Source organism: Henriciella sp., assembly GCF_029937755.1.
Lineage (GTDB): Bacteria > Pseudomonadota > Alphaproteobacteria > Caulobacterales > Hyphomonadaceae > Henriciella.
Map to the genome: position 1 here is coordinate 1 of NZ_JAPYPG010000005.1, position 57,671 is coordinate 57,671.

The window sequence follows — 57,671 nt, forward strand, 5'->3', positions numbered from 1 at the left end:
CAATCGTGCCAATGTTTACGTGCGGCTTAGACCGCTCAAACTTTGCCTTGGCCATCGGGCCTCTCCTTCACTTCAAATCTGTCTGTTGCGTGGACCGGCGCCCGAAGGCGCCAGGCCGTTACGAGATGAAACGGCTTAGCCTGCGAGATCCTGAACGATCTTCTGGGCTTCTGCCTTCGGAACTTCCGCATAGTGGTCGAACTGCATGGTGAACTGGGCACGGCCCTGGGACATGCCACGCAGGTTGGACACATAGCCGAACATGTTCACGAGCGGCACGAAGGCGCTGATCACAACGGCGTTGCCGCGCGGATTCGAGCCCTGGATCTGGCCGCGACGCGAGTTCAAATCGCCAATGATGTCGCCCATATACTCTTCCGGCGAGATCACTTCGACCTTCATCACCGGCTCCATCAGGCGCGGATCGCCCTGGGTGCGCAGCTCACGGAAGGCCGCCCGCGATGCGATTTCGAAGGCAAGAACCGACGAGTCCACATCGTGGAATTTACCGTCAAGGAGCGTCGCCTTGAAATCGGTGACCGGGTAACCGGCGAGAAGGCCGTTTTCCTTGGCCTGCTTGAGACCCTTTTCGACGCCCGGGACATATTCCTTCGGCACGTTACCGCCGACAACCGCGCTCTCGAAAACGAAACCGGAGCCGGCTTCAAGCGGATCGAACTGGATCTTGACCTCGGCGAACTGACCGGACCCACCAGACTGCTTCTTGTGCGTGTAGGTGATTTCCGTCGGCTTGCCGAGCGCTTCACGATAGGCAACCTGCGGCTGACCGATATTGGCCTCGACCTTGAATTCGCGCTTCAGGCGGTCAACCAGGATGTCGAGGTGAAGCTCGCCCATGCCCTTCATGATCGTCTGACCGGACTCGATGTCGCTCTCGACCTTGAAGGACGGGTCTTCGGCAGCAAGGCGCGCAAGACCGGCGGACATCTTTTCCTGGTCAGCCTTCGATTTCGGCTCGACCGCGATCTCGATCACCGGATCCGGGAAAGTCATCGTCTCAAGCACGACCGGCGCGGACTTGTCGCAAAGCGTGTCGCCCGTCGTCGTTTCCTTCAGGCCAGCAAGCGCGATGATGTCGCCGGCACCGGCCCATTCGATCTCCTCGCGGGAGTTCGAGTGCATCATCATCATGCGGCCAACGCGTTCCTGCTTGCCCTTGGTCGAGTTCAGCATCGAACCGCCCTTGGCGATCGTACCGGAATAGATACGCAGGAAGGTCAGCGAGCCAACGAACGGGTCGTTCATGATCTTGAAGGCAAGACCGGAGAACGGCTCGTTGTCGTCTGCATGACGCGCAACGTTGCGGGTTTCTTCTTCGTCTTCCGGCTTGAAGCCCATATAGGCCGGCACGTCGAGCGGCCCCGGAAGATAATCGATCACGGCGTTCAGCAGCGGCTGCACACCCTTGTTCTTGAAGGCCGAGCCGCCAAGAACCGGCACGAATGCCATTTCAAGTGTGCCCTTGCGGATCAGCTCGCGAAGCTTTGCCTCGTCCGGCTCTTCGCCTTCGAGGTAGGCTTCCATGGCCTCTTCGTCCTGCTCGACAGCGAGTTCAACGAGCTCGGCGCGCATTTCCTCGGCCTTGGCCTTCAGGCTGTCGCGAACGTCGCGGACATCCCAGGACGCGCCGAGGTCGGAGCCTTCCCAGACCCATTCCTTCATGGTGATCAGGTCGACCACACCCTCGAGCTCGGTTTCAGAACCGATCGGCAGCTGGATCGGCGCCGGCGTTGCACCGGTGCGCTCCTTGATCATCTTGACGCAGTTGAAGAAGTCGGCGCCGGTCTTGTCCATCTTGTTGACGAACACGATACGCGGAACTTCGTAGCGGTCAGCCTGACGCCACACGGTCTCGGTTTGCGGCTCAACACCGGCATTGGCATCGAGAACGCAGACAGCACCGTCGAGCACGGCCAGCGAACGCTCGACTTCGATGGTGAAGTCAACGTGTCCGGGCGTATCGATGATGTTGAAGCGGAACTTCGCTTCCTGGGGCGTTTCGCCATAGATACCGGTCGGGTTCTTGCCGTCTTCGGTGCGGAACCAGAAGGTCGTCGTGGCAGCAGAGGTAATCGTGATGCCGCGTTCCTGCTCCTGCTCCATCCAGTCCATCGTGGCGGCGCCGTCATGGACTTCGCCGATCTTGTGGGACTTGCCGGTGTAGAAGAGGATGCGCTCGGTGCAGGTCGTCTTGCCGGCATCGATGTGGGCCATGATGCCGAAGTTACGATAGCGCTCCAGCGTATATTCGCGGGCCATGGGAATTACCTTTGTTGTCTGGTTCCGGGAGGAGGAACGATAAGTTGGCTTACCAGCGGTAGTGTGAGAAGGCGCGGTTGGCCTCAGCCATGCGGTGCGTGTCTTCACGCTTCTTCACAGCGGAGCCACGGCCCTGCGAGGCATCGAGCAGCTCGCCGGCGAGGCGTTCGCGCATCGTGTTCTCGTTGCGGGAGCTGGCAGCAGCGGCGAGCCAGCGGATGGCCAGAGCCTGGCGACGCTCGGGACGAACCTCGACCGGCACCTGATAGGTCGCACCACCAACACGGCGCGAACGGACTTCGACGGCCGGGGAGATGGCCTCAAGGGCGGAGTGGAACACTTCCACCGGGTCCTTGCTGGCCTTGTTCTCGACAAGGTCGAAGGCGCCGTAGACGATGCGCTCGGCGGTCGATTTCTTACCGTCCTGCATGATCTGGTTCATGAACTTCGAGATGACGATGTCTTTGAACTTCGGATCCGGCAGGACCTGGCGTTTCTCGGCGCGGTGACGACGTGACATGGATGGAGACCCTTATTTCGGTTTCTTCACGCCGTAATGCGAGCGGCGTTGCTTACGGTTCTTGACGCCCTGCGTATCGAGGACACCACGCAGGATGTGATAGCGCACACCCGGAAGGTCTTTCACGCGGCCACCACGGATCAGGACCACGGAGTGCTCCTGCAGGTTGTGGCCTTCGCCCGGGATGTAACAGAGCGATTCAAACCCGGAGGTCAGGCGGACCTTGGCCACCTTACGAAGGGCCGAGTTCGGCTTCTTCGGCGTCGTTGTGTAGACGCGGGTGCAAACACCGCGACGTTGCGGGTTACCCTTGAGGGCCGGGGTCTTGGACCGCGCGGGCTTGGGCTTGCGCGGATTGCGGATCAGTTGCTGAATCGTGGGCATGAGGGCCTTTTAACTACTTTCTTACATGGCCCCATCGGACCAGTTCAAACCAAGATAGTCCGACTGGGCCATTCCTGACCCTGTCGGACCACCAATTCCGTACTAAGCCGGCTCAGCGGCACCTATTCCGGGCCGCTGGAAGCCATCACAACGGATGACCTCAGCCAGCGTTCGGCGCGTGTTAAGACCCTGTGCCCGTCCCGTCAAGTCTCGCTGATGGTGCGGGCTGCGATCAGGGCCTCTCCACTGCACTTCTATTCTGCCGCGTCGGGCGCTGGCAGCGCTGCAGCAGCTTCTTCTGCCGCCTGGCGCCGCTTCGCACGCAGCTTGGTATCGCGCTGTGCCGCAATGCGGCGGAAGTTGCGCATACCGCCACCGGTACCCGCCGGAATGAGGCGGCCGACGATGACGTTCTCCTTGAGGCCTTCCAGCGTATCAACCTTGCCCTGAAGGGCGGCTTCGGTCAGCACGCGGGTCGTCTCCTGGAAGGAGGCCGCCGAGATGAAGCTGCGGGTCTGCAGCGACGCCTTGGTGATGCCGAGAAGCACCGGAACACCGGACGCTTCGCGCTGGTCCTGCTTGCGGGACCGGCGCACGGTAGCATTGGCCTCTTCCAGCTCCAGAAGCTCGACATGCTCGCCCTTGAGCAGCGTTGTCGTACCGGGATCTGTGATCTCGATCTTCTGCAGCATCTGCCGGACAACCACTTCAATGTGCTTGTCGTTGATCGGCACGCCCTGCAGACGGTACACCTTCTGGACCTCGTCGACGAGATAGTTGGCGAGAGCCTCGATCCCGAGCGATGCCAGGATGTCCTGGGGCGCCGGGTTGCCATCGACCAGATACTCGCCGCGACGGATGAAGTCGCCATCCTGGAAGGAGATACGCTTGTTCTTCGGCACGAGGTACTCGACCGCGTCTGCGCCCTCTTCTTCCGGAATGATCGCGATCTTACGCTTGTTCTTGTAATCGCGGAGATACGAGACACGCCCGTCAATATCGGCGATGACCGCATTGTCCTTCGGACGGCGGGCTTCGAAGAGTTCGGCAACACGCGGCAGACCACCGGTGATGTCCTTGGTCTTCGCCCCGCCCGTTGCGGTCCGCGCAAGGCTGTCGCCCGGGCCGATCTCGTCGCCATCATTCATCGAGAGGATCGCCCCCGGTGAGAGAAGGTAACGGGCCTCGGTGCCGTTCGGCAGCGTCTTGGCTTCGCCCTTCTCATCGGTGATGAGGACGGCCGGACGCAGGTCGTTACCCTTGCTGCCGCGATAATCGACAATGACGCGGGACGAGATGCCCGTGGCTTCGTCGGTCTCGTCGCGGGCCGTCATGCCGTCGACAACGTCGATCAGCTTGGCTGTACCGGCAATTTCCGAGACCAGCGGCTGTGCGAACGGATCCCAGTCGGCGAGCTTGTCGCCGGCCTTCACCTTGGCATTGTCCTTCACGTGCAGGCGCGTGCCGTAGCCAGGCTTGAAGGTCTGGCGGGTGCGCCCGTCTGCGTCGATGACGGAGACAGACATCTGACGGCCAACGACCACCAGCGTCTTGTCATTCCGGGTCACGGTTTCGGCGTTCTCGAACTTGATCTTGCCTTCAAAGGCAGATTCCACCGACGAGTCCTCGGCAACCGTTGCCGCACCACCAATGTGGAAGGTCCGCATGGTAAGCTGCGTGCCCGGCTCGCCGATCGACTGCGCTGCGATGACACCGACGGCCTCGCCGCGGTTGACGATCGTGCCGCGTGCCAGGTCACGGCCATAGCAGGCCACACAGACGCCGGTCTTGGTTTCGCAGGTGAGCGGGGACCGGACCTTGATCTCATCGACACCGGCCTCCTCGATCGCGAGCGAAAGCGCTTCGTCGAGATAGGTGTTGGCCGGGCAGATCAGTTCGTCGGTCTTCGGGTTCTTCACATCCTCGCCGGTGGTCCGGCCAAGGATACGCTCCGACAGCGGAACGACGACATCGGCGCCTTCCATGACGGCCCCGAGCTGGATGCCCTGCTCGGTCCCGCAATCGTCTTCGACGATGATACAGTCCTGGGCAACGTCGACGAGACGGCGGGTGAGATAACCGGAGTTTGCGGTCTTCAGAGCCGTATCGGCGAGGCCCTTCCGGGCACCGTGGGTCGAGTTGAAGTATTCAAGAACGGTCAGGCCTTCCTTGAAGTTCGACACAATCGGCGTCTCGATGATCTCGCCGGACGGCTTGGCCATCAGGCCGCGCATACCAGCCAGCTGCTTCATCTGGTTCTTGGAACCACGCGCACCGGAGTGAGCCATCATGAAGACCGAGTTGGTTTCCGCCGTGCGGCCGGTTTTCTTGTCGACCTCTGCCTCACCAGCGACGTCCATCATCGCATCAGCGACCTTGTCGGTACAGGTCGACCAGGCGTCGACCACCTTGTTGTACTTCTCGCCACGCGTGATCAGGCCTTCGGCATACTGACGCTCATACTCGGACACTTGCGCCCGCGTATCCTCGACCAGTTTCGCCTTGGCAGCCGGGATTTTCATGTCGTCCTTGCCGAACGAGATGCCTGCCTTGCAGGCCTCGCGGAAGCCAAGCTCCATGAGCTTGTCACAGAAGATGACCGTCGCCTTCTGACCGCAGTTCCGGTAGACCTCGTCGATCAGCTTGGAGATCGCCTTCTTGGTCATCAGATCGTTGACGGTCTCCGGACGCATGCCCTTCATCTTCGGCAGAAGCGAAGCGATCATGTAACGGCCCGGCGTCGTGTCGATGACGCGGATTTCTTCATTGCCTTCTTCATCAACGCCCTCGAAGCGGGCCTTGATCTTGGCGTGCAGCGAAAGCTTGCCGCTTTGCAGGGCATGCTCGAGCTCGGCAACGTCGGAAATCGCCATGCCTTCGCCCTGCTCACCATCCTTGTCGAGCGACAGGTAGTAGAGGCCGAGGACGATATCCTGGGACGGCACGATGATCGGCTTGCCGTTTGCCGGCGACAGGATGTTGTTCGTCGACATCATCAGCACGCGGGCTTCCAGCTGGGCTTCCAGCGAAAGCGGCACGTGGACAGCCATTTGGTCGCCGTCGAAGTCGGCGTTGAAGGCGGCACAGACCAGCGGGTGGAGCTGGATGGCCTTGCCTTCGATCAGCTTCGGCTCGAAAGCCTGGATGCCGAGACGGTGCAGCGTCGGCGCACGGTTCAGCATGACCGGGTGCTCACGGATGACCTCTTCGAGGATATCCCAGACTTCCGGCTTTTCCTTCTCGACGAGCTTCTTCGCCGCCTTCACCGTACCGGCGAGGCCCTTGGCGTCGAGACGCGCATAGATGAACGGCTTGAACAGCTCGAGCGCCATCTTCTTCGGCAGGCCGCACTCGTGCAGCTTCATGTTCGGGCCAACCACGATGACCGACCGGCCGGAATAGTCGACGCGCTTGCCGAGCAGGTTCTGGCGGAAACGGCCGTGCTTGCCTTTCAGCATGTCGGACAGCGACTTCAGCGGACGCTTGTTGGTGCCCGTGATGACACGGCCACGGCGGCCATTGTCGAACAGGGCATCAACGGATTCCTGCAGCATCCGCTTCTCGTTACGGATGATGATGTCCGGCGCGCGAAGCTCCATCAGGCGCTTCAGGCGGTTGTTCCGGTTGATCACGCGGCGATAGAGGTCGTTCAGGTCGGAGGTCGCGAAGCGGCCACCGTCCAGCGGGACGAGCGGGCGCAGGTCCGGCGGAATGACCGGGACGATCGTCATGATCATCCATTCCGGCTTCGCGCCGGAGGCCAGGAAGGCCTCGACGACTTTCAGCCGCTTGGAATATTTCTTGGTCTTCAGCTCGCTGGTCGACTCCGCGAGGTCTTCGCGAAGCTGGTCAGCCAGCGCGTTAAGGTCGAGGGCGCGCAGCAGCTCACGGACAGCCTCTGCACCGATCATCGCGGTGAAGGCGTCCTCGCCGTGCTCGTCCTGGGCTTCCATATACTCTTCTTCAGTGAGCAGCTGGTTCGGCTCGAGCGGGGTCAGGCCCGGCTCGATGACGACATAGCTCTCGAAGTAAAGCACGCGCTCGACATCTTTCAGCGCCATGTCGAGCAGCGTCGAGATGCGGCTCGGAAGCGATTTCAGGAACCAGATATGCGCAACCGGTGCGGCGAGCTCGATATGGCCCATCCGCTCGCGGCGGACCTTGGCGAGCGTCACTTCCACACCGCACTTCTCGCAGACAATGCCGCGATACTTGATGCGCTTATACTTACCGCAAAGGCACTCATAGTCCTTTATCGGGCCGAAGATGCGGGCACAGAACAGGCCTTCGCGCTCCGGCTTGAAGGTCCGGTAGTTGATGGTTTCCGGCTTCTTGATCTCGCCGGATGACCAGGACCGGATCTTCTCCGGGCTGGCAATGGAAATCTTGATCGCCTCGAAGCTCGTGGCTGGGGCGTTCTGGTTGAAGATGCTGGTGACGTCTTGGCGCATATTTTCCGCTCCTCGGGAGGGGTGGCCGGGATATCCCCGGCCGGGATAAAGTCAGTCGTCTCTACTCGACACGAAATTGCCTGATGGCAGCCTATTCGGCTGCCACCGGCGGTTCATCGTCATCATCATTGGCTTCGATCAGTTCGACGTTCAGGCCAAGCGAGCGCATTTCCTTCACGAGCACGTTGAAGCTCTCCGGAATGCCGGCCTCGAAGGTGTCGTCGCCGCGGACGATCGCTTCGTAGACCTTGGCGCGGCCCGCCGTGTCGTCCGACTTCACGGTCAGCATTTCCTGCAGCGTGTAGGCGGCACCATAGGCTTCCAGGGCCCAGACCTCCATCTCGCCGAAGCGCTGGCCACCGAACTGGGCCTTGCCGCCCAGCGGTTGCTGCGTGACGAGCGAGTACGGACCGGTGGAACGGGCGTGGATCTTCTCGTCCACCAAGTGGTGGAGCTTGAGGAGATACTTGTAGCCCACCGTGACCTGGCGCTTGAACGCCTCGCCGGTACGACCGTCGAACAGGGTGACCTGACCGGAAGAGTCCAGGCCTGCACGCTCCAGCATTTCCACGATGTCCGCTTCGCGGGCACCATCGAAGACCGGCGTCGCAATCGGGACACCGTTGCCGAGGTTGGAGGCCAGCTCGACGACTTCCTCGTCGGTCTCCGGCAGTTCCTGGCCATCGCCATAAACCGTGCTGATCGCCTCACGCAGCGCCTTGTTGTCGTGGTTTGCATTCCACTCATCAAGCGCGTTCTGGACCATGCGGCCAAGGCCGTTGGAGGCCCAGCCCATATGGGTCTCGAGAATCTGACCGACGTTCATCCGCGACGGCACGCCGAGCGGGTTGAGAACGATGTCGACAGGCGTGCCATCCTCAAGGAAAGGCATGTCTTCGGCCGGGTTGATCTTGGAGATCACACCCTTGTTGCCGTGACGGCCGGCCATCTTGTCGCCCGGCTGCAGCTTGCGCTTAACAGCGAGGAAGACCTTCACGACCTTCATCACGCCCGGCGGCAGGTCGTCGCCACGCTGGACCTTGTCGACCTTGTCGTTGAAGCGGGCTTCCAGCTCACGCAGGGACTCATCGAAACGGCTCTGAAGCTGGTCGAGTTCGCCCTGGGCCTTTTCGGACTTCAGCGCGATTTCCCACCACATGCTCTGGCGCAGCTCTTCAAGGGACGCTTCGGTGATCTTGCCGGCCTTGAAGCCTTTCGGGCCCGCCGCAGCGTCCTTGCCGACCAGCAGTTCCTTCAGGCGCGCAAAGGTGTTGCGCTCGAGGATGTTCTGCTCGTCTTCCTTGTCTTCCTGCAGCTGCTCGATCTGCTCGCGCTCGATCTGCAGAGCACGCTGGTCCTTGTCGATGCCGTGCCGGTTGAAGACACGGACCTCGACCACCGTACCGGCGCCGCCCGGAGGCACACGCAGGGAGGTGTCGCGGACATCGGATGCCTTTTCACCGAAGATGGCGCGCAGAAGCTTTTCTTCCGGCGTCATCGGGCTTTCGCCCTTCGGCGTGACCTTGCCGACCAGGATGTCGCCAGCCTTCACTTCAGCACCGACGGCAACGATGCCGGCTTCGTCGAGGTTACGCAGGGCTTCCTCGCCGACATTCGGAATGTCACGCGTGATCTCTTCCGGGCCGAGCTTGGTGTCGCGGGCAGCGATCTCATACTCTTCGAGGTGGATCGAGGTGAAGACATCGTCTTTCACGATCCGCTCGGAGATGAGGATCGAGTCCTCGAAGTTGTAGCCATTCCACGGCATGAACGCGACGAGCACGTTGCGGCCGAGCGCCAGTTCACCGAGATCGGTGGACGGGCCGTCCGCAATGATGTCGCCCTGCGTCACCGCATCGCCCACGCGCACAATCGGGCGCTGGTTGATGCAGGAGTTCTGGTTCGACCGGCGGAACTTGGCGAGGCGATAGATGTCGACACCCGACGCAGCGGAGTCGATGTCCTCGGTGGCGCGAACCACGATGCGGGTCGCATCGACCTGCTCGATGACGCCAGCCCGGCGGGCAACGACTGCAGCACGGCTGTCGCGCGCCACAACCGATTCCATACCCGTGCCAACAAACGGCGCTTCCGACTTCACAAGCGGCACCGCCTGGCGCTGCATGTTCGAGCCCATCAGGGCGCGGTTGGCGTCGTCATTTTCCAGGAAAGGAATGAGGGCCGCAGCGACCGAAACAACCTGCTTCGGCGACACGTCCATATATTCGACTTCCTCGCGCGGAACGAGCGTCGCTTCGCCGTTGACGCGGGCGTTGACGAATTCGTTCTCCAGCTCGCCATTGTCGGTGACCGTGGCGTTCGCCTGGGCGATCGCATAGCGGTGCTCTTCCATGGCGGAGAGATAGACGACCTCATCGCTCAGCTTGCCCTTCTCGACCTTGCGGTACGGGCTTTCGATGAAGCCGTACTTGTTCACGCGGGCATGCGTAGCGAGCGAGTTGATCAGGCCGATATTCGGGCCTTCAGGCGTCTCAATCGGACAGATCCGGCCATAGTGGGTCGGGTGCACGTCGCGGACTTCGAAGCCAGCACGCTCACGCGTAAGACCGCCCGGGCCGAGCGCCGAAAGACGACGCTTGTGGGTGATCTCGGACAGCGGGTTGGTCTGGTCCATGAACTGCGACAGCTGCGAGGAGCCGAAGAATTCGCGCACAGAGGCCACAACCGGCTTCGCATTGATCAGGTCATGCGGCATCACCGTGTCGATATCGACCGAGGACATGCGCTCCTTGATGGCGCGCTCCATGCGGACAAGACCGATGCGGTAGTTGTTTTCCATCAGCTCGCCGACAGAACGGACGCGGCGGTTGCCGAGGTTGTCGATGTCATCGACTTCGCCCTTGCCGTCCTTCAGGTCGAGGATGACCTTCATGACGCCAACAATGTCTTCCTTGCGGAGAATGCGGGTCGTGTCTTCGGCCTCTTCATAGTCCTCGAGGGCCATGTTGAGGCGCATGTTCATCTTCACACGGCCAACCGCGGACAGGTCATACCGCTCGCCATCGAAGAAGAGCTGGTTGAACAGCGCATCGGCAGCTTCCTGCGTCGGCGGCTCACCCGGGCGCATGACGCGATAGATGTCGGAGAGCGCCTCGAAGCGGGTCTCGTTCTTGTCGGCCTTGAGCGTGTTGCGCAACCACGGGCCACGATCAGCGCCATCGATGTTGAGGATCTCGATCGATTTGTGGCCCTGCTCGCGCAGTTCCGCGACCAGTTCTTCCTCGATCAGGTCGCCGGCCTCGCCGAAGATCTCGCCGGTTTCCTTGTTGACGATGTCACGGCCGAGGAACTTGCCTTCGAGCGCCGTCGACGGAACGAGCAGCTCGTCGGTACCGCCTTCGGCGATGCGCTTGGCCGCCAGAGCGGTGATCTTGCGGCCGGCCGGAGCAACGACCTTGCCGGACTTGGCGTCGACCAGATCGAAATCAGGCTTCTGACCCTTCCAGGCCTCGGCGCGGAACCCTGTGATCCAGCCCTTCTTGTCCAGGCGGTAGACAGAGCGGGTGTAGAACAGGTCGATGATTTCGTCGGTGTCGTAGCCGAGCGCATAGAGCATCGTCGTCGCCGGAAGCTTGCGCTTGCGGTCGATGCGGATGTTCAGGATGTCCTTGGCGTCAAATTCGAAGTCGAGCCAGGAGCCACGGTAAGGAATGATGCGGGCCGCAAACAGCAGCTTGCCGGAGGAGTGCGTCTTGCCACGGTCGTGGTCGAAGAAGACACCCGGAGACCGGTGCATCTGGGAGACGATGACACGCTCGGTGCCGTTGACGATGAAGGTGCCCTTGTCGGTCATCAGCGGAATGTCGCCGAGATAGACCTCCTGTTCCTTCACCTCCTTGATTGACTTGGCGCCCGTGTCTTCGTCGACGTCGAAAACGACCAGCTGCAGCCGCACTTTCAGCGGCGCTGCATAGGTCATATCACGCTGCATGCACTCCTGCATGTCGAATTTGGGCTGCTCGAACTCGTACGAAACGTATTCGAGGGTTGCGCGCTCGTTGAAATCAACGATCGGGAATACGCTTTTAAAGACACCGCCAAGGCCATCATCGGTCCGCTCCGCGAGCGCCGTGTGCATCTGCAGGAAATGCTCGTAGGAGGAGCGCTGCACTTCGATGAGGTTTGGCATGTCGATGGCTTCGGGAATACGACCGAAGGATTTGCGGATACGTTTTTTTTCCGTGAAAGAAAGAGCCATCTCTTGTTCCGTTTCTTGCCGCGCCGGCCAGGGGGACGACCTGCGGCTTGCCACCTGAAACGCGAGCACGCGGCAGGGCCAGAAAGACCCCGCCGCGCATGTAATCTACAGAAATTGCGCCTCGCGCAGACGCAACCCCTTCATAAAGCAAGCCGTGTGGGCTTACTTGACTTCGACCTTGGCGCCAGCTTCTTCGAACTTCTTCTTGAGTTCTTCTGCTTCGTCCTTGGAAACGCCTTCCTTGATCGGCTTCGGAGCGCCTTCGACGAGCTCCTTGGCTTCTTTCAGGCCCAGGCCGGATACGACTTCGCGCACGACCTTAATGACGTTGATTTTCTTGTCGCCGCCATCGGTAAGAATGACGTCAAATTCGTCTTTCTCTTCAGCTGCAGCGCCACCGGCGTCGCCGCCGCCAGCCGGGCCAGCAACAGCAACAGCTGCCGCAGCCTTGATGCCGCGCTCTTCGAGGTAATCGTTGAGCTCTTTAGCTTCGAGAACGGTGAGACCGAGAAGTTCGTCACCGAGTTTTGCAATATCTGCCATTTGTCTGATCGACTTTCTGTATTGAGTTCAGAGGTGTTCTGGTTTCGCGTTGACTGTTTGACGTCTAGGCCGCTGCCTGCTCGCCGATGGCGTTGATCGCACCAGCAAGGTTCTGACCCGGCGCATTGATGCGCTGAGCAACCTGGCTGGCCTGACCGGTCAGGCGGGCAACAATGGTCGCAATCATCTCTTCGCGCGATGGCATCTTCGACAGCGCTTCCACGCCGGCGCCGTCCATCACTTCGGCACCCATAACGGCACCGACGAGCTTCAGCTTGTCATTGTCCTTGGCAAATGCAGCGGTTGCTTTCGCGGCGACCGTCGGGTCCTCCGCATAGGCAATCGCCACCTGGCCAGAAAAAAGGTCCGTTGCCGCATCGCCGCCCTTACCCTTGAGGGCAATCTTGGCAATCCGGTTCTTGACCACTTTGAGTCGCCCACCCTGCTCTCTGAGCTTGGTACGCAACCCCGTCATTTCCGCAACGCTCAAACCGGTATAATGCGTGACGACCACTGCACCGGAATTCTCGAAGACTTCTTCGAGCTCCGCGAGTGACGCCTGCTTTCCAGCTCTATCCATTACGGTTCTCCAGTTAAGGCGTCCGGCCCATCCGGGCGCCCGGGAATTCGCCTTTGATGGCAGTAATTGCCACCTCCAGCGCCTGCCCAGGGCCTGGCGAAACCAAACTGAACAGAGCGTCGCTCCGGACAGCCTCTAACCTCGCCTCACCCCGTCTATCATGGGACTTATGTGCCTGACGGCACACCCATGGTCTTGGACAGGAAAACGGGAGGCCGCCGAATAATGTCGGTGAACTCCCGTCGAGCCGAGCCTGTTAACGTGTTATCCACGGCGTCGCAACCCCTCGCCAACAGAAAATGTCATCCCGGCGGGGTTGCTCTACGCTGATCGGAAAAAGCTACCCTGAATCCTGCCGAAAAGCAAACACCCGGGCCGTTTGGCCCGGGTGCAAGCAGTGCATCAATTCGGTGTGATGACGATCTAGGCGATCGCTTCCGCCGTATCGACCTGGACGCCGGGGCCCATGGTCGAGGACAGGGCCACGCGCTTTACGTAGGTGCCCTTGGCACCCGACGGGCGGGCCTTGACCAGCGCGCCGAGGAACGCCTTGAAGTTCTTCTCGAGGTCAGCCTCGCTGAAGCTCGCCTTGCCGATGCCGGCATGCACGATGCCCATCTTCTCGACGCGGAACTCAACGGAGCCGCCCTTGGCGTCCTTGACGGCCTGGGCGACGTTCGGCGTGACCGTACCGACCTTCGGGTTCGGCATCAGGCCGCGCGGGCCGAGCACCTTACCGAGACGGCCGACAACAGCCATCATGTCCGGGGACGCGATGACGCGGTCGAAGTCCATCATGCCGCCCTGGATCTGTTCCATCAGATCCTCGGCGCCAACGATGTCCGCCCCGGCTTCCTTGGCTTCCTCAGCCTTGGCGTCGCGAGCGAAGACCGCAACGCGGACGCTCTTGCCGGTGCCGGACGGCATGGTGACCATGCCGCGGACCATCTGGTCGGCATATTTCGGATCAACACCCAGATTGACGGCAACCTCGATGGTCTCGTCGAACTTTGCGTTGGCGTTGGACTTCACCAGCTTGATTGCATCGGCGACACCGTAGGTCTCGGTGGCCTCAACATTAGCAATGGCTGCGCGATAACGTTTTCCGTGTGCCATTTATCTCACCCCACCACGTCGAGACCCATGGAGCGCGCCGAGCCTTTGATGATCTCGGTTGCTGCATCCAGGTCGGTTGCGTTCAGGTCTACCATCTTCGTCTCGGCGATCTCGCGGCACTGGGCCACAGTCACCTTGCCGGCGACGTCCTTGCCAGGCTGCTTGGCACCGGAGTTCGGCTTGCCGATCTTGAGGCCGGCAGCCTTCTTCAGCAGCACGCTCGCCGGCGGCGTCTTGGTGATGAAGGTAAAGGACTTGTCCTGGTAATAGTCGATCACGACAGGGATCGGCAGGCCCTTCTCCATCTTCTCGGTCTTCGCGTTGAAGGCCTTGCAGAATTCCATGATGTTGATGCCGCGCTGACCGAGCGCAGGACCAACTGGAGGAGACGGGTTGGCCGCACCGGCCGGGATCTGGAGCTTGAGCTGCCCCAGCAGTTTCTTCGCCATGATATCCTCTCTGGCTGTTAAGTGGCCGGTGGTCTTTCGATCCGGCCGCCGTTTCTAGAGGTCCTGTGGTGCAGCCTGGCGATGGTCTTGGTCCGCCAGCACTTTCCACAGGGGTCGCCCCTTGGAGCGAAGGGCGCGATACACACGAAAAGACCCGGCAGGTCAAGCCCGCCGGGTCAGTGCTGTTTCATCCTCCGCGCGGGGATCACATCAGGGCGTAACCCCTGGCATTGATGTACTGGCGCAGGGCATCGATCCGTGTCGACGGGTGCGGGTGGGTCGACAGGAATTCAGGTTGGCGGGCCGAGGAGGCATTGGCATCCATGACCTCCCACAGGCGTACGGCCTGGGTCACGTCATAGCCAGCTTCGTGCATGTAGTCGACGCCGGCCTTGTCGGCTTCGAGTTCGCTTTGACGGCTGTAAGGCAGGATCACGCCGAACTGGACCGCTGCGCCGCCCAGGGCAGCCACGGCGCCGCCATACTGGTTCATCGTTTCCGACGAGGAGAGCGCGACCTGGCCGGCTGCCAGAGCACCCTGCGCCAGCATTTGGCGCGACATACGGCGATTGGCATGGCGATAGACCGTGTGGCCGACCTCGTGGCCAAGCACCGAGCTCAGCTGGTCGTCATTCTCCACAAGTTCGACAATGCCGCGATACACGCCAACCCGGTTGCCCGGCATCACGAAGGCGTTGACATCATCGGTATCGAAGACCGCGACGTCCCATTGCTCGCCCGCTTTCGGCGTTGCCTGCTCGACCCGGCTCCAGATGTTCAGGACCCGGTTCTTCATCCGGGAGTTGCCGGTCTGGGGTGTCTGGGACTTCAGGTCAGTCCAGGCAGTCGCAGCCATGGAGGCAATCTGTTGCTCGCCCATGAAGGCCAGCTCCGTCTGGCCGGTATAGGGATTGGTCGTGCAGCTCGACAGGACCGGGAAAACGCTGCCCGCCGCGAGACCTGAAATGATCGCCCGGCGCGAGAGGTTGACCCTTGGCGCATCCCGCAACAGCTCGCCATCAATCTCGACGCGCTCTGCATCCTCGAAGTTCAGCTCATTCGCCATGGTTACCTCCTTGTGGCATGTCTTATCCTGCCATGATTAACCCCGAAACATAAGTTTGGTTCGAGAGGGATATGGCCCAACGCGGCTGAACCCAGAGTGAAGGCGCCGGAGGCCGGTCCAAAAGGCTGGGTCACCCGTCTCCCTGATTGGCTGCAACCAGTTCACGAGCCTGCTCGACCCAGCCTTCACGGCTTACCCGGCCGGCAAAGTTAAGCTGGTCATCCACCCACACCTCATTTTCGGGCGACCACTCGGCAATCTGCGAGAAGTGCCAGATCCCCAGATCGTTGAGGATCGTCTGGATACGCGGGCCGATACCGGTGATGAGCGTCAGGTCGTCGGCATTGCCTTCGGGCTTGTCGAGCGCCTGCGGGGCCTGGCCTTCAACGACAGGGGCGTCCTCACTCTCGGAGGCCTCCTCCGTCGCGTCCCCTTCTGCCTCGTCAGCCGGCTCCGGCTCATCCGCTCCGCCAGCCTCGTCATCGGCGTTCCCCAGCGCCTTCAACATTCGATCCGAAGGGTGAGAACGCTCATCTTCTGCGTCTGCCACGGAGTCTGTCCCGGCATCCTCATCGGCCTCCGGGGCCGGATTGGCCTCGGCTTCAGGCGTAAGATCAGGCGACACAGCCGTTTCCGGAACGATCTCCGGAGAGGCAGGCGCTTCGGCCTCTGCAGCCGTCTCTGGCTCCCCTGCCTCGTCAGTCTTGGGCGGGGCTTCCTCGAAATAGGCCAGCCGTCCTTCCAGATACCGGTTGCGCCAGCGCAGGCGGGCAAGCTCTTCATCAGCCGACTTGTCGGGCTCAGCTGCCGCCGGGGCGGCAGCCGCCGCTTCAGCTTCGACCAGCTTTTCCTCAAGAGCCGTGACGCGGGACTTGAGATAGCCGACCTGCCATTCAAGCTTCTCCTCATCGGCGTCGGCCCCGGATGCTTCAGTGATGTCCGGTTCAGCCGCAGGCGCTGTCTGCGTACCCAGTTCATGCACCTTCGCCTCAAGTTCGCCGACACGCTCTTCGAGGAAGGCATTGCGCGACTTCAGCTGCTCGGCCTCTTCGCTGGAGGGTTCCGGCGCCGGATCGTCAGCACTTTGCCGGCTGTTGCGGAGGGCCTCGAGTTCGGCCTTCGCCCCTTCCAGTTCCTGTGACATCTCTGCCAGGCGTTCGTCACGCTCCTCGATCTCCTGCGGCACGACGTTGGACGCAGCAGCCGCGGCCTCCTTCTGCTTGCGCTGAGCAGCATAGAGACTGTCGAGTTCACCGCGGACCTGTTCGAGTTCGGTGATCGCCACATCGCGCTCGACCGTGGCACGGCGCTTGGCGCCGGCGCCCATCATGCCCCGGAAAATCCAGGCAAGAAGGAAGCCTATGAAGGCCGCCCCTCCAAGGGCGTACCAGATGTAGTCGTGGATGAGGTTCATGCTAAAGGCTCCCTATTCAAGGCGCGACCAGACATTCAGACTGTGGCTGAATGTTGATGCCCCTAAATTTACCGGCGTCCCTTTGACCACCCGGAACCAACCGTCTCAACACCGTGATGCATGCCGCATCAATTGTTTTCAGGCAAGTCTGTGCTAAACGCCGCCGCATGCCAGCGCCTCCAGAAATCATTTCCAGCTCTGCCAATCCGCTGATCAAGACGCTCCGCAGTCTCGACAGGAAGAAGGCGCGTGTCGAATCTGGCCTGTTCATCGCAGAAGGGGCCCGCCTTGTGGAACAGGGCCTGCAGGCTGGTTGGCAGCTGGATAGCCTGATTGTATCGGCCTCCAGTGCCGAACGCGGCTTTGTACAGGCCCTTGTGAACAAGGCACAGGCCAATGGCGCACGAACCGTACAGGTGCCCGACAGGCTGGCTGGACAGATCGCGCGCAAGGACAACCCGCAATCCGTAATCGGCGCGTTTCGCCAGCACCATCTCTCGCTCGACGACCTGCCCGATTCGAAAACGGGTCTGTGGATCGGGCTCTACGAGGTTCGCGATCCGGGCAATCTCGGAACGATTCTCCGCACCGCCGACTGCGCGGGCATTTCCGGCGTTCTGCTGATCGAACAGTGCTGCGACCCCTACAGCATCGAATCGGTGCGCGCCTCAATGGGGTCGGTCTTCGACGTGACCTTCGCCAATGCCGGCTTCGATGCCTTCAATGCCTGGCGTCAGGCAAGCGGCCTCAACATGGTCGCCGCCAGCGTCAACGGAACCGAACGCCATACCGGGATCGACATGGCGCAAGGTACCGTCATCCTGATGGGCAATGAGCAGGCTGGCCTGCCCGACGATGTCGAGCGCCAGTGCGATACGCTCTGCCTCATCCCGATGCGCGGTGGCGCCGACAGCCTCAACCTCGCCCAGGCGACGGCCATCATGACCTATGAAGCCTGGCGCCAGAGAGATTTCTCATGAATTACGAGCAGACCCTTTTTCTCGCAGATGACTGGAAGGACTATGCCCTTCTGGATTCCGGAAACGGGATGAAACTGGAGCGTTTCGGCAACCAGAAAGTCGTCCGCCCCGATCCGCAGGCCTTCTGGACACCTCACCGCCCGACCGACAGCTGGAAGGCAGACGCCTGGTTTGATGCCAAGGCCGGCGATGATGATCGCGGCAACTGGCGCAAGCTCAACCCGAAAGCGCCGGACCATTGGGGCATGGAGTGGAACGGGCTCAAATTCAACGCGCGGCGCACGCCCTTCCGCCATCTCGGTGTCTTCCAGGAGCACTCGGTTCACTGGGCCTTCGCGATCGAGAAGCTGAAGGCTGCGGGCCGCCCGACCAAGGTGCTCAACCTGTTCGGCTATACCGGCATGATGTCGCTTGCCTGCGCGCAGGCCGGAGCCGAAGTCGTCCACCTCGATGCCAGCCCGAAATCGAACGGCTTCGGTAAGGAAAACCAGACGCTCTCCGGCCTGGACGACCGAACGATCCGCTGGATCGCGGACGATGCGATGAAATTCGTTGCGCGCGAGAACCGGCGCGGCAATCAGTACGACGCCATCATCCTCGACCCGCCGAAATTCGGACGCGGGACGAATGGCGAGACCTGGAAGTTCGAGGAAGACCTGCCCGGCCTGCTGGACGGCATCGTGCCGTTGCTGGTCGAGCGCCCGCTCTTCGTCATTCTCACAGCCTATGCCGTGCGCCTGTCCCATATCGCGCTGGCGCAGGCGCTCGGCGACCGGATGGAGCCGTTCGGCGGACGGATCGAAATGGGCGAAATGGCCATCCCTGAACAGAAAAGCGGCCGGATGCTTCCGACAGCCATCTGTGCTCGCTGGCGGGCTGACTAGACTGAACGCCTAAGCCGCTTCGCGTTCCTTGCGCTGGCCAAGCTGCTGTTTCACGCGCTCGGCGAGCTGGCGCACGCTGAACGGCTTCGGCAGGAAAGAGACCTCGCGGTCATCGTCGAGCTTCTTGGCAAGGTCGCGTTCGGCATAGCCGGAGATGAAGATCACGCGGGCATCGCCGAGCTGTTCCTTGGCGGCCTTGATCAGCGCCGGACCGTCCATGCCAGGCATCACGACGTCGGAGATGACTAGGTCGAAGGTGCCCGCTTCATCCTCGAGGATTTCCAGCGCTTCTTCGCCATCCTCGGCAGCAATCACTTCATAGCCGCGCGAGATGAGGTGCATGACAGCAATGTCGCGCACACCCTTTTCGTCCTCGACCAGCAGGATCTTGCCGCGGCCCGAAATGTCGACCGGACGATGGTCAACGGCCTCTTCTTCCGGTCCAACGATTTCCGGCTGCGGAATGTCGTCGGCCTTGAGCGCCGGGAGATAGATCTGGAAGTTCGTGCCCTGGCCGACCTTGGAAATCGGGCAGACATAGCCTTCCGACTGCTTGATAATGCCGTAGACCGTCGCGAGGCCGAGCCCCGTGCCCACGCCGACATCCTTGGTCGTGAAGAAGGGCTGGAAGATCTTGTCCATGATCTTGGCCGGAATGCCATGGCCGCTGTCGACGATTTCGATCAGCAGGTAATCGCCATCCTCGACAAAGTTGAAGCCGTGCTTGTGGGCGTCTTCGCCCGTCGCACGTGAGGTGCGGATCGTCAGCTTGCCGCCCGAACGGCCGTTCTGCAGCATCGCATCGCGCGCATTGGTGACGAGATTGAAGATCGCGGTTTCGAGCTGGTTCTTGTCCGCCTTCACATAAGGCAGGTTGCGCTGCGGGATGTTCGCGAACTCGATACGCTCATCGAGGATCTGGCGCAGCAGGATGGAAAGCTCCGAGAGGAAGTCATTCACATCGAATATTTCGCGCTTGAAGGTCTGCTGGCGCGCATAGGCGAGCAGCATGTGGACCAAGTCCTTCGCGCGCACCGAGAATTCGTGGATGGATTTGAGGTTCTCGTAAGACGGATCGCCAACCGGATGGCGCGTCATCAGCTCATCATTGTTGAGCATGATGCCGGTGAGCACGTTGTTGAAATCGTGCGCGACACCGCCGGCGAGCTGGCCGATGGCCTGCATCTTCTCACCCTGGGCCAGACGGAGCTCGAGCTCTTTCTGCTCGGTCATGTCGATGATGTAGGCAACCGACGGCTGCCCGACATTGTCGAGCGTGACGAAGACATTGACGCTTTTGGGCTCATCGCCGGCGAGCTTCAGCGGGACCGGCTTGTCGATCGCGTCGATCAGCTTGCTGGAGAGGTCCTTCTCGCCGTCATCCTCAACGAGGAAAAGGTCGGAGAATTTCGTCCCCGGCGAGGAACGGCCTTCGGCCATCTTGAGGAGTGCCTTGTTGGCATCCATGATGATGGCGCTCTCGACGGAATTGCCTTCCAGGCGGACGGCGCCGAACGGCGCATCGTCAAACATCGGATCGACATCGATCTGGGCCGGCCGGCTGGCCGATGCGGCGAGGAAACGGCCCTCACCTTCCAGCTGGTTCTGATTATTGCCGACCACGACCGTGCGGCCTTGTGCATCGGCGCCCTTGCCCGTCCATGTCGTCATGGTCTGGACCGGCATTTCTACGCCATCGCGCGTGCGGATCATGATGTTGGCGCGGCCCGGTGCACCGGTTTTCCTGTCGCGGCCAAGCATCTTCACGAATTCCGGACGCATGATGTCATCGAGCCGGACATTCTTGGCCGTCTCCGGCAAGCCGATCAGCTCCCGCAGCCAGCCATTGGCATAGGTGATGGTGCCATCAGGCTTGGCCGCAAAGAAACCGAGCGGCGCATCCTCGACATAGAGCGCCTTCATGTCGGCAGCGCCGGTGGCCGCTTCTGCGCCATTGATGCGGCGCAGGCGCCAGATGACGCGATTGCGCGGCAGCGGCGCGACGCTTGCCTCATACTGGACCGGCAGCGCGTCCGAACCAATCGTCATGGCTGGCAGCACTTCGCGATGCGTTTCACCCGCCTTGGCGGATTTGGAAAGACGGAAGATGGGCGCAGCGAGACCGGGGCTCGCGCTAAAGATACGATCGACCGTCACGGGCGCGGCAGAATCCTGCTGACCGGCCAGCGCGATCCGGGAGAGGTCGCGGTAATGCTCATTCGCAGCGATGGGGGCCCCGCCCTGATCGGCCACAAGGACGGCCTCATCAAGCGAGTCGATCCAGCCAAAGCGCGGGGTGAGGGCATTCACAGCATCTGCGGCGGCACCGCGCTGCGGGAAGAGACCGAGACGGCGTCCCGCACCCTTCAGCACCCAGAGGAGGAAGACCATGCCACCGGCAGCCATGGAAATCAGGAGAACCGGCCCGGTCCCTCCGACGGCCCCCGGCCAGGCAATTGCCACGCTGGCAGCGGCCACGGCCACAAGAAGGCAGCCCCAGAAGGCAAGCTGCAAGAGATCGATCCGGTCGAGCGTCGAGTCCGCCGGTGTGAGGTCTTCTTCCACTTCCGAAATCCCGGCGTCTATCCTGGTCGTGCGTGACGTCATGAGGCCCAACTCCTGCCGCCTGTCTGGCTGTTCTGCCATGTGGCGATTCGATTACTCTATACCAGACGCCACCGGCACGCACATTTGTCCCGGCGGCGACACCCGCCTTTTCTCGCGCGGAAAAGTTAACCAATCCAAAAGCAGCGTTAATCTGTAAGCAGAAATTTTCAGGAGTTCGGAGAGACGACTCCACGACCTCCAGCTCTCTGCAGCTTAGCTGCACCCTTGTGAACGAGTCCGGTCTTCCGGGCGTAAGCGCCAGTAATCATGACGCTTTCCCTCCACGCTGGCCGCTGTGGATGCGCCCCCGATGAGGCCGAACACGGCGCTCAACAGAAAACAGACACCGGAACGATGCACTCCGGCCTCCGTTGGTTTTGCAACAGCTTTCCCAACCGAGGAATTTATGAAAAAGTATATTCTCACAGCCGTTCTGGCGACGACGTCGCCGATCGCAATCGCGCAGAATAGCGCGCCTCCCACCGTAGACGAGTCGATCGCCCCGAGCGTCCAGGACGATATGGCCGGAGAGCCGGTCAAGGCTGGCGTCCCAAGTGAAATAGAAACGCGTATCATGGATGACGCACTGGAGCGGGCGCTGAGCAGCGACGTCCATGCCAGTGTCATCGAAGGCGCACGCCGCGCCTACGTCCAGACGATGTTCGAGCCGATCTGGACGCGTGAGGGCGTCGAACAGCTCGAGGGCATGACAAGCGAGCTGAGTGAGTACGGCCTGACCACCGACGAGGTGGTGCAGGCTGATCTTGAAGCGCTTGAAAGCCACCGCTTCACGAAGGGCTCCGAGGCGACCCAGGCACAAGCCGATCTCGCATTGACCGAGGCCTGGCTGAAAATCGCCGCAGCGGTTGGCGGCGGTCTCGCCGATGAAGGTGCCGCCGACACATCGAACAAGGCGGCGGCAAGCTATGCCCTGCTCCCGGAGAAGCTGATTGAAGCTGGCAAGGGCCAACCGGGACAGGCTCTGCAAGCGTTCGAACCGTCAGTGCCTGAATATTCAGCCTTGAAAGACACGCTGCAGACCTATCGGACAATCCGTGAGGATGGCGGCTGGCTCGCCATTCCGGAAGGCGACGTTATCGAGACCGGCGACACGGACCCTCGTGTGCCCGCTATTCGTGAGCGTCTGGCCGCTGAAGGCTACGACGCCTCCCGTTCAGCTTTTTCCATCGTGTCCGCGCTGGTGGATGCCGGCTGGATGGAAACCACCTCCGACACGGCGGAGTCCGGACAGGACACCACGGAGAAACTGATCGATCCCAATCTGTATGACGAGGAGCTGTCTGAGGCGGTGAAAGCCTTTCAGACGCGCCATGGCGTCAAGATCGATGGCGTATTCGGCCCCGGCACACGGTCCGCCATGAATGAAAGCGTCGACTCCAAGATTTCCCGCATCGAAGATTCGATGAAGCGCTGGCGCCGCCTGAGCCCGATAAGCGACCGCTACATATGGGTGAACATCCCATCCTACAGGGTCGAAGGCTGGAAGGATGGAGAACGCGGCATCGTGACCAAGGCGATCATGGGTCAGCCCAATCACGAGACGCCGACCTTCAGCGACAAGGTCGAGTATGCCGTGGCCAATCCACGCTGGTATGTTCCGTCCAGCATTACACGCGAAGAAACTGCACCGAAACTCGCAAAGGATGCCGGATATGCGGCGCGTAACAATCTCATGGTCCGGGACCGGGAGACCGGCGAGACGGTGAGCCCCATGAGGGTGAACTGGAACAGCCCGGACGTCGCAGAGAAATACCGCCTGATCCAGCAACCCGGCCCCGGCAATGCGCTTGGTCAGGTGAAGCTGATTTTCCCGAACAACAAGGCGATCTACATGCATGATACGCCTGCCGACCATCTGTTCGACAGAGATCAGCGTGCCTTCAGCCATGGCTGCATTCGCCTGGAAAAGCCGATCGAGATGGCCAGGTGGATCGCCAGCATGGACTCCACCACCGATGCCGACCGGCTCGAGCGGACCATTGAGGAAGGCGACGACCGGACCAGGTTCGACTTCAAGACCCCCGTCCCCGTGCACATCACCTACATGACCGTCACGGTCGACGAGGAGGGCGAAGCGAGCTTCTGGCGCGACATCTACAATCGCACGGATGGCATCAGCCCGGTCGAGGAAGTCGCTAATGCGCAGCCGGAAGACCTGGAAAGAGGCTAACGAAAGAGGCTTATCGTGTTTTTCAAACCCCTTCTCCTCGCAACACTTTGGCAAATCTCAGCCATGTCCGGGGCATCCGCGGACGCCCCCGTCACGCTGCAGGGTGAGGACATCCCTTACGATGTCTGGCATGCGACGGCGCTTCCGGGGGCCGACGTAGCCTTCTCCCACCCCGGGAACGTCTCTGCGTATCTGGATGACAAGCCCCTCAGAACGGACGAGCAGTTCTCTGCCCCGGAGGAGCCCGGGACCTATGATCTCGAATTCCGCTCCCGGCAGGGCGACGTCCTGCATGAGGTCGCCTTCTTCGTGCTCGAACCGGCCAGAAAAATCGATAAGAGCGGCCGCCTCAACGGCTTCCGCATGGGCGAATATCCGCAGAACGACCCTGAAGGCTTTATCCGGCTCGATGAGGGTCAGGGCGACGTGAAGGTTTCTCCGAGTTTCCGCATCGGCCAGTTCCTCTGCCACCAGCAGCCCGACCACTGGCCGAAATACCTGCTGATCAGCAGCTCCAATCTCGACCGGCTGGAAATTCTGCTCGATTCGCTGCGCGACGACGGGCTGACCGAGGCCGATACGTTCTTCGTGATGAGCGGCTTTCGCTCACCTTTCTACAACACGGCCATCGGATCGGCGAAACTCTCACGCCACATGTATGGTGATGCCACCGACGTCTATGTCGACGTCGCCCCAAAGGACGGCGTCATGGACGACATCAATGGCGACGGCGTCGTCAACAAGGAAGATTCCAACTTCCTCTATGACTATGCCGAAGACCTGTTTGCCGACGCGGACAGCGCGCCGAAAGGCGGGCTTGGGAGCTATTCGGCGAATGCCGTGCATGGCCCCTTCGTTCATGTGGATGGCCGCGGGCATGTGGCCAGATGGGGACGCTAGGGCCGCTTTCTCGTTGGGGGTCTTGCACATGCTGCCCTGCCTCGCCAAAAAGCTTTGACCTGACCAGCACGACAAGGGGGCGGCATGCCTGAGATCTTCGGCGACCTATTCACACTCAGCGGCTTCATGACCTTCCTGATGCTGCTGCTCCTGCAGGCGGTTCTGGGGTTCGACAACCTCCTCTACATCGCCATCGAGTCAAAACGGGTCGGCGAAAAGGCGCCAATGGTGCGCCGCTGGGGCATTGGCCTCGCCATGCTGTTCAGGATTGTCCTGCTCATCATCATTGTCAGCCTGTTCGGGGTGTTGGCCGAACCTTTGTTCTCGATCGGCATCCCGCGCGTCCTTGATGGCGAATTCACGCTCCAGTCGCTCGTCACGCTGCTGGGTGGCGGGTTCATCATCTACACGGCCGTCAAGGAGATCACCCACCTGCTCACCGTGGACGAATTCGGACACAAGGAGGGCGGGGACAAGAAATCCGTCACCCAGGCCATTCTGCTGATTGTCGCGATGAACCTGGTCTTCTCCTTCGACTCGATCCTCTCAGCCATGGCGATCGCGAACGTCAAGGAAACCGTCGATGGCGTGGTGGAGACCCGCTACCAGCTGACCATCATGACCGTGGCCATCCTGGCCTCGGGCATCGCCATGATGCTGATGGCGGATTATGTGGCCGAATTCATCCGGCGCAACCGCATGTACGAGGTGCTTGGCCTCTTCATCCTGTTCCTGGTCGGGGTGCTGCTCGTAACCGAAGGCGCCCACCTCGCCCACATGCACATCTTCACCTTCCCCATCGATGCGATGTCGAAGTCGAGCTTCTATCTCGTGGTCGGCGTGCTGGTGATCACCGACATCATCTCGACCAACTTCCAGAGGCGGCTATGGGCGCAGCGCGAAGCCGAGCTGCTCAAGATGCGTAATCTGGAAGAGGCAGCGAAGTATCGGAACGACGGGTAATGAAGCCCTAGCGCGTGAAGGCCTTGCGGATGCGTATGGCCATGTTGTTGCCCTTGCGGCCGATATCGCCCTCAAAGGCACGCACGCCGTCACGTCCGCCCGAAAGCAGCTCGACAGGCTGATCCGCCGGGAGGCCCAGCAGCAGCGTGTCGCCCGGCTTGAGACTTGAGAGCCGGCTGACCGGTACACTGAGCGAGGCCATACGTGCGGTGAGGACAGCCGTTACCGGGCGCTTGCGCGTCTCATGCTCCGGCGCCGGATCGTGCGACGGCGCCGCATCCGGCATCTCAAGAACAGCAAGCCTGAGATCAATATCATCATCGGCGAGCCGGGCACGAAGCTGGACATCTTCCCCGGCCTGATCCGGTGCGAGCGAAGCGACATATTGCCGGTCGGTCTCGACACCGATGAAGCCGGTCTCCGGTCCAAGGGCCCCACGCAGCGGCGCCAGGAGTTGCTCCAGGAGCGCACAATCGATCGCGCTGAGCTGCCGCCCGTTATCCTGGCCCGACACATTGGCTGCGCCGCCACAGGCATGAGAGATCAGTGCATCGGCCAGGGCGCCCGGGACTTCGAGGACATGGGAAATGGTCTCACCGCCCCGCCCGAAGCAGACATAGGCGGCCATATCGTCATTCTCCGCAGCGCGAAGCGTGTCGAAGGCTTCGAACGCCTCGCCGGAGACATAGCGGAAAGAGGCCTTCAGCCCCGTCGCCTGCGCGAACAGGAGGGTCAGCCGTGCGGCGAGCCGCTTGTGGGCATCGACGTTGACCGGCGCCTTCTGCTCAAGCGGCCGGGAGAGCGGGTCGCGCTCGGCGGCCTGAGTGTCTTCCTCATCATTGATCTTCGGCAGGTTCGGGCGCAGCAGCGCCTCGATCTCCGCCTTGGAGAGGACGCCGCGTGGTGTCGGAAAACGGAAATCGTCACCCGCCGGCTCAGGCGAACGGCGTTCCGGGACGTCGCGCATGACCGCACGTTCCCGGCGTTCCGGCATCGCCCATTCTTCGGCGTCGGTGAAAGCCGTACCCTGCATCGTCGTCCTGTCATTGCTATCGGTCATTTCTGGCCCGCGCCGGTTAATGGAACGTTAGGATTCTCGGCGCTGCACACAGCAGAATCACCCATTCTGGGAAGAAAGCTGTATCATTTCCTAACAAACCGGCCAGAGACATTAACCATCCTGACGTTGATTTAATCAGCCAGAAAGATTCGCTTAGGAAATGATTCGGATTCCGGTGGCACAGTGATCTTCAACGGACCGGCACTCAAAAAAACCGCCGGGCGTTGGGTGATGAAGAAACGGCAGCGGCCATTGCGGGCGCTGCCGTTTTTGATTTCAGGCTTTTGCGAAAATCTCAGTCGTCGCGAACGGTGCGTTCCTGCCGCTCGTGACGCTCCTGGGCCTCAAGACTGAGCGTTGCCGTCGGGCGTGCCTCGAGGCGTCGCAGGCTGATGGGCTCACCCGTCTCGTCGCAGTAACCATAGGTCCCCTCGTCAATCCGGCGCAGCGCTGCATCGATCTTGGCGATCAGCTTGCGCTGGCGATCGCGGGTGCGAAGTTCGAGCGCCTTGTCGCTTTCCGAGGATGCCCGGTCGACAAGATCGGGAAGATTGCTCGAATCTTCCTGAAGATTGCTGATGGTTGATTTGGTCCCCGCCAGGATGTCGTGTTTCCATTGATCAAGGCGGGCCCGGAAGTAAGCTTGCTGACGAGGGTTCATGAACTCCTCATCATCGGATGGAACATAGTCCGTGATATCGTGATCTGACATCGTCTCCACTCCTCCAACAAGGCGGGGCTATATAGCGTGTCGCCTGTTTGCGCAAATGCACATTGCATTTTCCGTGCTAAATCCCCTGTCATACGAATGCGGCGCGAAAACGCCGAAATCCGGCACTTTTTTCACAATCCCCAGAAATGCCTGCGGATACGGGCTTGCTTCCAGCAGCCCGGCTGTGCGGTATAGCGGCACGCGCCAGAATGGCGTTTTCACTCACTCACCGGGACCCAAGGTCGACCATGACCCGACTCCGCAGACGAAGGGAATCACCCCGGCAAGGCACATGGCGCCAGGCCCTTCTCTTCAACAGTTTGCTGATCCTGCTCGCGGTTCTCGGCGCGCGCATCATGACGAACGCCTACACGGCCGAAAGCGTCGGCGATGTCCCTGATATCCAGGCCCGCACGGAAACGCGCCGGGCTATTGACGAGGCCTTCCAGACCATCATTCCCAAGGGCAATGTCGCCCGGGCCTTCTGGGCTGACCAGATTTCGCGGGAACTCGCCTCGCGGGACTTTTCCGCCGCCCGTGGATACCTCCTCGCCGCCCCTGTCATGCTCGAACGCGATGATTCCCGCGCCATCATGGCGGCCGCCGATGCCGAAGAGTCTGGTTCACAGGATGAGCGCCTCGCCAAGGCCGCCCTCCTCTTCCTGCCAAACGAGACCCGTGCGGAATACCAGCGCGCGATCGAACCGCCGCGGGTCAGCATGACGCCCGACGATCAGGGCCAGGAGAGCGGCGAGACCGGCAGCGATGACGAAACAACAGCTGAGGACGCCGCGCCGGCAGAAGACGAACAGCCCGCTGAAGGCGATCTCGCCGAGGAGGATGCGTTGGACGCCATTTCTGAAGACGGAGAGCCCTACACGCCCCGCCGGGCGGCCGCCTTCTCCATGGTCGGTGATCGTGCGGACCTCGTTCGCCGGGCCCAGCGCTGGATCAATGGCGACCCTGTCGACAGCATGCAGATCCGCTTGAGTGCCATCAGCCTGATTGGCGCCAACGATACCGGCCAGGCTGCCAGCCAGGCGCGCGCCATCTCGGTCCTGAAAGCCGCCGGACGGGCCCGCCGGCTGACACCCGACTACCGGACCTATCTGACCGAACGCATTGATCTCGCAATGCCGGAAGAGCGCGCCTTCGGCGCTGTTCGTGATGCCCTCTCCCAAGTGGCGCCTATGGCTCAGCTGGAAGACCAGGTCTTGCAGGCATTTGAGAACTCGATCGACCCGCAAGGGCTGGTCCGGCTGGAAAGCGATCTCGCCGCCATCCATCGCATCGCCGAACTGACCAGCCCGTCCGGTGCCGTCACCCTTCTGGAGACAGCCGAGTCGCCGGAGGATATCCGCAAGCTGCAGCTGATTGCAGAAGCTGGCGGTGACCGCGCGGTGGCCCTGACAAAGCAGATCGGCCCGCGTGTCCTGAAGCTGGCTCAGATCGGGGTCAAATGGTCGCTTAACCTCGCGCTCCAGATGATGGCCCTGACAGCCATCGCCATGGCGCTCGCCTGGACAGCGCTGTCAGCGGTGAGCAAGGCGCGTCCGGTGCGCCACTTCCGCTCCTAGCCGATATTGAACGCCCCGATGATCCCATCGATGATGAGCTGCGTCGACAGGGCTGCCAGGATCACACCAAAAATCCGCGTAATTGCCCCGGCGACGCTTTCGCCAAGCGCCTTCACCAGGGGCGAGGCGACGAGAAACACGATCAGGCACAGCACCATGTTGACCGCAATGGCAGAAAGCACCGCGCCCTTCTGCTCCCAGGTCTCTGACTGCGACATGAAAAGCATGGCCGTCGCAATGGAGCCCGGTCCGGCGAGCATCGGGATACCGATCGGGAAGACCGAGACATCGTCCGGCTTCTCATGTTCTTCGAGGTATTCATCCGCCCGCGTCTCACGGCGTTCGGTGCGTTTCTCGAAGACCATGTCCAGCGCAATGAGAAACAGGAGAACGCCGCCGGCGGCGCGGAAGGCATCGATGGTGATGTGAAGCTGCTCAAGCAGCCAGGCCCCGCAGAAGGCGAAGCCGAAAATGATGATGGAAGCGACGACGATCGAGCGCCACGCCATGTTCGCGCGATAGGCAGGCGTGCCCCTTGCCGTCAGCGACGCAAAGATCGGCGCCACACCGACAGCATCGATGAGCACGAAAAACGTCACAAAGGACGCTGTGAAGACAGTCAGGAAATCGCCAGCCATGAGGCGCGCTTTAGTCAGCTGGCCGCAGCACGTCCAGTATCTCTTCCACGGAAGGGTGCAAGGCAGGTTTGTTCTTGCGCATATGGGCGGGCCGGTCGACGGGCTTCAGCTCCGCCATCATCTTGATGAGACGCAAGCCGCGAGCGCGCTGCAGCAGGGTATCGAGCTCCCGCTCTTCCGAAACGGCGCCAATTACGCCATTGCCGAAATCAATGCGCATATCTGAATCGGCCTGACCGGTCTCAAGCAGTGAAATACCCTCTTCGAGAGAGAGCAGGTCTGTGCCGGTATCATTCGCCAGATTGGAATTGCTGTCAGCCACTTCGCGCCTCCACCGCCGGGTCATGCCTGACAAGTTTGCGGCAGGCACCAAGCGCCTTGTAGACCTGCCCGCCTGCCAGCGAACGGGTAATACCGAGAACATCGTCACGCACAGCCTGATCGGTGGTCTTTTCCATCAGGTCGGCAAGCGACGAAATGCAGGCATCATAGAGCGGCCCCTCGGAATCCCCGGTGAGATACATCTGCATCACGGCGAAATAGGCCGCGTCCTGCAGCGTCACGACCTGTTCCGGAAACATGATGTCGCGCTCGCGCAGAATCCGCGCCTTGGTTTCGAGCAGCAGCGTGCCACGCCGTTCACCATTCCGGATAACGGCGCCATTGACGATGACCGCTTCGCCGGGCTTCAGCGATAGTTTGAGAGGCATTCAGCCTTCCCCCGCAGGATATTTCAATCCGAATCAGCCTCTTAACATAGGTTCATACTGGTTAATACGACATTGAGAGTGCCACTTGCTACCCTTGTGTGACGGATGTGTCGAGGTGACGCGAAGTCATATCAGGTGAAATGGTTGCTCTCTGGCGTGCGGCCTCTATCATTCGGTCTGCAAAGAATTGGAGACCTAGATGCGCTTTGAAGGCACCCAGAATTATGTCGCAACCGAGGATTTGCGCGTGGCGGTGAATGCCGCGATCGCGCTGGAACGCCCGCTGCTGGTGAAGGGTGAGCCCGGGACGGGCAAGACGGTTCTCGCCATTGAGGTCGCCAAGGCCCTCGGCGCGCCGCTGATCGAATGGCACATCAAGTCGACCACAAAAGCCAATCAGGGCCTCTACGAATACGACGCTGTCAGCCGCCTTCGGGACGGCCAGATGGGCGAAGAGCGCGCCAAGGATGTCGCCAACTACATCAAGAAGGGCAAGCTCTGGGAAGCCTTCACCGCCAAGGAGCGCCCGATCCTGCTGATCGACGAGATCGACAAGGCCGACATCGAATTCCCCAACGACCTCCTGCAGGAGCTCGACCGGATGGAGTTCTATGTCTACGAGACCGACGAAGTCATCAAGGCGAAGCAACGCCCGATCGTGATCATCACCTCGAACAATGAGAAGGAACTGCCGGACGCCTTCCTGCGCCGCTGCTTCTTCCACTTCATCAAGTTCCCGGACGAGCAGACGATGAACGAGATCATCGACGTGCACTATCCGGGCATCAAGCAGAAGCTGGTGAAGGAAGCCCTCACCACCTTCTACTCCATGCGCGAAGTTCCGGGCATGAAGAAGAAGCCCTCGACCAGCGAGCTGCTCGACTGGCTGAAGCTGCTGATGAACGAGGATATCGACCTGGAAACGCTGAAGGAACAGGATCCGGACAAGCTGACGCCGCCGCTACACGGCGCGCTTCTCAAGAACGAACAGGACGTCGCCCTCTTCGAGCGGCTGGCCTTCCTGTCCCGCCGCGAGAACAGCCCCCGGCGCGGCCCGGCGGGTTAGGTCGTCCGGCAGGCGTGGATCAACCGTTCGCGATTGCCATCCCCGCCTGAAATCGGGCTGTCGGCGCGGGCCATCACGCGCCAGCCTTGCTCTCCCAGCCAGGCACAGAAAGCCTCTTCCGCACGCTGTGTCGCAGCAGGGTCGGTGACGATCCCGCCCTTGCCGACATGCTCGCGGCCAACCTGGAATTGCGGTTTGAACAGGCAGATGAACTCGGCGGCGCCTGCGGCCAGTGAGAGCGGCACGGCGAGCAGCTTCTCCAGCGCGATGAAACTCGCGTCACAGACTATAAGCGACGGCGCCCACGGAATCAGATCAGCATCGAGATGCCGCGCATCGGTCGCTTCCAGCGCCGTGACGCGCGGATCATTCGCGATCCGCTCATGCAGCTGGCCGCGTCCGACATCGACAGCATAGACGTGTTCCGCGCCGGCCTGCAGCAGCACATCGGTAAACCCGCCCGTCGACGCACCGACATCGAGGCATGTTCGGTCCTTCGCTGACACGCCGAAGTTCTGAAGCGCATGCGCGAGCTTGATCCCGCCGCGTGACACCCAGGGATGAAGCGCCTGTGCCTCAATCCGGTCAATCTCTGAGATCTTCGCCGAGGCCTTTTCCAGCGCGCGTCCGTTCACGCGCACACAGCCCGCCGCAATCGCCGCCTGCGCCACGGCGCGGCTTTCATAGTGGCCGAGGGCCACAAGCATACGGTCTGCGCGGTCGGTCGTGCTCAAATGAAAGCGCCTTTCAGGAACGGTCGAGCCTTTGAGGGAGTTTGATCACCAAGCGCTTTACCTTACTATCTTCTGCGCAACCAAGGAGCTTTACATGACCCGGACATTCTCTCTCGCTGGCACCGCCGCTGCCATGGCCATTCTGTTTGCCTGCAGCCAGCAGCCGTCTGACGCTCAGGAAGACCCGGAAATGACCCCGCCTGCCGATGAATCCACGGCCGGGGACGAGATGAGCCCGGCAGACGCGCAAGCCGCTGATGGCGGTCAGGAGTCGCTACCCTCCATGATGCGCGCGACGGGCAACCTGCTCGGTGATGACGGCGACACGATCGGCAATATCAACCTGATCGAAGGCCCGAACGGCATCCTGATCGAAGTCAGCATCGATGAAGGTTCGCTTTCGGAAGGCTGGCACGCCATCCACCTGCACCAGACGGGTGATTGCAGCGACACCGGCGAATACACCGCCTCGGGCGGCCATATCGGCAAGATCGATGGCGGGCATGGCCTGCTCAATCCAGATGGCCCCGAACCGGGCGATCTTACTAATCTCTATGTCGCCGCGAATGGCTCGGTCCACTACGAGACCTTTACCGACCTCGTCGCCATGTCCGAAATCCTTGATGACGACGGCAGCGCCGCGATCATCCACGAGGACCGGGACGACCATCTCAGCCAGCCAATCGGCGGCGCCGGTAGCCGGGTCGCCTGTGCGGTGATCGAATAAACCAGCCGGACGGCGTTGGGCGCGGGACTGCTATTCCCCGCGCTCGACCTTTCCACGAAGCGCCTTCTTTTCCGCGTGTTCCTTCTTGGCCTTGATCCGACGCTCGATCGCGCCACGGCCCGGACGCGTGGGAATGCGGCGCTTCTTTTTTTGCGTGGCCTTGCGGATCATGCCCTTCAGCCGGTCTCGTGCAGCTTCCCGGTTGCGCGCCTGCGAGCGGTGTTCGCTCGCCTCGACAATCACGTCCCCCTCTTTGGTGATCCGGGTTTTCCAGCGCTGGCGAAAGCGCGCCTTGATTGCCGCCGGAATCGATGAGGCATCGACATTCCAGCGCAGCTGCACCGCCGTTGCGACCTTGTTCACATTCTGCCCGCCCGGGCCTGACGCCCTGACAAATGTCTCGACGAGCTCCCAGTAAGGCACTGAAATATCGTCATTTATTTTCAAGTCTTCAGTGGCGGCCATGATGAAGGGTCTGTTCAGCTAGGGTTCAAGCTCGAATGCTTAATATGAGATCAATGTTCCAAGCCAGGAACCCGACTCATGCCGGTCATACGGCAGCTCGAACAGGAGACATGTCATGGCTCTTTTTTCAATACTCGCGCGGATAGGCGCTGCAGGCGCTCTCGCCGCCGCGATGCTTGCCCCTGCCGCCATGGCCGATGAACGCGGACGCGGTGATCGCGGTGGTTACCATGATCGAGGCGACCGTGGCCATCGCGGCGACAGGCATCGTGGACATCGTGGCGACCGCGACCGTGGTCATCGCGGTGACAGGCATCGCGGCCATCGCGGCGACCGTGGTCACCGGGGTGACTGGAACCGTGGCCACCGTCGTGATCGTGGCTGGAGCCACAACCGCCACCACCGCGACTGGAATCGTGGCCGCCATCACTACGCCAAGCGCTATCACGCGCCCCGCGTCGTAAATCGCTACTATTACAGCCGCCCGAGCTATGGCTACCGGCCGTATTCGCCGCGCGTGGTCTTTCATTACGACCGCGGCTACTCGCATGCGGGTTACCGTATCGGCGGCTATTACAGCTATCGTCCGAACACGATCATCATCAGGGATTATGGCCGCTACGGCCTTTATGACCCGCCGCGTGGCCACCACTGGGTCCGTGACCCCTATGGCGACGACGCCGTCCTCGCTTCGGTTGCGACCGGCGCCATCATCGGCCTCGCCGTCGGCATCCTGTCTCAATAGTCCGGTTCAGCGCACACGAAGAGGAGCCCGGTTTTCACAAGAAAGCCGGGCTTTTTTCGTGTTCATCTTTCATTAGGCACGAGTCATGCTTTAATTGGGTTACCGGACGATACTTGCGGCCGGTGTTTTGTTTTCAACAGCAGAAAGGAGGTGATCCAATGTCGAGTGAGAAACCAGGAGCGGCGATTGGATCCGTTCGTGCTGGTGGCCTTGGAGAGCAGCCTCTCTCTGTCCGCTAGCACTGACACCGGCGGGATTGCCCTGCCAGGATTCAAGAGCCAATCCGGCTCACGGAGGCCGCCCCTCGGGGCGGCCTTTTCGTTGCGCGAAATCCGGAGTTCTGATGAGCCCTAGTTCGTCCCGTTTGACGGCTGCGCATTCCACATGCGGCCGCGCTGGAGATCACTGCTGAGCTGGATATCCACAGGCTCTCCGGCCAGACGCTGGCGGTAGACCTGGGTATTCTCAAGCACCCGCTGGACGTAATTGCGGGTTTCCGAAAATGGAATGAACTCGATCCAGTCGATCGGATCGATCTCACCGGTACGGGGATCACCATATTCGCGCACCCAGCGGCGCGGGCGCGAAGCACCGGCATTATAGGCCGCGGCTGTCATGATGTAGCTGCCATTGAACCGGTCCAGCAGGGAATCGAGATGAGCGCCGCCAAGCGTCATGTTGTAGCCCGGATCGTCGGTCAGCCATGATGTCTTGTACGGCAGGCCGAGGCTGCGGGCTTCCGCCTGCGCGGTACTTGGAATGAACTGCATCAGGCCGCGCGCATTGGCATGCGAAACCGCTGACGGGTTCATCTCGCTTTCCTGACGCGAAAGCGCATACATCATCGCGCGCTCCACGCCCGGTTCCCGCATCAACTCATAGTCGGGCACAGGGAACGCCGCTTCTGTCGCGACAATGCCCTTGGCGAGTCCTGCCTTGGCACCGCGTACGCCGATATCGGCATAGAGGTATTGCGAGGCGAGTTCCGAAAGCATCAGATAGTCGGCTTCGCTCTCGAGCATGTCGTCGAGGTGATAGGCAAACTGGCGAAACTCTCCCGCTTCGCCATTCTCCGCCAGCAGTTTCAGGGCCTGGACGAGCGGGCGCGATTCAAACGCCTCACGCTCGGCCTCCGTGACCGCTTCGCTGGCTTCAAGGAAGAGCTGGGTCTTGCCCACTTTCTCGGCGGCCAGCTGGCCATAGAAGACAAAGGGATACTTCGCGGCCGCCTCATAGGCCGCATTGGCCGCCTCCATGTCATTCATCGCCTCGAGCGCGCGGCCACGCCAGTAGTCGGCGCGCGCCTGGCTGATCGGGGTCGAGACACCGCCACCGAGGGTCTCGAAATGCGTCCGGGCACGCTCCGGCTGGTCGAGCTGGCGAAGTGCGATCCAGCCGGCCAGCCATTCGGCTTCGGCAAAGTCTCTGCCTTCACTCATCCCGTGCGGAGCAGCCAGCTGGTAGGCCGTGTGGAACTGGCCTTCCTTGAGAGCGTCACGAACCGCAAGGTTACGTTCGCGCCAGAGATTGTCGCGGCCGGCTGGCGGGACATTGGCCCCGTCAATCTTGGTCAGGAGTGGAATGTAATTGGACTCCGGTTGGCCCGCCCGCCGGCGCCATTTGGCGCGATCGTAAAGGAGGCCCGGATGATCCTGCAGGTGCTGCGGAACAGCGTCCACCGCTGCATCCACCCCGCTCCGGCGAAGCTGCAGCGCCGAGCGCGCCTCGATCAGTCGGCGCCAGTCAGCCCCCAGATAGGGCTGCAGGCGCGAGGCCGCCGAATGCTGCGCCGTCCAGAGCAGGAAGTCCGCGCGCTTTTCGTGATCCTCTGCCGTCAGATCGCTGCCATAGCGGGCGAGGATCTGATTGGTCTGGTCATTGTTGAGCGTATTGCCGTGCCAGGCTTCGCGGATATAGCGCAGGGCTTCTTCCGTCTGGCCACTGCGGCGATACGCCTCCGCGAGGGCGAGGCGGCCATCACCGGAAATCGGGCCACCAATCTCCTCGAACCATGCGATGCGCTGCGCATTATTCAGGGCCGAGAGCGAAACCGATTCTTCGGCGCGGACCTGCATGCTGACCATTTGCGGCCAGTCGCCCTGCGTCTTTAACAGGTAGCTCAGCTCATCGAACGACATCTGCGTGTCGCCGCGCCCACGATACCAGCGGATGAGCTGGCGCACGATTTCCGTGCGCGCCTGCGATTCGAGAAAACGCACCTGGCTCCAGTTTTCTCTCGATGCGGCGTTCAGAGCATCGCGCAAAACGCCTGCGTCCCGGGTCGAGACGACATTGGATGCTGCGAGGAGATCGGGCTTCAGGCTTGGTGTTGTTGGGATTGCTGCAGACGCACCGACTGCAGTAGATGCCAGCAACAGTGCTGCAAGAGTTGCCCTGTGTGTGCTAACGCGCATATGCCCTGCCTGTTTTCTTTGGGTTCTCAGCGTGCCAAACACGCTGTTCGTTTTTCAAATTCAGTCTTCAACATATAAATCGCGGCAAGATTACGATGTTCCATGGTTCGATTCCTGCACTCGTCACTCCCTTCAGGAATGGTGAGGTCGACCGCAAAGCCTATGCCGATCTGGTCGAACGGCAAATCGAGGGTGGCTGCGGCGCTCTCGTGCCTTGCGGGACGACCGGTGAGTCGGCAACCCTGAGCCATGAAGAACACCGTGAAATCGTGTCACTTTGTGTGGATGTCGCAGGCGGACGGGTTCCTGTCATCGCTGGTGCCGGGTCAAACTCGACCCGCGAAGCCATCGGCCTGGTGCAGCACGCCAAGGATACCGGCGCTGATGCCGCGCTCTGTGTCTGCCCCTATTACAACCGCCCCGACCAGATCGGCCTGGAAGCACACTTCCGCGCCATCGCCGAGGCCGTTTCCCTTCCGATCATCATGTACAACGTGCCCGCCCGCACCGTCTCGGATGTGCAGCCGGACACGGTGATCCGGCTCGGCAAGCATCCGAACATTGTCGGCATCAAGGATGCGACGGGCGATCTGGGCCGTGTCAGCCTGCAAGCGGCCGGGCTCGAGGGCGAACAATTCGTCCAGATTTCCGGCGACGACCCGTCTGCGCTCGGCTACTGCGCCATGGGCGGCAAGGGCTGCATTTCGGTGACGGCGAATATCGCGCCCGAGCAGATGGCGAAGATGCACGCCGCCGTGCAGGCCGGTGATCTCGCGACGGCCCAGGCCATCGAGAAAAAGTTCATTGCCCTTCACAAGACGCTCTTCGTGACGCCGTCTCCCGGCCCGGCGAAGTATGCGCTGGCCAAGCTCGGCCTGTGCTCTGGCGAGGTTCGCCTGCCCATCGTCGCGCCACATGAAGCAGCGTGTGAGAAGATCGACGCTGCAATGGAAACCGCAGGTCTTATATAAGGCGCCATGTCGAAGAAGAACCAGATCAAGGGAAGAAACGACGGCCTCGTCGCCGAGAACCGGCGCTCGCGCTTCGACTATCACGTCGAAGACACGCTCGAGACCGGAATCGTGCTCGAGGGCAGCGAGGTCAAATCGCTGCGCAATGGCAAGGCGAACATCGCCGAAGCTTATGCCGCCGTCGAGAATGGCGAGCTGTGGCTCGTGAATGCCGACTTCCCGCCCTATGAAGGCGCCAACCAGTTCAACCACGAACCGAAGCGCCGCCGGAAGCTGCTCGCGTCCAAGCGCGAGATCTCCCGGCTGTCCCAGCAGGTCGACCGCGCGGGACGGACCATCGTGCCCCTGAAGCTCTACTTCAATGAACGCGGCATCGCGAAACTGCTCGTCGGCGTCGCGACCGGCAAGCGGGCGCCAGACAAGCGCGAGGTCCAGAAGAAACGTGACTGGCAGCGCGACAAGGCGCGCATCCTGAAGGAAAACTAGCCGGTAAGGATCCGGGCATACTGCTCCGGGTCGACATTGCCGCCCGACAGCACGACGCCGACACGCTTGCCGCGGGCCTCTTCCGGCAGGTCGTACAGTGCACAGGCAAGCGCCGCTGCCCCGCCGGGCTCCAGAACAAGCTTGAGATGCCTGAAGGCAAGCCGCATCGCCTCGCGGATGGCATCGTCGCTGACGGCCCGGCCGCCTGCCAGCAATTCCTTGCCGAGCGCCCAGGTGATCTCGCCAGGCGCTGGCGTCAGGATCGCATCGCAGATCGAGCGCGTGCCCGGCTCATTCGTCTGGATTTGCCCGGCCGCTAGTGACCGGCGCCAGTCATCATGGAGTTCGGGTTCCGCCGTCCAGATCTGCGTGTCCGGGTCGAACGTCCTGTAGCCGAGCGCGAGCCCGGTGATCAGCCCCCCACCCCCTGCACAGCAGAGGATATGATCCAGCGGCTTGTTGGCATCGCGCATCTGCTGGCCAAACTCGACACCAGCCGTCCCCTGCCCCGCGATAATGTATGGATCGTCGAAGCTCGGCACGAGGACGGCTTCGCGCAGCTCCGCCTCACCTTGCGCAATGGCCTCACGGCTTTCGGTTTCGCGGTCATAGAAGCGGATCTCGGCCCCATCCCGGCGCACGCCGTCCACCTTGATGGAAGGCGCATCGCTCGGCATCACGATCAGAGCGGGCATGCCGAAATTGCGCGCGGCGCGGGCAACCCCCTGCGCATGATTGCCGGAGGAAAAGGCAACCACACCACCGGCGCGGCGATCCTGTGGAATCTGTAGCAGCCGGTTGGTGGCGCCCCGGATCTTGAAGCTGCCTGTCAGCTGCAGGTTTTCGCATTTGAAGAAAAGCTCGGCCCCGGCCAGATCGTCGAGCGCGTCGTTTCGCAGGACCGGCGTGCGCAGGACATGGCCATGAAGACGCCGGGCAGCCTCCGTCACATCCTTGGGCGTTGGCAGGGAAAGCGCCGCCGGCTCGCTCATGCTCAATGGGCCCGCCAGACCGAACTGGACGCCACGCGCTGATGGCTGAACCAGTCGACAAACTTGCCGATACCCTCTTCCAGGCTGACCTTCGGATCATAGCCATAATCGGCCTGCATGCGGGAAATATCGGCGCAGGTTTCGGTCACGTCACCGGGCTGCATCGGCTCGAGCGCGATACGGGCCTTCTTGCCGGTGGCGGCCTCGATTGTGTGGATGAAGTCCATCAGCTCGACCGGCTGGTTGTGGCCGATATTGTAGAGCTTGTGGGCCCGTTCCCCTTCGACAAAATGCGGCTCGCCGGTCGCGATCGCCTTCAGCCCGGCAATGGCATCGTCGATGTAGGTGAAGTCGCGCTTCATCTTGCCGCCATTGAAGACGCGGATCGTTTCGCCCCGCAGGATGCGGTCGGTGAAGGACCAATAGGCCATGTCCGGCCGCCCCCAGGGCCCGTAGACCGTGAAGAAGCGCACGCCGATCTGCTGGATGTCGTAAAGCTTGGCATAGGCCTGGCTCATCAGTTCGTCGGCGCGCTTGGTCGCCGCATAGAGCGAGACGGGCCGGTCGACATTCGCATCCTCATTGAACGGCGCGACGGCATCATCGCCATAGACCGAACTGGAAGACGCATAGACCAGAAGCGGCGCCTTGGCGGCCCGGCGGCAGAACTCCAGCACGGCAAGGTGGCCGGTCATGTTGGACGCAGCATAGGCGAAGGGATTTTCCAGCGAATAGCGTACACCCGCCTGGGCCGCGAGATGGATCACCCGGTCGATCGAATCACGCTCCGGCAGGGCCAGAAGCCGGTCATGGTCTGAAATGTCGAGCTTGCGGAATTCGAAACCCTTGAGGCGCTCGAGCTGGTGCAGGCGTTCCTGTTTAAAGGCGACATCGTAATACGCATTGAGATTGTCGAGGCCGAGAACCTCGTGGCCCTCTTCCAGCAGGGCCTTCGAAATCTGCGAGCCAATGAAGCCCGCAACTCCGGTCACTAGAAATCTCATGCCTTTACCTCACCAGAACCGCTATAACGGGCGGACACGGCATGGGAAAGGCGAAGACTGAGGACGAGATCAGCCGCGGGTCGCATAGCGCGCCAGGATGTCGCGCGCATCGTCTGCTGTTTCGGGATTCTCGAGCGCATGGGCGACGACGGCCTCGAAATAACCGGCCTTGGAGCCGCAATCGAATTCCTCGCCTTCGAACTCGTAGGCGTAGAATGATTGCTTCTTCATCAGGCGTTCCATGGCGTCTGTGAGCTGGATCTCGCCACCGGCGCCCTTTCCCTGGTCTTCAAGCAGTCCGAAGATTTCAGGCTGCAGGATATAACGCCCGGTGATCTTGAGGTTCGATGGCGCTTCCTCACGCGGGGGCTTCTCGACCATGCCGCTCATCTCGATCAGGCGGCCATCGCGGGATTTCGGCGCGATCACCCCATAGGACGACACTTTCTCTTCAGGCACAGGATCGACCGCGACGATATTGCCACCGGCCTTATCATAGGCGGCCACCATCTGCGCCAGGCAGGAGGGTTTGGCCCGCACGATGACGTCCGGCAGGAGGACGGCGAACGGCTCGTTGCCGATAATGTCCTTGGCGCACCAGACCGCATGGCCGAGCCCGAGCGGCGCCTGCTGGCGGGTGAAGCTTGCCGCGCCTGCCGGTAGTTTTGTCTTCCGGACCTGTTCAAGGATTTCGGCCTTGGAGGCTTTCGCTGCCAGTGCGGTTTCCAGTTCGAAGGCTTCGTCGAAATAGTCCTCGATCGCACCCTTGCCCCGGCCGGTCACGAAGACGAGGTGTTCGATGCCCGCCTCAAGGGCTTCATCGACCACATATTGCAGGGCCGGACGGTCGACGACAGGGAGGAGTTCCTTGGGAATCGATTTGGTGGCTGGAAGAACACGGGTCCCATGACCGGCTACTGGCAGCACCGCCTTGCGTATTCCCATAAAAAACTCCTTCAACTTGGTCCAACTTAGTCACCGGACCATAATACATTGACCCGGCTTGGCCAGTTTTCGGTTACCAAATTCCGGAGAATATAAACACGCCAAGCAGCATCGTAATCCCTGAGGCCGAGGCAAGAATGCGCCCGGTGTCCATCAGGCGCGTATGCTGCGGCTCCGGCTGCATGGACTGCTCCAGCTGCTGCTGCATGGCGCGCGCGGGGGAATCTGCTGCCTCAACATCCGGTTTGTCCGCAACGTCTTCCAGCGAGGCTGGTGCCGGCGCCTGGTCCTGCTCGGCGTTCTCGTCGCGAATGTTCGGATCGGATTTCTTGATAGCTGACATGACAGCGGCCTTTCCCTGAGCCCCCTGTCTGGCATGCCATCCCTAATGAAGCGCTAAACAGGGCTTTGTAATTGATGAAGAATCCGGTCCGGACGCACCCGAATGACCGCCTTTATTGCACAAGCGGTGAGCATTCCTTCTTTTGAGCCGCGATATGTCCCCTCTGGCGCAACCCTTCCGCTCAGGCTGCGCTACAAGAAGAGGAAGACGGAAGGCTGAAAGCGCATGGAAGCGAAGAAACCCGGAAAGCTCGCCTGGATCGGACGCCTGCGCGTGCCCGTCCTCATCTTGCTGACGGCTTTCGCCCTGTGGGCTGGGGCGCGCTATGGCTGGTCGGCGACAGACTATGTCGAGATGACGCTGATCACGGTGCGCTTCCTCGTCATCGGCGCCATCGGCTGGGCGATCACATCGCTGACCGACCTTGCCATAAAACGCCGCATGGCCAGCCTCGACATCGACGTCGCGGATAACTTCCAGGCCCGCAAGAGCGCCACCCGGCTGGATGTGATGCGCCGCGTCATCATCGTGGTTGGCGCGATTGCGACGCTGGCCTGTGCGCTGGTCGTCGTTCCGTGGGCCCGCCAGCTCGGCGTTTCGCTACTCGCCTCTGCCGGGATCGTGGGCATTGCCGTAGGCCTCGCAGCCCGGCCTGTGCTGTCGAACCTCATCGCAGGCATCCAGATCGCCTTCACCCAGCCGATCCGGATCGAGGATGCGGTGGTGGTCGAAAATGAGTGGGGGTGGATCGAGGAAATCGATCTCTTCTACGTCGTCATCCGCATCTGGGACCGCCGGCGCCTCATCGTGCCGCTTACCTATTTCATCGAGAAGCCCTTCCAGAACTGGACCCGCAAGTCCGGCACCATCATCGGCTCGGTCTACTGGTGGCTCGATTATCGCGCGCCGGTCTCAAAGATGCGCGACAAACTGCAGGAAATCCTGAACACCACCGATCTCTGGGACGGGGAAGTCTGCAACCTGCAGGTCTCCGAAACCGACAAGATGACCATACAGGTCCGGGCGCTGGCGACGGCCAGCACCTCGCCCCGGGCCTGGGATTTGCGCTGCTATATCCGCGAGCAGATGATCAACTGGCTGCAGGCCGAACACCCCGAAGCCTTCCCGCGCCTGCGCGCCCGCACCGAGGTCTCCGACGAGCCGATGAATTTCTCCCCGCCGCCGAAGCCTTCCGACATCGAGCTCGGCGACCAGTCGCTGGATGGCACCGAGAACCTCCCCGAAGACCATCCCGAACCCAAAGCGTAGTTCTCTCTCGAACGGAGCCTGAAACACCCCACTCTCCGCCTCCCCACTGAAAGGTGGGGTCCATGGCGACTGGAAAGGGAGCTCTCAACCGCCATGGGTCCCAGCGTGCGTTGGGAAGGCGCGCGTGGCCAACGGAAGCAATTTCGTAACCGCTCCTACAACGTACTCACCAGATGCCCGCCATCGACGGGAATGGTCGCGCCCGTCATGTAGCTGCCGGCATCCGATGCCAGCAGCAGCAGCGCGCCGGCCAGTTCCTCATGCTTTCCGAAGCGGCGCATCGGCACACGCTTGCGCATCTTTTCACCGGGCTCGCTGTCGAGGAATTCGTCATTGATGTCGGTCTTGAAGTAGCCGGGTGCCAAGGCATTCACGCGGATGCCATAGTAAGCCGCCTCCAGCGCCATGACGCGTGTCAGGTGGTCCACCGCAGCCTTTGACGCGGCATAGGCGGCGATGGTGTGCTGTGGGCGCTTGGCGGTAATCGATGCGATGTTGATGATCGACCCCGGCTTGCCGGCCTCCATCAGCGCATTCGTCCCGGCCTTGGCGACACGCCAGACGCCATCGAGATTCGTATTCATGACGGCCCGCCAGTCTTCCTCGGTCATTTTCGTGAACCAGTTGTCTCGCGAGATTCCCGAATTGTTGACGATGATGTCAGCGGGTCCGCCGAGCGTGTCCTGAATCGTCTTGAAGGCGGCTTCCACACTTGCCGGGTCGGTCACGTCCATCTGGACCGCAAGGGCCTCGCCGCCGCCTGCTTCAATCTCTGCGGCAAGCGCCTGCAGCTTTTCGAGCCGGCGCGCAGCAAGCACGACGCGGGCGCCTGCCTGTGACAGTACCTTTGCAAAGGCTGCTCCAAGCCCACCGGACGATCCGGTAACAAGCGCTGTCTTTCCTGAAAGGTCGAACAATTCCATCCCTCAATTCCTGATTTGCTATTGCTTTCGCGCAAGATTTTTCCGATCACTCGCCCCATGAAGCTGACAATCACAAAAGAAACAAGTCCGGGAGAGACGCGTGTCGCGGCAACCCCGGAATCGGTGAAGAAGCTTGTCGGCCTGGAGCACACGGTGACCATTGAAAGTGGTGCCGGTGTAGCTGCCGGGTACCCCGACAAGGCTTTTTCGGAGGAAGGGGCAACCATCGCCAAGTCGGCGGCCGACGCGTTGAAAGGCGCAGACCTGCTTCTCAAGGTCCGTGCCCCCAGCGCTGAAGAAGCCGCCAGCTATCCCGAAGGCCTGACGGTCATCGCCCTGATGAACCCGTTCGGCATGGGCGACCTGCCGGCAGCCTTCAACAAGAAGAAGCTCAACACGCTCGCCATGGAATTCACGCCGCGGATCACGCGGGCGCAGTCCATGGATGCGCTGTCCTCGCAGTCCAACCTCGCCGGCTACCGCGCCATGATTGAAGGCGCGCAGATTTATGGCCGCGCCATGCCGATGATGATGACGGCGGCTGGCACGGTCGCTCCGGCCAAGGTGTTCGTCATGGGCGCCGGTGTTGCGGGCCTCCAGGCCATCGCAACCGCGCGCCGCCTTGGTGGCGTGGTCACAGCCACGGACGTCCGTCCGGCAGCCAAGGAACAGGTCGCCTCGCTCGGTGCGAAATTCATCGCCGTCGAGGACGAGGAGTTCAAGGAAGCCGAGACCGCTGGCGGCTACGCCAAGGAAATGTCCGACGAGTACAAGCAGAAGCAGAACGAGCTGACACGCAGCCACATTGCCAAGCAGGACATCGTCATCACGACCGCCCTGATCCCAGGCCGGCCTGCGCCGGAACTGATCAGCGAGGACATGGTGAAATCGATGCGTCCGGGCTCCGTCATTGTCGACATGGCCGTGGCCTCGGGCGGCAACTGCCCGGTGTCCAAGCCGGATGAGGTGGTCGATGTCGAAGGCGTGAAAGTGGCCGGGTTCTCCAACCTGCCGGCCCGCCTGCCCGCCGACTCCTCCTCGCTCTATGCCAAGAACCTGATCGCCTTCCTGCCGCTCATCACGGCGGAGGACGGGTCGCTCAATCTCGACACGGATGACGAGATCGTCACCGCCATGCTGCTGACCCGCAGCGGCGAAACCGTGAATGAAAGGCTGAAATCATGAAAGCCATCCCTGTAGCCCTGTCGGCTGCCGCGCTCGCCCTGCCAGCGCATGCGGCCGAAATCACGAACCTAAACCCGACCGTCTTCCTGGCCGCGATCTTCGCGCTCGCCTGCTTTGTCGGTTACTACGTCGTCTGGTCGGTGACCCCGGCCCTCCACACCCCGCTCATGGCTGTGACCAATGCCATTTCGTCAGTGATCATTGTCGGTGCCATCGTGGCAGCGGCATCGGCCACCGACATCAATGGCGGCTGGATTGCCAAGGGACTTGGCGGCTTCGCCGTGCTGCTCGCCAGCGTCAACATCTTCGGCGGCTTCCTCGTCACCCAGCGCATGCTGGCCATGTACAAGAAGAAGGGGGAGTAAACCGTGGAACAGTTTCAAAACACATGGGCGCCGCTTCTCTATCTTGTCGCGGGCATGCTCTTCATCCTCGCGCTGCGGGGGCTTTCGAGCCCGGCCACAGCGCGCAAGGGTAATCGCAATGGCATGATCGGCATGGCCATTGCCGTGGCCACCACACTCGCCCTGCTGTGGGAGAGCCTTGATGTCACCACATGGGGCATCCTCATCGGCGCGGTTGCTGTCGGTGGCGTGGTCGGCGCGATTACCGCCCGCCGCATCGCCATGACGGCCATGCCGCAGCTTGTCGCGGCCTTCCACTCGCTTGTCGGCCTCGCCGCCGTGCTTGTGGCCGCTGCCGCACTCTACGCGCCGCTCGGCTTCGGCATCGGCGTGGTGGGCGACATCAACATGGTGTCCCTGATCGAGCTGTCGGTCGGCTCCGCCATTGGCGCGCTGACCTTCACCGGCTCGGTGATCGCCTTCGCCAAGCTCAACGGCAACATGTCGGGCTCTCCGATCCTGCTGCCGGCCCGTCACCTGCTGAACATCGCACTGGCAGCCGGTATCGTGGCGCTTGTCGTTGTCCTGATCCTGTCGAGCGGTGCAGCCACCTGGGCCTTCTGGGCGCTGACGGTGCTCGCGCTCATCCTCGGCATCACGCTAATTATCCCGATCGGTGGCGCGGACATGCCGGTCGTGGTCTCGATGCTGAACTCGTATTCGGGTTGGGCCGCGGCCGCGCTGGGCTTCACGCTCGGCAATTTCGCCCTGATCATCACCGGCGCGCTGGTCGGCTCTTCGGGTGCGATCCTGTCCTACATCATGTGCAAGGGCATGAACCGCAGCTTTATCTCGGTCATCCTCGGCGGCTTCGGGGCCGACGATGATGGCGGGGCAGCTGCAGGTGCGGATGTCGACCGTCCGTTCAAGCAGGGCTCTGCCGACGATGCGGCCTTCATCATGAAGAACGCATCCAAGGTCATCATCGTGCCAGGCTACGGCATGGCGGTGGCGCAGGCCCAGCACGCGCTCAAGGAAATGGCCGAACTCCTCAAGGAGGAAGGTGTGGAGGTGAAATATGCCATCCACCCGGTCGCCGGCCGTATGCCGGGCCACATGAACGTGCTGCTCGCTGAAGCGCAGGTGCCGTATGACGAAGTGTTCGAGCTGGAAGACATCAATTCCGAGTTCAACACCGCCGACGTCGCCTTCGTGATCGGCGCCAATGACGTGACCAACCCGGCCGCCAAGACCGACACGTCATCGCCGATCTACGGCATGCCCGTCCTCGACGTGGAGAATGCCGGCACGGTGCTCTTCATCAAGCGCTCAATGGGATCCGGCTATGCCGGCATCCAGAATGAGCTGTTCTTCAAGGACAACACGATGATGCTGCTGTCCGATGCGAAGAAGATGGTCGAGAACATCGTCAAAGCGCTCTAGTGGCTGACGCGACTACGCAAACGAAAAGCCCGGCCGCTCTGGCCGGGCTTTTTTGTCTGTCACGCGCCGCGAAATGGGCCGGGCTACATCGCTGCCCGTTTCAGCTCCTGCCCTTCCGGCCAGTCGATTGGCGGCAGGGCGTCCAGCGCAGGCCGGGCGAAGAAATAGCCCTGCATCAGCTCCACGCCATATGACTGAAGCGTCTCGAACTCGGCGAGCGTCTCGATGCCTTCGCAGATGGGCCGGACTCCAAGCTGCGCGGCAATATCGAGAATACCCTTCACAATGACCTGCTTGGGCTGGTTCTGGTCGATGTCCCGGATGAGGTTCATGTCCAGCTTCACGAAGTCAGGCTGGAACTCGGCGAGAAGGTTCATCCCGGCATACCCGGCGCCAAAATCGTCAATGGCGGTCGCGAAACCCATGGACCGGTAGACGCGGAGGATGTTGAGCAGGTGATCGGTGTCGATCTGCTCGCCCTCGGTGAACTCGAAAATGATCCTGTCGAGCGGAAAGCCGGTCTGCATGGCGATCGCAAGCGTCTGACGGATACAGGCGCGCGGCTCATAGACGGCATTCGGCAGGAAGTTGATGGAGAGAAATGGCTTGTCAGCCGCCGTTTTCATGCCGAGGTCGACTGACTGGCCAATCGCCTTCGTGCGGCATTGCTGGTCGAAGGAATAGCGCGTTTCCTCTGTGACCCGGGAGAGCACCTCTCCGGCGCCTTCCCCTTTTGCCCCACGCACCAGCGCTTCATAGGCAAAGACCGAGCGGGTCGAGGAATCGATAATTGGCTGGAATGCCATTGTTATCGCGAAATCGGCTGGCGGCGTGTTCCGGCAGCGTCCGCAATCAGTCGTTGTCATCATCTCTGCTCCATAACGCGGAGACAAAGGATAGGCCTGGGCGATTACTGAAATGTTTCCAAAGAATTTTTCTCTCCCCCGCAAATAAAAGGCCCGGCACAATTGGCCGGGCCTTTCTTCAACCTCGTCGATGACGGGAGGCTACTCGCCGAAAACGGCGTGGGCTTCCTCCTCATCCATCATGGCCTGGCGGACCTGCGGAATGTTGGGGCCGCCATAGGACAGGAATTCATCGTGGAACGCCTTCCAGCCCTCGGTGCCTTCCGCATCCGGGTAATTCGCCGCAACCCAGTCATTGCGCAGCTTGCGGATCATCAGCTTGCCCATCGTGTAGTTGAGATAAGCCGGATCATATGTCCCGCGGGCGGCCTGCTGGGTGGCATTGCCCTTGTCGATATAGCACTCCTTACGGAACAGCTCGTAGCTGTCGTCCACGCTCCAGCCCTGGGTATGCAGACCGATGGTGGAGAGATAGCGGCAGTTACGCAGCAGCGCGTTCGATAGCTGGCCGATCTTGGTTTCGGGGTCACCATCATGCAGGCCGGCATCGATCATCATCTCTTCGGTATAGTGCGCCCAGCCTTCAGCGAAGGCATAGCCGACGAACATCTGCCCGAAGACCGAATCCGACCGGTTGGCATGCAGGAAGTTCAGGAAGTGGCCGGGCCAGACTTCGTGGATCGTCGTGCCGAGCAGGTCCATCTTGCCGGGGATGTATTCGGCCCGCGTGGCCTCGTCCCAGGTCGGGTCCGGCGGCGAGATATAGTAGACCGACGGCATGCCTTCCTCATAAGGCCCGGGGATCGAGATATAGGCCGAGTTCTGGCGCCGGTAGGGTGGCGATTCCTCGACCAGCGCTTCCTCCGTGCCCGGGATCGAGACGAGATCCTTCTCGATCAGGAACTGTTTCAGTGCCGGCAGGGAGTCGCGGGCTTCCTGCACAGGGCCCTCTTCCGGCTTGTTGGCCGCCATCTTGGCCATGCAGTCCACCATATCGGCGCCCGGGGCGAACACGCTGCAGGCCTCGGCAAGCGCGTTCTGGTTGGCCTTCAGGTCGGCCCGGCCGATCGCTTCCAGCTCTTCGAGCGAGATATCGACACCTTCGGTGAGCCGGATCATGTTGGAGAACTTTTCGGCACCGAGCGCATAGCCGTCATCGGTGCCCGGCTCGGACTCGATATAGTCGGCGACCGAGCGCATCGCGGCGGCGGCCTCTTCGACGACCGCGTCATATTCCGCCTGCAGGGCTTCATCCTCGACCTCGGCAAACGTATCCTTCGCGCCGCCTTCATAGTGATCGGCCAGTCCGTTGAAGCCGGCGGTGCCGAGCTTCACATAGGTTGCGGGCATCGGGACCTTCAGGTTCGCCTTCACCTGCTCTGCGGCAGCCGGGACATTTTTGGCATATTCGATGAACGCCTTCATCCGGGTCTCGGCGTCGGCATAGGGCCGCGCGACGTAGACGCTGGGACCGAGCGGTCCGAGATAGAAGGACGGGTTGAGGTGAGGCTGGTCGGCTTCGACCAGCCAGAACAGCTCACCTTTCATCGTATTGATGAAATACTGGCGCTCGAAGGCGTCGGCCTCGCTGAGGCCGTCAGGATCGATCGCTTCGGCGCGGGCGATCATGTCTTCGCGAAGATCGACCTGTTCCTGCAGACCGGCCGGGCTCCAGTCCGGAAGCTGGCCGTCAAACTCGTGCTTGCCCTGCGAGATCGCAAAGGTCGGATTGAGTTCGAAATAGGCGTCGAGGAATTCGGCCATGAAGGCATCCCAAGACTCAGTCTCGGCCATCTCATCGGGGGTCGCAGCTGGCGGACTGGTTTCCTGTGTCTGCCCCGCAGCGCTCTGGTCCAGGCTCTGCTCAACCCCGTCATAGGGGCCGTCAGGGGTGGTGTCGTTGGCCGTGCACGCCGCCATGAGCGCGATAGCTGATGTGGCGGCGAATAGTCCTCGGAATATCATGAGTATAAGCTCCCTTGAAAATCCCTGCATCCGGCAGGGAGGAGCCTTACTGTTAACAGCCCACAGCCCGCGGCCAAGCCCGGAGCATGTTGTTCAACAAAAACCCGGCCTCGAAAGGCCGGGTCCGAAAGCGCTATTTCTTCGGTTCCACATCAGGATCTGTGACCGAATAGGCATCTTCCAGAATGTGCCCGTCGGGCTTCTTCTTCATGGCGGCATGCTTGCCGATCTGGGTGCTCGAGGCATCGTCCATATCGTCGTTCGGCGCATTCGGCAGGCGCTCGTCTTCCATGCTGGTGACGAGATCGGCGTCGTGCTCCTGCTGGTCGGCAACGGGCGAGCCATCCTTGTAGCCGGCATTGGCCGTGGACTGGTCCTCGACGTCCTCACCCTTCTTGAAGCCTTCGCCATAACCGCGCTGGCGTTCGACTTCTTCTACTCTCTGATGGTCGCGATCGGCCATGGGTCATCTCCTTCGTGTTTGCTGCCAATGAAACGGGCAGCCAGGCAGCGAAGTTCCGCACAAGGGCAAGGGAGGCGGCAGTCTTCCGGTAAACCGTGGACAGATCCCGCGACGCGCGCCATGACGTTGGGTAATGGGGCGCGCACGATCTATTGCAATTTGTGGAGCCGGAATTGGCGGCCTTGCTGCGGCCATCGGCCTGGCGCGCCAGGGACATCGTATTACGCTTCTCGACCAGTTCGATACGCCGGCGCCAGTTGGCTCTGGCCTGATGCTGCAGGCGACGGGGCTCGCGGTTCTGGAGCAGCTTGGCCTGGGAGGCGAGGTTCGTCAGCTGGGCAGTCCGCTGACCCGGCTCTGGGGCCTGACGACACCCTCCAACCGGCCCGTGCTCGATGTCCGGTTCGAGCATCTGCGTCCCGGCCTGATCGGTCTCGGGGTCCAGCGCGCCATGCTGTTCAACCTGCTGCACCGTACTGCGCTGGAAGACGGGGTCGAGATCCTGACGTCACGACGTATTGAAAGCGTCGACCCGTCATCCGGCGACATCATGCTTGAGACGGGTGAATTCCTGGCCGGTTTTGATCTTGTCATCGATGCGCTCGGCGTGCGCTCGCCTCTCACACGAGCACCGAAGCAGGAACTCGCCTATGGTGCCCTCTGGGCCACCTTGCCCTGGCCGGCAGGCGGCCCCTTCAAGCCGGACGCGCTGGAGCAGCGCTACAAGGCCGCCCGGCAGATGGCCGGCGTCATGGCCTCGGGGCGGCTTGAGCCACACGGCCCAGTCAGCCTCACCTATTTCTGGTCCATCCGCCGCGACGCAGAGGCGGCGTGGCGCGACGCCCCGCTCGACCGCTGGAAGGCGGACGCCCGCGCCCTGTGGCCGGAAACCGAAAGCCTGCTCGACCAGATCACACATCACGACCAGCTCACCTTCGCGCGCTACCGCCACCGCACGCATCGCCAGCCGGTCAGCGGCCCAAAGCTCGTCCATATCGGCGATGCCTGGCACGCGGCCTCGCCGCAGCTCGGCCAGGGCGCGAACATGGCGCTGCTCGATGCCCATGCGCTTTGCCTGACGCTGGAGGAGGCCGGCGATATTCCCAACACCCTTGCCCGCTACGCCGCCTTGCGCCGTAACCATATCCGCCTCTATCAGGCGATGAGCTGGCTTTTCACACCGGTCTATCAGGGCGATGGCCGGGTGGTGCCCTTCCTGCGCGACTATCTTGCTGCCCCTCTCAGCCACGTGCCGCCCGCGCCGAAAGCGCTCGCCGCCATGGTCACCGGGGCCTTCGGCGCCCCACTCAAGCGCCTCGGCCTCAGGCCCTGATCTGGACCCGGCCTTGCGGCCATGCGAAGACGCACACTCCCCTTGGTTGCAAATGCAAAGAGTGCCAGATGCCTGCCGATCTCGACATGCTGAAGACCATCGAACAGCGCCTTCTCTGGCTGTCTGCCTGGACGGTCCACAATGCGAACAACATTCGCAAGAAGGAGGACGGCGCGATCAAGGTCGGCGGCCACCAGGCCTCCTGCGCCTCGATGACGCCGATCATGACGGCGCTCTATTTCAACACGCTGAAGCCGGAAGACCGCGTCGCGGTAAAGCCGCATGCCTCGCCGGTCTTCCACGCCATGCAGTACCTGATGGGCAACCAGACGCGCGAGAAGCTCGAAGCCTTTCGCGGCTGGGGCGGTGCGCAATCCTATCCGAGCCGCACCAAGGACGTCGACGATGTCGACTTCTCGACAGGCTCGGTCGGCCTTGGCGTCGCGGCCACCGCCTTCAACTCGCTGGTGCAGGACTATATCGCCGCCAAGGACTGGCTCGGCGACAGGCCGCTCGGCCGCCAGGTCGCGCTTGTGGGTGATGCGGAACTCGATGAAGGCAATGTGTATGAGTGCCTGCAGGAAGGCTGGAAGCACGACCTGCGCAACACATGGTGGGTGATCGACTATAACCGCCAGAGCCTCGACGGCGTCGTGCATGAGGGCCTGTGGGAGAAGATCGACGCCATCTTCAAGGCGTTCGGCTGGCGCACCGTCGTGCTGCGCCATGGCGTCCTGCAACGCGAAGCCTTCAAGGAACCCGGTGGCGAGGCGCTGAAGGAATGGATCCAGACCTGTCCGAACATGGACTATTCCGCCCTCACCTATAAAGGCGGCGCCGCCTGGCGCGAACGCCTGATGAACGATATCGGCGATCAGGGCGACGTCACCAAACTGCTCGACAAGCGCTCCGACGAAGACCTCGACGCGCTGATGAACAATCTCGGCGGCCAGTGCCTGAAGACCCTCACCGAGGCCTTCGATTCCATCGATGACGACACCCCGACCGTCTTCCTCGCCTACACCATCAAGGGCTGGCAGACCCCGCTCGCCGGGCACAAGGACAATCATGGCGGCATCATGAACAAGCCGCAATTCGCCGACTTCCAGAAGCAGATGGGCGTGCCAGAAGGCGAGGAATGGGAGCCCTTCGCCACGGTCGATGACGAGGACGCGCTGAAAGCCTTCCTCGACACTGTCCCCTTCTTCGCCAAGGGCACGCGCCGTTACACCGCGCCGGAAGTGAAAAGCCCCGGCCCTGTCTGGCTGGATGACCGCGAACTCGCCACACAGGCCGGCTTCGGCAAGATCCTCGACGGCCTCGCCAAGTCGAAATCAGAGCTCGCCGACCGCATCGTTACCATGTCACCGGACGTGACCAGCTCCACCAACCTCTCCGGCTGGGTGAACCGCCGCTCGCTGTTTGCCCGCCGCGAGGTCTCCGACACCTTCAAGGAACAGTCCATCCCGTCGACCCAGAAATGGGAGTTCTCCCCCGAGGGCCAGCATTTCGAGCTTGGCATCGCCGAGATGAACCTCTTCCTCCTGCTCGGACAGGCCGGTCTGGCGCACTCCCATTTCGGAGAGCGCCTCATCCCCATCGGCACGCTGTATGATCCCTTCATCGCGCGCGGCCTCGATGCGCTGAACTATGCCTGCTACCAGGATGCCCGCTTCATCGTGGCGGGCACGCCGTCCGGCATCACGCTCGCCCCGGAAGGCGGCGCGCACCAGTCCGTCGGCACCCAGCTTATCGGCATGAGCCAGGACGGGCTTGTGAGCTTCGAGCCGGCCTTCCTCGACGAGCTGTCCATCATCATGGACTGGAGCTTCGACTATCTGCAGCGCTCCGGCGAGAACGATCCGGATGAGCGCACCTGGCTGCGCGACGAGACCGGCGGGTCGGTCTACCTCCGCCTCTCCACACGCCCCATCGAACAGCTCGGCCCCCGCAACCGCGACGATGAGGAATTCCGCCGCGGCGTGGTCGACGGCGCCTACTGGCTGCGCGAACCGGGACCGAATTGCGAGGTCGTCATCGCCTATCAGGGCGTCATCGCCCCGGAAGCCATCGAGGCGGCCGGGCGCATCGGCAATGATCGCCGCGACATCGGCGTCCTCGCCGTGACCTCGGCAGACCGTCTCAACTCAGGCTGGACCGCCGCCCGCCGCGCCCGCGCCCGTGGCCACAGCTCCGCCGAGAGCCAGATCGAGCGCCTCATGGCCAAGGTCCCGCGCGACGCGACCCTGATCACGGTCACCGACGGCCACCCCGCCACCCTCGCCTGGATCGGCTCGGTCGCCGGCCACATGACGGCTCCATTGGGCGTCGAACACTTCGGCCAGACCGGCACCATCCCGGACCTGCACCGCCACTACCAGATCGACACGGACGCCATCGTGAACGCGGCGCAGAATCTCAGTGCGGGGCGGCGGATCAGGCTGGCGGCCAAGCCGTAGCGCTTCCACCCGTCATCCCCGCTGTCGCACGGCGAAAGGCCGCGACCGGCAGAAAATCGCCCATCGCGGATATTATGCGGTAAGAGTCCCTCCTACAGGCTCGGTTTGCGAGGCGAGCCAAGGCCATGCCAGCACCTGCCAGGGGACCATCGCCCCCCTGCAGGCCGGCAGGGCAGAAAGGAAAGTGGGGGCAGGATGCAGTGGGTGTTTGTCTTGGCGTTGTGCGGGTTTGCCACCGCTTTGCAGGCGAGCGTGCCGCCAGACCCGATCGATGACTTCGTCGCCTCCGAAGTGCCGGCAAAGGGTGCGCCCGGCCTTGCCTATGCGGTCTTGCAGGACGGCGAGATATCTTCCGGGGCACGGGGCGAGACCCTGGCCGGCAGCGGCAAGGCCATCACCCCGGATACGCGGTTCGTGCTTGGCTCGATATCCAAGAGCTTTACCGCAGTGGCGGTGATGCAGCTTGTCGAGGCTGGCGAGGTCGACCTGGATGCGGGGATTTCGCAGTATCTCGAGACATTCTCCGATAGTCCCGGCGGCTCCATCACGATCCGGCAGCTGCTCGGCCAGACAAGCGGGTATTCGACCCTGCAGGGCAATGACACGCTCGCCGCGCCGGGTCCGGGTGCCGACGGGCTCCAGCGCCAGGTTGAACGCATTGCCGGATGGACGCCCGCCTATCCACCCGGCACCCGGTGGGACTATTCCAACGCGAACTATTATGTGCTCGGCGCCCTCATCGAGGGGGTGAGCGGACAGGACTATGCGCGCTATGTCGAAGCGGAAATCCTCGCCCCCATCGGCATGGCGGACAGCTTCGTCGCCGACGGCGAGATCCATGACGAGATTGCCAGAGGGCATACGCCCTGGTTCGGCGGGAAGCGCGCTGTGCCCGAGGGCGCCACCGATCGCATGTCGGCGCCGGTCGGCGGCGTCATCGCCACCGCCCGCGACACGGCGCGATACCTCGCCGTCATGATGAATGGCGAGGACGACATCATCAGCGCCGGGAGCAAGTCGGAAATGATGCGCCCGGCAGCCGATGAAGCGCCGTTCTACGGCTTCGGCTGGTATATCGACCGGGAGAACGGAACCGTCTCCCACACCGGCCTGACGCCCGGCGTGGAAACGCTCGCCATCATGGTTCCGGCCGAGCGGAAAGGTCTCGTCATCCTCCTCAACTCGGGCAGCGGCATGGGGTTTGGAGAAAACGCTGCGCTCTTCAACGGCCTCAGCGCCCGGGCCCTCGGCCTGGATGAGGCCAGCGAAGGCGGCCGCTGGAGCCGGCAGGCCCTGTTTGCCTCGTTTGCGCTGCTGCCCCTTGTTTTCGCAGCGGGCATCCTCGTGGCATGGCTGCGCCGCGACGGCCTGCGCGCCAAGGCCGGCCTGTCCGGCACATTCAGCCTGTGGTTCCCGCTTCTGATGACGCTCGTGCTGGCCTGGACCACTCTGATCCTTGTCCCGCAGCTCTTTGGGGTCTCCATCGGCACACTGGGGAGATTCTCGCCTGACCTGGCGCTGGTCATGATCGCAACCGCGGTGACCGGCCTCCTCTGGGCGGTCTTCCGGCTGGGCGCTTTCCACAGCGGCAAATCGGGGCCGACCTGATCGCCCCGGACCAGTCACGGGCCTGAGCGTTCAATCCGCTCTCGTGTCCCACGAGACGCGCCCCTGCTGCCGGCCACCGTCATCCCGGTTTCCGCAAAGCGGAAGACCGGGACCCAGCGAAATCAAAACGGCGAAGGCGGATTCTGGGTCCCGGCTCTCCCTCCGGTCGGCCGAGATGACGAACAAGAGATGATTTTCGGTACTTCGCAGCGCCATCCTCCCCCGTTCACGGGGGAGGTGCCCGAAGGGCGGAGGGGGGAAGCCGCATGAGATACCGCTCTTTGTGGCTTGCCCCCTTCGACCCGCATTCGCGGGCCACTTCCCCCGCAGGCGGGGGAAGAGCAAGCGTAAAACTATGCCTATTAGACAGCCTAAGCTGCCTCGAAAACAACGTCCCGGTGATGCTCCAGATACGCCGGCAGGGGCCGGAACTTCACCGGCTTCAATCGAATGTTCTCATTGAAAAGCGACCGGACGTGATCCGGAATAATAATCTTCGAGGAGACCATCATGCTCAGGTCATCGCGGAAGGAAATCAGCCCGCGATCAAAAGCCCGGTCATGCAGCGAGTTCAGGCTGATCCCGTTGCGCGGGTCGAGGCGTGTATCTTCACGCGTTTTCCATGGAATGATGTGGCTTGCCGTCAGTAGCTCTGGCGAGACCTTACCCAGAACGGCGCATTGATTGTCATAGGAGGGCAGCACGATCTCTCGAAAGACGCGCTGGTTCTGGCGCACCTTCACGAGGCGCTCGACTTCCTTGCCTTCAGCCACTTCGAGGACCGCTGACGGCTCGGCTTCAGCGTAAAAGATTTCCCCCACGATCCGCCGGGCCCGCTCAATGAATTGCGTGGGATGCGCCGTGAAGTCTGCCCACACTTCCCGGTCTAGCGAAGAAGCGTTTCCCAGCCCCTTGCGGTCCAAATCCTCGTCCAGCGAGGCCAGATTGACGAGCTTCATCGCCAGCGCGCTTGGCGTGCGTCCGATCTGCTCGGCCAGGGCAATGATCTCCGGGTTACGGCTATGCAGCCGCCCAAAGGGCAGCCGCGTATACAGCTCAATCGCCAGCGTGACCTGCCTGCGATCCCAATTCTGAGCCATTCCGATCTCGCGCCGTTTCCCCTCGAACGGATGAGACTATCGCATGCGCACGATTACGAAAGTCTTGCGGCAGGTCGCCGAAGCTCACCGCCTCCAACAAAGCCAACATGTCCGGCGCGGCGAGTATCAAGCGTGCCACCCGGTCCTCATCGGGCCCAAGGCACGGATTGATCACGGCGGCGAGATAGCCGTCTCCAAGCTCAATCGCTCGGCACGTCGACCCCGCTTCTTACATGAGCAGGTCCACGACCTCCATCGTGTCTCGCGAGCCGACGTCCAGTTTGAGCATCGACAATAAGGTTAGCTCAAGCAAAAATACTACTCAAGCGTGGTTTTATATTTTTCTCTACGTAAATGGCCGCCAGCCACTCCCGACACACCCCTGTCAGCAGTCCCCTCTTTACCCCGCCCCCGCCCTGCCCCATCTTCGCGTTCATGGCACGTTCCCCTTCCGGCGTTCAGGACGCCTCTGCGACATTTGACTGGTCCGGCGCGGCGCGCGATGCGGCGGGCGGGCTGCCGTCCGACAACTGGACGCCGCACCGGCCTGACCGGCAGTGGGAGAAGATCGAGGGCGGCAAGCGCTTCAAGGTCGCCTCCGAATACGAGCCCGCGGGCGACCAGCGCACCGCCATCCCGGAACTCGTCGAGGGCCTCGAGGCCGGCGAGCGCGACCAGGTCCTCCTCGGCGCGACCGGCACCGGCAAGACCTTCACCATGGCCAAGGTGATCGAGGCGGTGCAGCGCCCGGCCCTCATCCTCGCGCCCAACAAGACACTCGCCGCGCAGCTCTATGGCGAGATGAAATCCTTCTTCCCGGACAATGCGGTGGAGTATTTCGTCTCCTATTACGACTACTACCAGCCGGAAGCCTATGTGCCCCGCTCGGACCTCTATATCGAGAAGGAATCCTCCATCAACGAGGCCATCGACCGGATGCGCCACTCCGCCACCCGCGCCATTCTGGAGCGTGACGATGTGATCATTGTGGCCTCGGTCTCCTGCATCTACGGCATCGGCTCGGTCGAGACCTACACCTCGATGACCTTCAAGCTGGAAGAAGGCCAGCAGATCGACCCGCGCGAAGTCACCCAGCAGCTCGTCGCGCTGCATTACACCCGCAATGACGCCGCCTTCCAGCGCGGCAGCTTCCGCCTCAAGGGCGACGTGCTCGATATCTTCCCGGCCCACTATGACGATTGCGCCTGGAAGCTCTCCTTCTTCGGCGACGAGCTTGAAAGCATTGTCGAGTTCGACCCGCTAACGGGCAAGAAGATCCAGGATCTGCCTGCCATCAAGCTCTACGCCAATTCGCACTATGTCACGCCGCGCCCGACGCTCAACAACGCCATCACCAGTATCAAGGCCGAGCTCAAATCAACGATCGACCATTTCGAGAAGCACAACAAGCTGCTCGAGGCCCAGCGCATCGAACAGCGCACCACCTATGACATGGAGATGATGGCCGCGACGGGCTCGTGTAACGGCATCGAGAACTATTCGCGCTACCTCACCGGCCGCCTGCCGGGCGAGCCGCCGCCGACCATGTTCGAATACCTGCCCGACAATGCCATCGT

The 57,671-nt window shown here is 61.8% G+C and carries 48 protein-coding genes (1 of these 48 running past the window's edge); 19 read left to right on the top strand and 29 right to left on the bottom strand.

The features are described from left to right. Positions 1-135 precede the first annotated feature (135 nt). From fusA to Q1K29_RS11900, 11 genes are all read right to left on the bottom strand, one after another. Positions 136-2,280 carry an elongation factor G gene (fusA, locus tag Q1K29_RS11850; protein ID WP_300395036.1) on the bottom strand — a complete coding sequence of 715 codons (2,145 nt, stop codon included), beginning with the start codon at positions 2,278-2,280 and terminating at the stop codon, positions 136-138. A gap of 49 nt (positions 2,281-2,329) precedes the next feature. Beyond that, positions 2,330-2,800, bottom strand: a complete 471-nt coding sequence (gene rpsG, locus Q1K29_RS11855) for a 30S ribosomal protein S7 (protein ID WP_300395039.1) — start codon at positions 2,798-2,800, stop codon at positions 2,330-2,332. Positions 2,801-2,812: 12 nt separating this feature from the next. Continuing rightward, positions 2,813-3,184, bottom strand: coding sequence for a 30S ribosomal protein S12 (gene rpsL / locus Q1K29_RS11860; protein WP_119377328.1), 372 nt, complete (start codon positions 3,182-3,184; stop codon positions 2,813-2,815). Positions 3,185-3,438: 254 nt separating this feature from the next. After that, positions 3,439-7,635 carry a DNA-directed RNA polymerase subunit beta' gene (gene rpoC / locus Q1K29_RS11865; protein WP_300395044.1) on the bottom strand — a complete coding sequence of 1,399 codons (4,197 nt, stop codon included), beginning with the start codon at positions 7,633-7,635 and terminating at the stop codon, positions 3,439-3,441. A gap of 91 nt (positions 7,636-7,726) precedes the next feature. Continuing rightward, on the bottom strand, positions 7,727-11,854 hold the full coding sequence (gene rpoB / locus Q1K29_RS11870; protein WP_300395046.1) for a DNA-directed RNA polymerase subunit beta: 4,128 nt from the start codon (positions 11,852-11,854) through the stop codon (positions 7,727-7,729). Between the two features lie 162 nt (positions 11,855-12,016). Beyond that, positions 12,017-12,397: a 50S ribosomal protein L7/L12 gene (rplL, locus tag Q1K29_RS11875; protein ID WP_300395048.1), complete on the bottom strand. Its 381-nt coding sequence runs from the start codon at positions 12,395-12,397 to the stop codon at positions 12,017-12,019. A 64-nt stretch (positions 12,398-12,461) separates the two neighbouring features. After that, positions 12,462-12,977, bottom strand: coding sequence for a 50S ribosomal protein L10 (rplJ, locus tag Q1K29_RS11880; protein WP_300395050.1), 516 nt, complete (start codon positions 12,975-12,977; stop codon positions 12,462-12,464). Between the two features lie 423 nt (positions 12,978-13,400). Next, the gene (gene rplA, locus Q1K29_RS11885; protein ID WP_300395052.1) at positions 13,401-14,093 is read right to left on the bottom strand and encodes a 50S ribosomal protein L1; all 693 of its coding nucleotides are present in this window, start codon (positions 14,091-14,093) and stop codon (positions 13,401-13,403) included. 5 nt (positions 14,094-14,098) lie between these two features. Next, complete coding sequence (gene rplK / locus Q1K29_RS11890) at positions 14,099-14,542, bottom strand: 50S ribosomal protein L11 (RefSeq protein WP_300395054.1); 444 nt, start codon at positions 14,540-14,542, stop codon at positions 14,099-14,101. 205 nt (positions 14,543-14,747) lie between these two features. Then, positions 14,748-15,608, bottom strand: a complete 861-nt coding sequence (locus Q1K29_RS11895) for a M48 family metallopeptidase (protein WP_300395056.1) — start codon at positions 15,606-15,608, stop codon at positions 14,748-14,750. A 130-nt stretch (positions 15,609-15,738) separates the two neighbouring features. Continuing rightward, the gene (locus Q1K29_RS11900) at positions 15,739-17,022 is read right to left on the bottom strand and encodes a hypothetical protein (protein WP_300395057.1); all 1,284 of its coding nucleotides are present in this window, start codon (positions 17,020-17,022) and stop codon (positions 15,739-15,741) included. 167 nt (positions 17,023-17,189) lie between these two features. On the opposite strand from Q1K29_RS11900, the gene Q1K29_RS11905 reads away from it, so the two are divergent. Then, positions 17,190-18,002, top strand: coding sequence for an RNA methyltransferase (locus Q1K29_RS11905; RefSeq protein ID WP_300395058.1), 813 nt, complete (start codon positions 17,190-17,192; stop codon positions 18,000-18,002). Continuing rightward, positions 17,999-18,886, top strand: a complete 888-nt coding sequence (locus tag Q1K29_RS11910) for a class I SAM-dependent methyltransferase (RefSeq protein WP_300395060.1) — start codon at positions 17,999-18,001, stop codon at positions 18,884-18,886. The genes Q1K29_RS11905 and Q1K29_RS11910 overlap by 4 nt, the downstream gene beginning before the upstream one ends. Positions 18,887-18,895: 9 nt before the next feature. Here Q1K29_RS11910 and Q1K29_RS11915 read toward each other — a convergent pair whose 3' ends face one another. Continuing rightward, entirely contained in the window at positions 18,896-21,493 is a 2,598-nt protein-coding gene (locus Q1K29_RS11915) for a response regulator (RefSeq protein WP_300395062.1), read from the bottom strand. Positions 21,494-21,899: 406 nt separating this feature from the next. Between Q1K29_RS11915 and Q1K29_RS11920 the strand changes: the two genes are divergently transcribed. The 3 genes from Q1K29_RS11920 (at position 21,900) to Q1K29_RS11930 (ending at position 25,547) form a co-directional block, all read left to right on the top strand. Then, entirely contained in the window at positions 21,900-23,684 is a 1,785-nt protein-coding gene (locus Q1K29_RS11920) for a L,D-transpeptidase family protein (protein WP_300395064.1), read from the top strand. 63 nt (positions 23,685-23,747) lie between these two features. Beyond that, on the top strand, positions 23,748-24,584 hold the full coding sequence (locus Q1K29_RS11925; protein ID WP_300395066.1) for a D-Ala-D-Ala carboxypeptidase family metallohydrolase: 837 nt from the start codon (positions 23,748-23,750) through the stop codon (positions 24,582-24,584). A gap of 84 nt (positions 24,585-24,668) precedes the next feature. Beyond that, positions 24,669-25,547: a tellurium resistance protein TerC gene (locus Q1K29_RS11930; RefSeq protein ID WP_300395068.1), complete on the top strand. Its 879-nt coding sequence runs from the start codon at positions 24,669-24,671 to the stop codon at positions 25,545-25,547. A gap of 7 nt (positions 25,548-25,554) precedes the next feature. Here Q1K29_RS11930 and Q1K29_RS11935 read toward each other — a convergent pair whose 3' ends face one another. Both Q1K29_RS11935 and dksA read right to left on the bottom strand, forming a co-directional pair. After that, positions 25,555-26,607 carry a flagellar motor switch protein FliM gene (locus Q1K29_RS11935; RefSeq protein ID WP_300395070.1) on the bottom strand — a complete coding sequence of 351 codons (1,053 nt, stop codon included), beginning with the start codon at positions 26,605-26,607 and terminating at the stop codon, positions 25,555-25,557. 295 nt (positions 26,608-26,902) lie between these two features. After that, the gene (gene dksA / locus Q1K29_RS11940) at positions 26,903-27,319 is read right to left on the bottom strand and encodes an RNA polymerase-binding protein DksA (RefSeq protein WP_300395072.1); all 417 of its coding nucleotides are present in this window, start codon (positions 27,317-27,319) and stop codon (positions 26,903-26,905) included. A 248-nt stretch (positions 27,320-27,567) separates the two neighbouring features. Here dksA and Q1K29_RS11945 point away from each other — a divergent pair, with 248 nt between their 5' ends. Next, a complete protein-coding gene (locus Q1K29_RS11945) occupies positions 27,568-28,896 on the top strand; it encodes a hypothetical protein (RefSeq protein ID WP_300395074.1) in 1,329 nt (442 codons plus the stop codon). On the opposite strand, the gene Q1K29_RS11950 is transcribed toward Q1K29_RS11945, so the two are convergent. Genes Q1K29_RS11950 through Q1K29_RS11960 form a run of 3 tightly spaced genes read right to left on the bottom strand, consistent with a single transcriptional unit; the run spans position 28,893 to position 30,244 of the window. Continuing rightward, positions 28,893-29,534: a MarC family protein gene (locus Q1K29_RS11950; RefSeq protein ID WP_300395076.1), complete on the bottom strand. Its 642-nt coding sequence runs from the start codon at positions 29,532-29,534 to the stop codon at positions 28,893-28,895. The two genes, Q1K29_RS11945 and Q1K29_RS11950, sit on opposite strands and share 4 nt — an antisense overlap. A 10-nt stretch (positions 29,535-29,544) precedes the next feature. Beyond that, positions 29,545-29,856: a hypothetical protein gene (locus Q1K29_RS11955; RefSeq protein WP_300395078.1), complete on the bottom strand. Its 312-nt coding sequence runs from the start codon at positions 29,854-29,856 to the stop codon at positions 29,545-29,547. Further along, positions 29,849-30,244, bottom strand: a complete 396-nt coding sequence (locus Q1K29_RS11960) for a flagellar biosynthesis repressor FlbT (protein WP_300395080.1) — start codon at positions 30,242-30,244, stop codon at positions 29,849-29,851. Before Q1K29_RS11960 ends, Q1K29_RS11955 begins: the two co-directional genes overlap by 8 nt. A gap of 199 nt (positions 30,245-30,443) precedes the next feature. Here Q1K29_RS11960 and Q1K29_RS11965 point away from each other — a divergent pair, with 199 nt between their 5' ends. Then, a complete protein-coding gene (locus tag Q1K29_RS11965) occupies positions 30,444-31,310 on the top strand; it encodes a MoxR family ATPase (RefSeq protein WP_300395082.1) in 867 nt (288 codons plus the stop codon). Here Q1K29_RS11965 and Q1K29_RS11970 read toward each other — a convergent pair. Then, on the bottom strand, positions 31,307-32,044 hold the full coding sequence (locus tag Q1K29_RS11970; RefSeq protein ID WP_300395083.1) for a TlyA family RNA methyltransferase: 738 nt from the start codon (positions 32,042-32,044) through the stop codon (positions 31,307-31,309). The genes Q1K29_RS11965 and Q1K29_RS11970 overlap by 4 nt on opposite strands. 94 nt (positions 32,045-32,138) lie before the next feature. Here Q1K29_RS11970 and Q1K29_RS11975 point away from each other — a divergent pair, with 94 nt between their 5' ends. After that, positions 32,139-32,771, top strand: a complete 633-nt coding sequence (locus Q1K29_RS11975) for a superoxide dismutase family protein (protein ID WP_300395086.1) — start codon at positions 32,139-32,141, stop codon at positions 32,769-32,771. Between the two features lie 30 nt (positions 32,772-32,801). Here Q1K29_RS11975 and arfB read toward each other — a convergent pair whose 3' ends face one another. Beyond that, positions 32,802-33,236, bottom strand: a complete 435-nt coding sequence (gene arfB / locus Q1K29_RS11980) for an alternative ribosome rescue aminoacyl-tRNA hydrolase ArfB (RefSeq protein ID WP_300395088.1) — start codon at positions 33,234-33,236, stop codon at positions 32,802-32,804. Positions 33,237-33,351: 115 nt separating this feature from the next. Here arfB and Q1K29_RS11985 point away from each other — a divergent pair, with 115 nt between their 5' ends. After that, positions 33,352-33,981 (top strand): RcnB family protein, encoded by a 630-nt coding sequence (locus Q1K29_RS11985; RefSeq protein ID WP_300395090.1) that lies wholly within the window; start codon positions 33,352-33,354, stop codon positions 33,979-33,981. Positions 33,982-34,331: 350 nt separating this feature from the next. Here Q1K29_RS11985 and Q1K29_RS11990 read toward each other — a convergent pair whose 3' ends face one another. Beyond that, entirely contained in the window at positions 34,332-36,395 is a 2,064-nt protein-coding gene (locus Q1K29_RS11990) for a lytic transglycosylase domain-containing protein (RefSeq protein WP_300395092.1), read from the bottom strand. A 95-nt stretch (positions 36,396-36,490) separates the two neighbouring features. Between Q1K29_RS11990 and dapA the strand changes: the two genes are divergently transcribed. After that, positions 36,491-37,366, top strand: coding sequence for a 4-hydroxy-tetrahydrodipicolinate synthase (gene dapA, locus Q1K29_RS11995; RefSeq protein ID WP_300395094.1), 876 nt, complete (start codon positions 36,491-36,493; stop codon positions 37,364-37,366). Between the two features lie 6 nt (positions 37,367-37,372). Then, positions 37,373-37,852, top strand: a complete 480-nt coding sequence (gene smpB / locus Q1K29_RS12000) for an SsrA-binding protein SmpB (RefSeq protein ID WP_300395096.1) — start codon at positions 37,373-37,375, stop codon at positions 37,850-37,852. Here smpB and Q1K29_RS12005 read toward each other — a convergent pair. The 4 genes from Q1K29_RS12005 to Q1K29_RS12020 form a co-directional block, all read right to left on the bottom strand. After that, positions 37,849-38,844: a threonine/serine dehydratase gene (locus tag Q1K29_RS12005; protein WP_300395098.1), complete on the bottom strand. Its 996-nt coding sequence runs from the start codon at positions 38,842-38,844 to the stop codon at positions 37,849-37,851. The two genes, smpB and Q1K29_RS12005, sit on opposite strands and share 4 nt — an antisense overlap. Before the next feature lie 2 nt (positions 38,845-38,846). Continuing rightward, a complete protein-coding gene (locus tag Q1K29_RS12010) occupies positions 38,847-39,848 on the bottom strand; it encodes an NAD-dependent epimerase/dehydratase family protein (RefSeq protein ID WP_300395100.1) in 1,002 nt (333 codons plus the stop codon). Positions 39,849-39,917: 69 nt separating this feature from the next. Further along, on the bottom strand, positions 39,918-40,793 hold the full coding sequence (gene galU / locus Q1K29_RS12015) for a UTP--glucose-1-phosphate uridylyltransferase GalU (RefSeq protein WP_300395102.1): 876 nt from the start codon (positions 40,791-40,793) through the stop codon (positions 39,918-39,920). Between the two features lie 73 nt (positions 40,794-40,866). Further along, positions 40,867-41,136, bottom strand: coding sequence for a hypothetical protein (locus tag Q1K29_RS12020; protein WP_300395104.1), 270 nt, complete (start codon positions 41,134-41,136; stop codon positions 40,867-40,869). A 225-nt stretch (positions 41,137-41,361) separates the two neighbouring features. On the opposite strand from Q1K29_RS12020, the gene Q1K29_RS12025 reads away from it, so the two are divergent. Next, entirely contained in the window at positions 41,362-42,405 is a 1,044-nt protein-coding gene (locus tag Q1K29_RS12025) for a mechanosensitive ion channel family protein (protein ID WP_300395106.1), read from the top strand. A gap of 155 nt (positions 42,406-42,560) precedes the next feature. Here Q1K29_RS12025 and Q1K29_RS12030 read toward each other — a convergent pair whose 3' ends face one another. Continuing rightward, positions 42,561-43,328: a glucose 1-dehydrogenase gene (locus Q1K29_RS12030; protein WP_300395108.1), complete on the bottom strand. Its 768-nt coding sequence runs from the start codon at positions 43,326-43,328 to the stop codon at positions 42,561-42,563. Between the two features lie 57 nt (positions 43,329-43,385). Between Q1K29_RS12030 and Q1K29_RS12035 the strand changes: the two genes are divergently transcribed. Genes Q1K29_RS12035 through Q1K29_RS12045 form a run of 3 tightly spaced genes read left to right on the top strand, consistent with a single transcriptional unit; the run spans position 43,386 to position 46,300 of the window. Further along, positions 43,386-44,513 (top strand): Re/Si-specific NAD(P)(+) transhydrogenase subunit alpha, encoded by a 1,128-nt coding sequence (locus Q1K29_RS12035; protein ID WP_300395110.1) that lies wholly within the window; start codon positions 43,386-43,388, stop codon positions 44,511-44,513. Continuing rightward, positions 44,507-44,878 (top strand): proton-translocating transhydrogenase family protein, encoded by a 372-nt coding sequence (locus Q1K29_RS12040; protein ID WP_350209135.1) that lies wholly within the window; start codon positions 44,507-44,509, stop codon positions 44,876-44,878. Before Q1K29_RS12035 ends, Q1K29_RS12040 begins: the two co-directional genes overlap by 7 nt. Positions 44,879-44,881: 3 nt before the next feature. Continuing rightward, on the top strand, positions 44,882-46,300 hold the full coding sequence (locus tag Q1K29_RS12045; RefSeq protein ID WP_300395113.1) for an NAD(P)(+) transhydrogenase (Re/Si-specific) subunit beta: 1,419 nt from the start codon (positions 44,882-44,884) through the stop codon (positions 46,298-46,300). Between the two features lie 83 nt (positions 46,301-46,383). Here the strand turns inward: Q1K29_RS12045 and Q1K29_RS12050 are convergent, their stop codons facing one another. The 3 genes from Q1K29_RS12050 to Q1K29_RS12060 all read right to left on the bottom strand — a co-directional run bounded on the left by Q1K29_RS12050 (position 46,384) and on the right by Q1K29_RS12060 (position 49,594). Continuing rightward, on the bottom strand, positions 46,384-47,166 hold the full coding sequence (locus tag Q1K29_RS12050; protein WP_366524209.1) for an EAL domain-containing protein: 783 nt from the start codon (positions 47,164-47,166) through the stop codon (positions 46,384-46,386). 141 nt (positions 47,167-47,307) lie between these two features. Next, a complete protein-coding gene (locus Q1K29_RS12055) occupies positions 47,308-49,131 on the bottom strand; it encodes a DUF885 domain-containing protein (protein WP_300395117.1) in 1,824 nt (607 codons plus the stop codon). A gap of 133 nt (positions 49,132-49,264) precedes the next feature. Then, complete coding sequence (locus tag Q1K29_RS12060) at positions 49,265-49,594, bottom strand: hypothetical protein (RefSeq protein WP_300395119.1); 330 nt, start codon at positions 49,592-49,594, stop codon at positions 49,265-49,267. Positions 49,595-49,727: 133 nt separating this feature from the next. On the opposite strand from Q1K29_RS12060, the gene Q1K29_RS12065 reads away from it, so the two are divergent. From Q1K29_RS12065 to Q1K29_RS12075, 3 genes are all read left to right on the top strand, one after another. After that, positions 49,728-50,927, top strand: coding sequence for an NAD(P)/FAD-dependent oxidoreductase (locus tag Q1K29_RS12065; RefSeq protein WP_300395121.1), 1,200 nt, complete (start codon positions 49,728-49,730; stop codon positions 50,925-50,927). Positions 50,928-50,995: 68 nt separating this feature from the next. Beyond that, on the top strand, positions 50,996-53,386 hold the full coding sequence (locus tag Q1K29_RS12070) for a transketolase (RefSeq protein ID WP_300395123.1): 2,391 nt from the start codon (positions 50,996-50,998) through the stop codon (positions 53,384-53,386). A 195-nt stretch (positions 53,387-53,581) separates the two neighbouring features. Then, a complete protein-coding gene (locus Q1K29_RS12075; RefSeq protein ID WP_300395125.1) occupies positions 53,582-54,994 on the top strand; it encodes a serine hydrolase domain-containing protein in 1,413 nt (470 codons plus the stop codon). Between the two features lie 371 nt (positions 54,995-55,365). On the opposite strand, the gene Q1K29_RS12080 is transcribed toward Q1K29_RS12075, so the two are convergent. Then, a complete protein-coding gene (locus tag Q1K29_RS12080) occupies positions 55,366-56,094 on the bottom strand; it encodes an HNH endonuclease (RefSeq protein WP_300395127.1) in 729 nt (242 codons plus the stop codon). A 435-nt stretch (positions 56,095-56,529) separates the two neighbouring features. On the opposite strand from Q1K29_RS12080, the gene uvrB reads away from it, so the two are divergent. Then, positions 56,530-57,671, top strand: partial view of an excinuclease ABC subunit UvrB gene (gene uvrB, locus Q1K29_RS12085; protein WP_300395129.1) — the 5' portion only. It continues 1,063 nt past the right edge of the window; only the first 1,142 of its 2,205 coding nucleotides appear in the window; its start codon is at positions 56,530-56,532; its stop codon lies beyond the right edge, outside the window.

Bases quoted from the DNA above. Each gene is read 5' to 3' on its own strand.
- Q1K29_RS12060 (WP_300395119.1), bottom strand. From the start codon at position 49,594: ATGGCCGATCGCGACCATCAGAGAGTAGAAGAAGTCGAACGCCAGCGC.
- smpB (WP_300395096.1), top strand. From the start codon at position 37,373: ATGTCGAAGAAGAACCAGATCAAGGGAAGAAACGACGGCCTCGTCGCC.
- Q1K29_RS12025 (WP_300395106.1), top strand. From the start codon at position 41,362: ATGGAAGCGAAGAAACCCGGAAAGCTCGCCTGGATCGGACGCCTGCGC.
- Q1K29_RS11920 (WP_300395064.1), top strand. From the start codon at position 21,900: ATGAAAAAGTATATTCTCACAGCCGTTCTGGCGACGACGTCGCCGATC.
- dapA (WP_300395094.1), top strand. From the start codon at position 36,491: ATGTTCCATGGTTCGATTCCTGCACTCGTCACTCCCTTCAGGAATGGT.
- Q1K29_RS12055 (WP_300395117.1), bottom strand. From the start codon at position 49,131: ATGATATTCCGAGGACTATTCGCCGCCACATCAGCTATCGCGCTCATG.
- Q1K29_RS11915 (WP_300395062.1), bottom strand. From the start codon at position 21,493: ATGACGTCACGCACGACCAGGATAGACGCCGGGATTTCGGAAGTGGAA.
- Q1K29_RS12035 (WP_300395110.1), top strand. From the start codon at position 43,386: ATGAAGCTGACAATCACAAAAGAAACAAGTCCGGGAGAGACGCGTGTC.
- Q1K29_RS11905 (WP_300395058.1), top strand. From the start codon at position 17,190: ATGCCAGCGCCTCCAGAAATCATTTCCAGCTCTGCCAATCCGCTGATC.
- rplL (WP_300395048.1), bottom strand. From the start codon at position 12,397: ATGGCAGATATTGCAAAACTCGGTGACGAACTTCTCGGTCTCACCGTT.
- rplJ (WP_300395050.1), bottom strand. From the start codon at position 12,977: ATGGATAGAGCTGGAAAGCAGGCGTCACTCGCGGAGCTCGAAGAAGTC.
- rpoB (WP_300395046.1), bottom strand. From the start codon at position 11,854: ATGGCTCTTTCTTTCACGGAAAAAAAACGTATCCGCAAATCCTTCGGT.
- galU (WP_300395102.1), bottom strand. From the start codon at position 40,793: ATGGGAATACGCAAGGCGGTGCTGCCAGTAGCCGGTCATGGGACCCGT.
- rpsL (WP_119377328.1), bottom strand. From the start codon at position 3,184: ATGCCCACGATTCAGCAACTGATCCGCAATCCGCGCAAGCCCAAGCCC.
- arfB (WP_300395088.1), bottom strand. From the start codon at position 33,236: ATGGCCGCCACTGAAGACTTGAAAATAAATGACGATATTTCAGTGCCT.
- Q1K29_RS11930 (WP_300395068.1), top strand. From the start codon at position 24,669: ATGCCTGAGATCTTCGGCGACCTATTCACACTCAGCGGCTTCATGACC.
- Q1K29_RS11935 (WP_300395070.1), bottom strand. From the start codon at position 26,607: ATGACCGATAGCAATGACAGGACGACGATGCAGGGTACGGCTTTCACC.
- Q1K29_RS11950 (WP_300395076.1), bottom strand. From the start codon at position 29,534: ATGGCTGGCGATTTCCTGACTGTCTTCACAGCGTCCTTTGTGACGTTT.
- Q1K29_RS12065 (WP_300395121.1), top strand. From the start codon at position 49,728: ATGGGGCGCGCACGATCTATTGCAATTTGTGGAGCCGGAATTGGCGGC.
- Q1K29_RS12050 (WP_366524209.1), bottom strand. From the start codon at position 47,166: ATGACAACGACTGATTGCGGACGCTGCCGGAACACGCCGCCAGCCGAT.
- Q1K29_RS11945 (WP_300395074.1), top strand. From the start codon at position 27,568: ATGACCCGACTCCGCAGACGAAGGGAATCACCCCGGCAAGGCACATGG.
- Q1K29_RS11975 (WP_300395086.1), top strand. From the start codon at position 32,139: ATGACCCGGACATTCTCTCTCGCTGGCACCGCCGCTGCCATGGCCATT.
- rplA (WP_300395052.1), bottom strand. From the start codon at position 14,093: ATGGCACACGGAAAACGTTATCGCGCAGCCATTGCTAATGTTGAGGCC.
- Q1K29_RS11960 (WP_300395080.1), bottom strand. From the start codon at position 30,244: ATGCCTCTCAAACTATCGCTGAAGCCCGGCGAAGCGGTCATCGTCAAT.
- Q1K29_RS11895 (WP_300395056.1), bottom strand. From the start codon at position 15,608: ATGGCGAATGAGCTGAACTTCGAGGATGCAGAGCGCGTCGAGATTGAT.
- Q1K29_RS11900 (WP_300395057.1), bottom strand. From the start codon at position 17,022: ATGAACCTCATCCACGACTACATCTGGTACGCCCTTGGAGGGGCGGCC.
- Q1K29_RS11925 (WP_300395066.1), top strand. From the start codon at position 23,748: ATGTCCGGGGCATCCGCGGACGCCCCCGTCACGCTGCAGGGTGAGGAC.
- Q1K29_RS12005 (WP_300395098.1), bottom strand. From the start codon at position 38,844: ATGAGCGAGCCGGCGGCGCTTTCCCTGCCAACGCCCAAGGATGTGACG.
- Q1K29_RS11990 (WP_300395092.1), bottom strand. From the start codon at position 36,395: ATGCGCGTTAGCACACACAGGGCAACTCTTGCAGCACTGTTGCTGGCA.
- Q1K29_RS12020 (WP_300395104.1), bottom strand. From the start codon at position 41,136: ATGTCAGCTATCAAGAAATCCGATCCGAACATTCGCGACGAGAACGCC.
- dksA (WP_300395072.1), bottom strand. From the start codon at position 27,319: ATGTCAGATCACGATATCACGGACTATGTTCCATCCGATGATGAGGAG.
- fusA (WP_300395036.1), bottom strand. From the start codon at position 2,280: ATGGCCCGCGAATATACGCTGGAGCGCTATCGTAACTTCGGCATCATG.
- Q1K29_RS12070 (WP_300395123.1), top strand. From the start codon at position 50,996: ATGCCTGCCGATCTCGACATGCTGAAGACCATCGAACAGCGCCTTCTC.
- Q1K29_RS12030 (WP_300395108.1), bottom strand. From the start codon at position 43,328: ATGGAATTGTTCGACCTTTCAGGAAAGACAGCGCTTGTTACCGGATCG.
- Q1K29_RS11965 (WP_300395082.1), top strand. From the start codon at position 30,444: ATGCGCTTTGAAGGCACCCAGAATTATGTCGCAACCGAGGATTTGCGC.
- Q1K29_RS12010 (WP_300395100.1), bottom strand. From the start codon at position 39,848: ATGAGATTTCTAGTGACCGGAGTTGCGGGCTTCATTGGCTCGCAGATT.
- Q1K29_RS12080 (WP_300395127.1), bottom strand. From the start codon at position 56,094: ATGGCTCAGAATTGGGATCGCAGGCAGGTCACGCTGGCGATTGAGCTG.
- rplK (WP_300395054.1), bottom strand. From the start codon at position 14,542: ATGGCGAAGAAACTGCTGGGGCAGCTCAAGCTCCAGATCCCGGCCGGT.
- rpsG (WP_300395039.1), bottom strand. From the start codon at position 2,800: ATGTCACGTCGTCACCGCGCCGAGAAACGCCAGGTCCTGCCGGATCCG.
- rpoC (WP_300395044.1), bottom strand. From the start codon at position 7,635: ATGCGCCAAGACGTCACCAGCATCTTCAACCAGAACGCCCCAGCCACG.
- Q1K29_RS11910 (WP_300395060.1), top strand. From the start codon at position 17,999: ATGAATTACGAGCAGACCCTTTTTCTCGCAGATGACTGGAAGGACTAT.
- Q1K29_RS11985 (WP_300395090.1), top strand. From the start codon at position 33,352: ATGGCTCTTTTTTCAATACTCGCGCGGATAGGCGCTGCAGGCGCTCTC.
- Q1K29_RS12075 (WP_300395125.1), top strand. From the start codon at position 53,582: ATGCAGTGGGTGTTTGTCTTGGCGTTGTGCGGGTTTGCCACCGCTTTG.